The following is a 57,671-nucleotide window of genomic DNA, read 5'->3' on the forward strand; positions in this document are numbered from 1 at the left end:
CCCATTGACCAGCACATCAAGGGTTTTGTGGCCATGGGGGCCAACGTGGACGTCCGGGGCGGCTACATCCATGCCAAAACCGCCAAAGGCCGCATGACGGGTACCCAGATCTATCTGGATATCGTTTCCGTGGGCGCCACCATGAACATCATGCTGGCCGCCGCCCTGGCCGACGGCCTCACCATCATTGAAAACGCCGCCAAGGAACCCCACATCGTGGATCTGGCCAACTTCCTCAATTCCATGGGGGCCGAGATCATGGGCGCCGGTACCGATGTCATCAAGATCCGGGGTGTGGAGCGGCTCACCGGCGGCACCTACTCCATCATTCCCGACCAGATCGAGGCGGGCACCTATATGACCGCTGTGGCTGCCGCCGGCGGCGAGGTTCTCATCAAGAACGTGATCCCCAAGCATCTGGAGTGCATCACCGCCAAGCTGCTGGAGATGGGGGTGGACGTGGAGGAGCGGGACGACGCCGTGCTGGTGCGCCGCACCGGCAAGCTGACCCGCACCAACGTCAAGACCCTGCCCTATCCCGGCTTCCCCACCGATATGCAGCCTCAGATCGCCGCGGTCCTCTGTCTGGCGGAGGGTACCAGCGTCATTACCGAGGGCGTGTGGGACAACCGGTTCCGCTATGTGGACGAGTTCCGCCGCATGGGGGCTCAGATCCAGGTAGACGGCAAGATTGCCGTCATCGAGGGCGTGGAGAAGTTTACCGGCGCCCGCATCCAGGCCTGTGACCTGCGGGCAGGCGCGGCCATGGTCATCGCCGGGCTGGCCGCCCAGGGCACCACTGAGATCGGACACATCCACCACATCGAGCGTGGCTATGAGGACATCGTCCGTAAGCTGTCCGGCGTGGGGGCCGACATCCGTGTGGTGGTCACCCCCGACGAGGAGAAACAGGCCCAAGTGGGATAATTGCCATAACTGATCCACAGGCGGGGGAACTCCCCCGCCTGTTTTTTCTGGAAAGGAGCGATCTTGTGCTTCAACTGTGTACCCTGGCCAGCGGCTCCAGCGGCAACAGTCTGCTGGTCAGCGACGGGGCCACCCACATCCTGGTGGACGCCGGCATCTCCTGCCGCCGGATCACCACCGCTCTGCGGGAACTGGGGGTGGACCCTGCCGACCTGTCCGCCGTACTCATCACCCACGAGCATACCGACCATATCTCCGGCCTCACCACCCTGACCAAGCAGCGGAAGATACCGGTATATGCCAGCCGGGGCACCGGGCTGCAGCTGTGCTACCGCATCGCTTTTCTGGAGGAGCTGCTCCACCCCTTCACCCCCGGCGCGTCCTTCTCCATCGGCTCCATTGACGTGGAGAGCTTCCCCACCCCCCACGACGCCGCCGAGAGCGCCGGCTACGCCCTCTCCGCCGGTGGGCGGAAGGCGGCGGTGGTCACCGACCTGGGCCATGTAACGGCGGCGGTGGAGGCGGGCATCCGGGGTGCCAACCTGCTGGTGGCCGAGGCCAACCACGACGTGGAGTGGCTTTGCTCCGGCCCCTACCCCTACTTCCTCAAAGACCGCATCCTGGGCGACCGGGGCCACCTGTCCAACGAGGCGGGGGCGGCCCTGGCCTGTTCCGCCGTGGCGGCGGGGGCCTCCGCCGTAATTTTGGCCCACCTCTCCCATGAGAATAACACCCCGGAGCGGGCCCGACAGGTGGTGGGGGATTCCCTCAAGCGTATGGGGGCAATCCCCGGCCGGGACGTACTGCTGGATGTGGCTCCCCGCAGCCAGTTGGGACGGAGGTATACGGTATGAAGGGAATTTCCATCCACATCATCTGCGTGGGCAAGCTGAAGGAAAAGTTCTACATAGAGGGGGCGGCGGAGTACGTCAAGCGGCTGGGAGGCTACTGCAAGCTCCAGCTCACCGAGCTGCCCGAGGCGCGACTGCCTCAGAACCCCTCCCGGGCCCAGATTGACGCCGCCCTGGAGAAGGAGGCGGCGGCGGTGACCGCCAAGCTGCCCAAGGGCGGGGCGCTGGTGGCCCTGTGCGTGGAGGGCCAACCTCTCTCCAGCGAGAAACTAGCCGCCCGGCTGGAGGAGTGGGCAAATCAGGGCAAAACCACCCTCACCTTCCTCATCGGCTCCTCCTACGGCATGCACCCCTCCCTGAAGGAGATGGCAGACCTGCGGCTCTCCATGTCCCCCATGACCTTCCCCCACCACCTGGCCCGGGTCATGCTGCTGGAGCAGATCTATCGCTGCTTCAAGATCGTGGAGGGCTCCGGGTACCACAAGTAAAAGGGTAGGAAATTTTTGCACCTTACGGCGTAAATCCCCAAAAAACAGGGTAGATATACCGGTTAGTTTGTGCTATAATCACAAGCGCAGAGATATGCTTTGACTGAAATTGAAGTAATGGAGGTAATTCCCATGGCTTATCGTGACGTATATGAAAAGTGGCTCAACAGTCCCGCGCTCACCGCCGAGGAGAAGGCCGAATTGCAGTCCATCTCCGGCGACGAGAAGGAGATCGAAAGCCGCTTTTTTGCTCCCCTTGAGTTTGGTACCGCCGGCCTGCGGGGCACCATGTGCGTGGGCCTGCACCAGATGAATATCCACGTCATCCGCCACGCTACCCAGGCTTTTGCCGAGGTTATCAAGGCCGAGGGCCCCGAGGCGGTGGAGCGGGGGGTTGCCATCTGCTATGACTGCCGCAACCACTCTGACGAGTTTGCCCGTGAAACCGCCTGCGTCATGGCGGGCAACGGCATCAAGGTCCGTCTGTTTGACGCCATGCGTCCCACCCCCGAGGTGTCCTTCGCCGTGCGGGAGTACCACTGCATCGCCGGCGTCAACGTGACCGCCAGCCACAATCCCAAGGAGTACAACGGCTACAAGGTCTACTGGCAGGACGGCGCTCAGCTGCCCCCCCACCACGCCTCCGCCATCGCCGCCAAGATGGAGGAGTTGGATCTGTTCGACTCCATCCAGCGTATGGACTATGACGAGGCGGTGAAGGCCGGCCTCATCACCCTGATGGGGGCGGAGACCGACGAGAAATTCCTGGCCAACGTGATGGGTCAGGTCAACGACAAGGCCGCGGTGGAGAAGGTGGCCGACACCTTCAAGATGGTGTACACCCCCTTCCACGGCACCGGCTACAAGCTGATCCCCGAGGCGCTGCGCCGCCTGGGCATGAAGCATGTCATCTGCGTTCCCGAGCAAATGGTCATCGACGGCAACTTCCCCACCGTGGTCTCCCCCAACCCGGAGAATCCCGAGGGCTTCTACCTGGCGGTGGATCTGGCCAAGAAGGAAGGGGCCGACTTCATCCTGGGCTCCGACCCGGACGCCGACCGTGTGGGCATCATGGTGCGCAACGATCAGGGCGAGTACATCACCATCTCCGGCAACCAGACCGGCGTGCTGCTGCTGGATTACCTGATCGGCGCCAAGAAGCGCACCGGCAAGATGCCGGACAAGCCGGTGGCCCTCAAAACCATTGTCACCACCGAGATGGCCCGCAAGGTGGCCGAGACCAACGGTCTCCAGTGCTACGACACCTTCACCGGCTTCAAGTTCCTGGCCGAGAAGAAGGACAAGCTTGAGAACGCCGGCGAGGGCAAGGTGATCTTCGCCTACGAGGAGAGTTACGGCTATATGCTGGGCGACTACGTCCGGGACAAGGACGCCGTCACCGCCGCCCTCTCTCTCACCGAGATGGCCGCCTGGTACGCCGGCCAGGGCATGACCCTGTACGACGCCCTCCAGAAGTGCTATGAGAAGTACGGCTTCTACGGGGAAAAGACCCTGAATCTGGTGATGCCCGGTCTGGACGGGCTGAAGAAGATGGCCGACCTGATGGCCGGTCTGCGGGAACATCCCCCGGTGGAGATCGCCGGCGTGGCGGTGAAGCAGCAGAAGGACTACAAGGACGGCTCGGTAGTCAACGTCTCCGACGGCGTTAAGACCACCATGGAGCTTTCCGGCTCCAACGTGCTGCGCTACGAGATGGCCGACGGCACCAGCCTCATCGTCCGGCCCTCCGGCACCGAACCCAAGGTCAAGGTCTATATCCTGGCCCACGGCGCCACCAAGGCCGAGTCTGACGAGAAGGTAGCCAAATATGCCGTCTGGGCCGAGAGCCTGAAGGGCTGATTTCTGTATCAAAAAATCCGCCCCCGCTTGAAGCGGGGGCGGATTTTTTACTGTTACTGCACCACTACCATGCGAACCTTGCCGCCGTCCTCCGGCGCGCGGTCGTAGTAGAGGGTCATGTTGTCGGAGAAGGCCCGGGCCTGGTTCAGGTTGGTCATGGGGTCCTCATCGGTAAACCACTGTTTGGTGGTCTTGTTGTAGCACACCACATTGTCCGAAATGGGCAGCACCATGTCGGTGGTGGTCACCGTCTTGGCCTTCATGTCAAAGGCGCTGCGGCGGACGCCGTCCAGTTCCTTCAGGAACACATGGCCGGCAACCTTGTTCTTTCCTTCCAGTGTGTTTAGAGAGGCGACGATGCCGCCCACCGCATCGCGGGGCACATCCACCCCGCCCACCAATTCCAGTTTGGTTCCTTCACCTTCACCTGTGGTAGTCACGATCACAGTGGAATTGACAATGGGGCCCATGCTGGAGGAGGTCTCCATGCTGCCCTTGCTCATAAAGCCGTAGGTGTACAGATCGCCGGTTACATCGTCCAGCACCAGCACATTGTATCGGCCGGCATAGTCCTTGCCGGCGTACAGGATCTTGGAGGCAGGCACGCTGGTACAGGTAATCTGGCTGTACTTGATGGGCTGGAGCTTACTGGTGCCCACCTTCTCGTACACCGCCACGTTGTCGGCCAGGGCCGTACCCCCCAGGGTGCGCCCCACCACATCCAGCTTGCCGGTGACGGAGCCGGAGGAGCCGCCGGTGAGGCGGGTCAGGGTGATCTGGCCCAGTTTATAGGAGGAGACCGTGACCAGCTCGCCCATCATTTTGGTGGCGCTGTCTTTCCGGTAAGAAGTCTGCCCCTCCACTTTGCCCAGTACGCTGTTCAGCAGCTGTACGGTAGCCTTGCCCTCTTCATCAATGCTTTCTACATAGCCCACGGCGTTGCTCTTGGCGGCGGCGGTGGTGACCGCACCGGCCACCTTGCCGTCGCTGGTCAGCAGCACGGTCAGGGTATCCCCGATCTTGAAGTTCCGCAGATCCTCTGTGGCGCAGGGCAGCACCTGCAGTTTCACCCCCATGACCCAAATGGTGGCCGGGGTATCGGTGTTGGGATAGACATTTTCATACATACCGGTGAGCCGCAGGTCGGAGATATTCATCACCTTGGCTCCGCTGTCATAGGTGGCCACGTCATACTGGCGGATATCATTGACGGTGGCGGGCATGCCGTTCTTGTAGATCTGATAGTTGCTCTCCCCGCCGGCCAGAGCGGTGAAGGGATTGCCGGAGGGCTTGCTCCGGGCCACCATAGCGGTGTCGGAGGCGGAGGCGGAGCGGAGGAACACATAGTCCACCTTACCCTCCGCCGTATAATAGAAGGTGGCAGGGGTGCCCGGCTTCAGATCCTGCCAGAGCTGCTCGTAGGTCTTTTTCTCCCCGTCCTGATAGACGTCGCTCTGGGGATCCAGTTCCAGGGTCTCACCGCCGGTGAGCCGCACCTCGTTGTAAGCCCACTCAGCCACGTTGACCGCCCGGCTGGTAATATTCTCCTTGGGCTGGAAGGCCAGCAGCTTGTCGTTCTTGTCCAGCACCACGTCGCCCTGCATGCCCTCCATGCTCTCGTCCATACCCGTCCGGTCGGTCTTGTAGGTGCCGGTGCTGGTCTTGACCGCGCTGTTGGACCCGGCCAGAGAGGCGTTCACATCCAGCAGGATGCCGCCGTCCTCCACCCGGCAGCCCAGGCCGGTGAGGTAGAGACTGTCGCTGCCCTTGGTCTTGGCAAAGAGCAGATTGTAGAACAGGATGGCGGCCTGGCCCCGGGAGATGGTGGAAGCCCCGGTCAGGGTCAGCCCGTCCAGCAGCCCGGCGGAGTGGGCCAGCCCCATATAGCCGTCGTACCAGTTGAGGCCGCCGGCCACATCGCTGTCGCCGTAGGCCAGTACCCGCATGAGGATGGTGACCGCCTCGCCGCAGGTAATGACCCGGTCAGGTTGGAAGGAGCCGTCCCCCACGCCCATGATCAGACGGGTACCTGCCGCGGCGCCCTCTCCGCCGGAGCCGGAGGAGCCGCCCACGGTGATGGAGGCGGCCAGGTTGATGTAGCCTCTGGCCCAGTGGGTGGAACCCACATCGGTGAAGATGGTGCGGCTGCGCTGGGCGGGTTCCTCATCCCCCCGGCCCATGATCTCCACCGTCATCTTACAGAACTCGCCCCGGGTCAGGGTGCCCTGGGGCCGGAAGGCGCCGCCGCCGGTGCCGTTGACAACGCCCAAAAGCCGCAGCATCTCTGCGGCGTTGGCCTGGGCGGGATCGGTAATGTCGGTAAAGGCCGAATTGCCGGCCGCGGAGGCAGGGGGCAGAACCATCATGCCCACCAGCAGAGCCGCCGCCAACAGGGTGGAAAGCCATTTTCTCACTTTCATACGCTCACGCTCCTTTAATCTGCCCGCAGGGCATCCACCGGCTGGAGGCCGGAGGCCTTGATGGCAGGATAGAGGCCAAAGGCCACGCCCAGGGCAACGGAGATGAAGAAGGCGCCCACCGTTATCCCGGCGTTGGGTATCAATATGGTGTGGAAGGATATTTTCCCCACGATCAGCGTGCCGATATAGCCTGCGGCAATGCCGAAGATGCCGCCGATGCCGCAGATCATACAGGCCTCGATCAAAAACTGGGCAATGATGCTCTTGCGCTCGGCGCCGATGGCCTTGCGGATGCCGATCTCCCGGGTGCGCTCGGTGACGGTGACCAGCATGATGTTCATGATGCCGATACCGCCTACCGCCAGGGAGATGGCGGCGATACCGCCCAAAAATCGCTGCTGCATCTTATCCTGTTCCGCCCCCTGCTCCTGCATCTGGTTGGGGGTGGTAACGCTGTAATACCCGCTGTTGGGGTCGATCACACCCTGCAGAAATCCTTTCAGCAAGGTGATGGCCCGGGTGGTGGAATCAGCGTCCCTGGCCTTGGCCACAAATGTGTCCATGCTGGTTCGGCCATTCAGCACCCGGTTCATGGAGTAGGGCAGCACGATGTAGCGATCCATGCCGGTCATATTATTGGGGTCCTTCTCCTGATAGACCCCAATGACCTCAAAGGGGATGTTGTTGATGGTGATGGTCTGGCCCACCGGATTCATGTAGTTGAAGAGGGCGTCCGCCATCTTGGACCCCAGCACGCACACCTGGTTGTAGTTTTTCACATCCAGATAGGCGATGTCCCTGCCCTTGGCCAGCGTAAAATTGTTGCACAGGGAAAACTGCTGGTTGCCCATGACCACCTGGGGTGACTCCTCCCAGGGCGTCTCGTAATTGTCCAGGGTCTTTGCGCCGTACTTGATGACCGTCTGGTTGTACATCTGCACCACCGGGGTGACGCCCAGCACATACTCGTCCAGTTCCATGCAGTAGTCGTACAGCTGGTCGGACACCTTTTCGCTGTTCCAACTGCTGGCGTTGATGTTGATGATGTTGGTGCCCAGGCTCTCGTAGAAGGCACGCATCTGCTGGTTCTGACCCTGGGCATAGGACACCAGGATGATAACGGCGGCCAGGCCGATGATAACGCCCAGCATGGTGAGGGCAGAGCGGGCCTTCTTGGCCGCGATGGACTTGATGGCGATTTTGAACGCCTGGCTCAAATTCATGCGAAGGCCCCCTCTCTGTTTCCATCATAGATGATATGGCCGTCGGAAATGCGCACCACCCGCTGGGCGGTGGACGCGATGCCGTTGTCGTGGGTAATGAGAATAATGGTGGAGCCCTCGTCGTGGAGTCCGTGAAGGATCTCCAGCACATGCTTGCCGGTGCGGGAGTCCAGGGCGCCGGTGGGCTCGTCGGCCATGATGATAGGGGGCTGGGTGGCGATAGCCCGTGCGATGGCTACCCGCTGCTGCTGGCCGCCCGACATCTCGGTGGGCTTGTGTTCGGCCCGGTCGGCCAGCCCCACCCGCTCCAGGGCGGCCTCCACCCGATCCCACCGTTTGGAAGCCGGCACCCCCTGATAGATCAGGGGCAGTTCCACGTTCTCCCAGGCGTTGAGGGCGGGGATCAGGTTGAAGCCCTGGAAGATAAAGCCGATCTGCTTGTTGCGGATGTGGGCCAGCTGCTTATCGGTCAGCTCGGTCACGTCCACCCCGTCCAGGTGGTAGTCCCCGTAGGTGGGGATATCCAGGCAGCCCAGGATGTTCATCAGGGTGGACTTGCCGGAACCGGACTGGCCGATAATGGCCACAAACTCCCCCCGGTCGATGGAAAGGCTGACGCCGTCCAAAGCCCGGACCTCGCTCTCCTCCCCCTCATGGTAGATCTTGAAGAGGTTTTTCACATCAATGAGCATATCAGCCACCCCAACTGTCGGCGCTCTGGGTGGCGTAGCCGATGAATACCTCGTCGCCTTCGTTCAGGCCACGTTTGATCTCCACCCGGGTGGTGTCGGCCAGGCCGATCTCCACCGGCACAGCCCAGAAGCCCTCGGGGCATTCCCAGGCGGGATCGGGTTCCAGAATGGCGTTGGCGGGGGCTTCCTTGGACTTGACAAAGACGATGGTGCCGGTCTCTCCATCGGAAGAGCTGCCGCTCATACCGCCGCTCATGCCGCCGCCCACGGAACCGCCGGGGGCGGGCATGACCACTACGCCCAGCTTGCGAGCGGAGACTCCGCCGCCGGAATACCGCTGCGGGATTGCTACCGCGCCGCCGCTGATAGACATATCTCCGTCTATGATCATATCGCCGCCGTCATCGGGCAGGATCTCACCGTCAATCATGGCGCCATCATCGGGCAGGGTCTCACCGTCAATGGTGCCGTCCTCGCCGCCGGTCTCGGCAGGGGGCGCATCCATACTGTCGGGCAGCTTCACATTATTGAAGCTGACGTACTTGACGGCTGCCACCGGCACAGTGAGGCAGTTGTCCGACTGGCTGGCCACAAAGGAGTAGCTGACGTAAGTACCGGGGATCATGGAACCGTCAAAGTTGTCCACCTTGACCACAGCGGGGATGGAGGCCACGCCGTTTTCGCCGGAGGCGGTGAGGGAGACGCTCTGCACCACGCCCATATAGGGGGTGCCGTACTGGTCCAGATTCACCATCATGCCCACCTTGACATACTGGGCGTTACGCTCGTCCACGCTGATCTCCACCGTCATCTGGGAGGTATCGGCAATGCTGATGCCCTGGCCGCTCTCCACTCCCCCGCCTTCGGTGAGGCTGCAGGAGAGGACGGTACCCGCAATGGGAGAGACGCCGTTGTACTTGTTCAGTTCCTCATTGGCCTCTTTCAGCTTCTCCTGGGCGGCCTTCAGGGCCTCCTCCTTGGTGCTGATCTCCTGATCGGAGTCCTTGGCGCCCAGCTGAGCCAGCACCTGGCCGGCCTTCACGTCGCCGTAGTTGAGCAGGTTGAAGCTCTCCACCGGGCCGGAGGCCTTGGCCTTTACCACGGTAGTCTCATAGAACTCCAGTTTACCGTTCTGATAGGGGTAAATGGGGGTACCGTCGGCAGCGGTGAGGGAGGCAGAGGCCTCCATCCCCTCGGTGAGGGTGCCGGGATTATCCAGTACAAAGACCACCTCAAAGTGGGTAGCGCCCTCGGGGGAGACAAAGCGGACCTTGTTGATCTTTTCCACCGTACCGGTGCGGCTGTCCATGATGGAAGGGATGGAGATCTGGGCGGTCTGCCCCACCTTGATGCTGTTTTCATAGGCGTAGCTGTAATAGAGGGAGATGCGCAGCTTGGTATCGTTGACGATGGTGGCGATGGTATCGCCCTCATTCACCGTATCTCCCACCTTCAGATCAGCCACCTCACGCAGGTTGCCGGCGTGGGGTGCCTTGATGGTCAGTTCCCCGATTTTTTCATGGACCGCCTGGAGCTGTTTCTGGCAGTCGTCCACCGTCTCCTGGGCGGCCTTGACCGCCTCACGGGCGGCGGTGTCGTCCATGCGGTAGAGGGGCTGGCCCTCGGTGACCTGGTCCCCTTCCTTCACATAGAGTTCCAGGATGGTGCCGGTACCCGGAGTTACGGTGGCCGATTTATTGGCCTTGGCCATACCGCTGCCTTCCACCTTCACCTCAATGGAGCCTATCTGAACGGTATCGGTCATGGCATCGCCCAGTTCCGTCTTATCCTCCCGGAATACAAAATACCACAGGGCGAATGCGATCCCGGCGATCACCGCCGCGGTGATGACCAGGCCTACAATCATCTTGATCTTGTTCCTGCGTTTCTTTTTCCGAGGGCCTGAAGGCGCCGCCGGCGGCGGGGTCTGAACCTGAACGGGCCGTTCGAGTACAGGCGTCTGTTGATCCGTCATCTTGAACTCCTCCTTGAATGCGTCCTGATTCATTGTCATTCTAGCACACCGGATAAGGTAAGCAATGACAAAGCAATGACAAATTCTTAATAAATCCTTAAGTTTCCCTTCCGGCAGCATCAGTGTATGCCCTTCTTTGGAAGATTTGCGCCGAAAACCGCCGTCTGAAACAATCAGGCACGGGAGTATCCCTTTAATAGACGCTGCCGCCAACAAAAAGTTTCCGCAAAAAGAAAAAAAACGCCGGACCCATGCCTTGGCCAATGGGTCCGCGTTTTTCCCTGTTACAGCTCCACGATATATCGCTCATAGCCATTGATCACCCTGGTGCTGCCGTACATCTGCTCCCGCTGGATACTCCGGCCATAGTTCAGGTGAGTGTGGCCGTGGCAGTGGAGGGCGGGCTGATATTTGTCCAGCAGGCGGTTAAAGGTCTGAAACCCGGTATGGGCCAGGTCGGTACATGGCACCATGTCCTTCCCCGGCGCATGGGTCAGCAGAATATCGAATCCCTTTTTGAAAAACAGCTTGGGCGTCAGCTTTTTGGCCCGAAACCCCATTTGCAGGTCGGTATATTGATGGGGCCCGTTCTTGTAGCGCATGGAACCGCCCAGCCCCACGATCCGCAGTCCCTGATACTCATAGTACATCCCGTCGATGCACTGGCAGCCCAGGGGCGGGTCCTTTTCATAGTACCCGTCGTGATTGCCGTGGACATAGAGTACCGGGCAGTGTGCAAAGGTGGCCAGGAAGGACAAATAGTGGGATTTCAGATCCCCGCAGGACAGGATCAGGTCCACCCCCTCCAGCTTGTCCGGGGTATAGTAGTCCCACAGGTAGGGGGACTCGTAGTCGGAGACAACCAGGATCTTCACGTCAACCCAGCCTCCTCAAATCCCTGGATACGCATCCACTCCCTGGCCTGATCGGTGAGTTCCTCCGGCCTTGGGATAGACCCCTCCACATAGGTGGACAGCCAGTTCATGGACAAAATCTGCTCTGCCGGCAGGGGGGCGTCCTCTCCATAGACCACATGGCCCCGCTGATTCATCAGCACCCCGTAAAAGGGGTCCAGCCGCTCGGCGCGGATGGCGTCCCGCAGCACACCGGCCAGCCGCCGGGTGCCGGCGGGCAGTCGGCGGGAGCAGATCACATCCACCGTTTTCTGGTCGATCCCCCACCAGTAGCTGATGGCGCTGCTGCCCCGGCTCTCCCGCTTCCAGCTGCCGTCCAGCACGCGGCGCACCAGGCTCTGGTAGAACCGCCCCCAGTCGCAGTGGATGAGGGCCAGGTTGTGCAGTTCCCGGGACCGGGGCCCCGCGTTGGCAGCCAGCCGGTCCAGGTAGTCGATGTATACGATGCCTTTGGCCCGCAGGCTTTCCACACCGCCGCCCTCCTTCAGGCTGTCCCAGGACAGCAGCACCCTGGCGTTGGCGTTGACCAGCCGGGCGCCCTGGGCGAAGGCGTTGATGCTGGCGATGGTGCCGAAGGTAGGGTAGTCGGCCACATAGCCGATCCAACCGCTGCGGGACAGGGTGCCGGCAATGGCCCCCTTGATGAACTTGGCCTCATACATCCGGGGGTAATAGGTGCGTACCGAAGGATAGGAGTTGTTGAGGGAGCAGTTGAAGAACTTCACCTCCGGGTGGCGCACCGCCTGCTTCACACTGGGCAGCAGCAGGGACGGATCGGTGGTAAAGATCAGGTCGGCCCCCTTGTCCACCGCGTCGTTGATGGCCTCCTCCGCAGCCTCATCGGTCAATACGTTTTCGTAGGAGAGGGTATACACCTGATCGTGCATGGTGTCCTCCAGCAGGTAGCGCCCGCACTCATGCTCGTAGACCCATTTGGAGGTCTCGCTGCTGCCGGCGTGGATGAAGGCGGCGCACAGCCGCTCGGTCACCGGGAAGGTAAACAGCGGCTTTTTCACCGTATCCTCCAGCATCAGGGTCACCCCGGCGTTCTCCAGACGGTTTCGCACCTCCTGCCGGATCATGGGCAATTCTTTGGCGATCTGGGTGGACAGCTTGCTCCGGCTGGCCTGATAACCAAAGAGCTTCACATATACCAGAAAAGCCAGGGAGATATATTGCTGGTCGGCGTTCTCCCGCAGGCAGGCGTCCCGGAACATGTAATAGAAGGATCGGAAATTGTGGATCTCCTCGGCGCTCCAGGCCTCACGCCCGGGCCGCCCCATCGCCTCCAGCAGCTCCCGGTACTCGCCCGGCCGCCGGAACACCAGGAAATTCAGGCCGGTCATCTGATAGAAATTCAAAAACTCATAATAGGCCGTGATCTCCGGATCGTCGGAGGGCCGGGGCAGCAGTCGGGTGACGGTAGCAGGGATGGTAATGGCCCCGAAATACTTCAGCACGCTCACCCGTTTATGTCCCTCCACCACATAAAAGCGGTTGAGATACTCCACCGCCTTGATGGGGTCCCGGATGCCCTCGTTCAGATGGGCCTGGCAGAGAGAGACCCACTTGCCGGCAAATTCGCTGTCCGCCTCCAACACCGGATAGAAGCCCGGCGAAAAGCTGCTCTTGCGCAGGTCGTTGCAGGTACCCACGATCAGCTCGCTGGGCACCTCCACTACCCCCAGGCTCTCCCGGCGCATGGCCAGCTCCTCCGGGTCGCCGGGCAGCACCTGCAAACCGGTCTCCTCTCCCCGGGCGGCAGCCGCCTTGACCTCCTTCTGACCCAGGCGAAGGGCGTTGTGGTATTCCTCCAGCATCGGCATTCCCGCCGTCCCCCTTTCCCTCTGATAAACGTTCTTCTCATCAAACTACCACGTCGGGCATAAAAATACAATCCCTTTCTCCGCTCCGCCCCCGTTTTTTGGTGGTAATTACAGGGAAAAATAGGTCTGTCAGGTTGAAGATCAGAGGCGGGCGTGCTATAGTATTATCTGTTGGCCAGGCCCCGTCCGGCCTGCTGCCGCCGCATTCTTCCGGGTCCTCTTTGTAGGCCCGTATGATAAAGGAGATTCCATATGAACGATTACACTTATCATAAGGGTACCGTACCCTGTCATACCTGGCGCATGATCCGCGCTCTGGAGGAGGATCAGTACCGGAAACGCCCCGCCGTACCCGGCCGCCGTCCTCCCATTGTGATGCCTGAGTCCCTGTCCGCCCCCAAAGCCCCGGTGGAAGCCCCCGCTCCTGTGCCCCAGGCTGCCCCGTCCCCCGCTCCCAGCGCCTTTGATCTGCGTCTGGAGCAATACGGCGACGAACTGGCACGGCTGTACCGGGATCAGTTCCACGGCGATCTGGCTGCCTGGGACAAGCTGACCACCTTGCTGCGTCAGAGCTGGGAAGCGCGCAGCACTACCCTGCGCGCCCAGGACGAGGGCCGGACGGCCGACCCCGGCTGGTACTGCCGGCGCAACTTGCTGGCTATGTCGGCGGACGCCGCCGCCTTTGCCGGTACCCTCTCCGCTATGGCGGAGCGTCTGCCCTACCTGAAGGAGTGCGGCGTGAACTTCCTGCACCTCAACGGTAACGGCAGCCAGGAGGAGCTGTCTACTCTGGCCGACGCCTGCCGGAGTCAGGAGATTCTTCTAGCCCTGCCCCTGAGGGCCGACGTTCCCCAGGACGCCGCCGCCTTCCACATCTGGACGGAGGAGCTGCTGACCCTGGCAAGCCTGGGTGCCGACGCCATCCGTCTGGGCGATCTGTCCCGCCTGCCCCACGGCCTGCTGCGGATGGCCCGGCTGATCTGCCAGCTGGTCTGCCCCGGCGTGCTGCTGACAGGCAAGGCCCCCATCGGCGATGAGGCCGCCTACTTCGGCAGCCAGGACAAGCCGGAGTGCCACCTGCTCTGCCGGGACAACGGCGCTCTGCTCTTCCACACGCTGGCTACCGGCGACGTGTCCCTCCTCCGCCACGAGCTGGAGGGGGCCCTGCCTTCCGCCGGTCTCTTCCTCAACCGTCTCCACGGCGACAGCGGCCTGACCTGGGATCTGGACTACGGCTGGCTGAACCGGCACTGCGGCGCCGATGAAAACGCCCACCGCCAGTACCTCAACGACTGGGCCACCGGCAAGTTCCCCGGCAGCAACAGCCGGGGCGAGCTGCGGGGGGACGGCAAGGTGTGCGGCACCACCGCCTCCCTCTGTGGGGTGGAGGCCGCCGACTACGAGCAAAACCATATTAAGCTGGAGCGGGCCGTGGCCTGCGACTTGCTGCTTCACGCCTTCCTGCTCACCCAGAGCGGGCTGCCCATGCTGGCCAGCGGCGACGAGGTGGGCCAGCTCAACGACTACAGCTACCATGAGGACCCCGCCCGGGCCGGCGATTCCCGCAACCTCCAGCATGGCCCCTTCCAGTGGGATTTGGCGGCCATGCGTGGGGACTCTCAGACCCGCCAGGGCAAGCAGTTCCAGGGCCTGCGCCGTCTGGAGCAGCTGCGTGCGGAGGAGCCCGCCTTTGACGCCGGGGCCAATGTGTGGATCTTCGACACCGGCAACCCCCATGTGTTGGGCGTAGGCCGCTGGTACGAGGGCCGGAAGCTGATTGCGCTGTTCAATTTCAGCGGCGACTTCGTTACCGCCGGCGCCGACCAGGGCGGCGCCTTCCAGGAGCTGATCTACGGCGGACACTACGATGAGATTGGCCATGTGGAACTCTATCCCTACGGTTTTGTCTGGCTGCTGCAACACTAATCGCCTCATCCATGCAAGGACGCGCTGCCATCATTGGCAGCGCGTCCTTTTTATGCCCGCATCTGACGTCTGGGAGAAAAAATGAAAAAGTTGTTGACAACGGCGGCCGGACATGCTAAAATACAATTCGTTCGGTTGACCACAAGTAAATATGGGGGTATAGCTCAGCTGGGAGAGCGCTTGAATGGCATTCAAGAGGTCAGCGGTTCGATCCCGCTTATCTCCACCATCACCGGAGGGTGAAATAGAAAACTCGTTTCTGAAAAGAAACGGGTTTTTTATTTTCCTGACATCAAAGCGAAGTCCCGCAGAGGTTTGAACCTCTGCGGGACTTCGCTTTAGTGCTATCCGGGTTTCTGCTGACGAAACACGCTTATATGATGCTCGTTTCTCCTGCTGATTTTGAAAATCGCAAGATCGGTTTCATGCCAGCTCCCGATACAGGAAGGTCACGGCCTGGGCGCGGGTTACAACCACGTCGGGGCTGAACTTGTTGCCGCCGGTGCCGTTGGTGATCTCGTTGGCCACAGCCCAGGTCACAGCATCGGCATACCAGGCGTCGGCGGCCACGTCGTTAAAGCTGCTGCCGGACGCCGCGGAAGCGCCTGCCGCCCGCCACTGGAAGGTGACGGCCTGGGCCCGGGTCACATCCATATCGGGGCTGAAGGTGGTGGCGCTGGTGCCGTTGGTCACACCGTTGGCCACAGCCCACAGCACCGCGTCGTAATAGTAGTCGTCCACGCTCACATCGGTGAAGGGGTTGATGCCGTCAGCCTTGGGCGCGCCGTAGGCCCGCCACAGGAAGGTGACCATCTGAGCCCGGGAAACCGCCACGTCGGGGCTGAAGGTGGTACCGGCGGCATTGGTGCCGTTGGTGATGCCGTTTTCCACAGCCCATAGTACCGCGTCGTAGTAGTAGGCATCGGTGCTGACATCCACAAAGGGACCGGTCGGCGTCTCTGTACTCTTTTCAAAAGAGGCGGTGACCGTCACCTTGCTCCCGGGCATCTTGAAGGTGTAAACACCCTTGCCCAGGTCATGGAGCTGCAGGGCATTGCCATCTGTCCCGACAACAACAAGGCTGTTCAGTACATAGCCGTCGTCCGGTGTAACCGTCACGGTGACCGTAGTACCCTTAACTGCATTTCTGTGGCTGATGGTTACCGTTCCGTTTTCCGTTCCGGCGGCAGAAATAGAGTGTCGGGTAGAGCCGCTATAAATGCGATTCCACTTGGCATAAATCGTCGTTGTGAGGGGCATGGTTCCGCCGGTGAAAGGCGTGGTACACGCCTCGTCTGTGTACCAGCCGGCGAATTGATAGCCGCCACGAATGGGCGTAATATCGCTGAGGTTGATGCTGCTGGCATAATCCGCGGTAATGGTCATAAATTCGCTGCCATCGCTGAACTTGCCGCCGTTGGCATCAAGGGTCAGTACTTGCTCATCTACCATCCAGATGCCGGTGAGGGTGATATCGCCCAGAGTGCCCTGGGAGATCTCCGCCCCTGTGGCAGGCAGCAGATAGGACACGCCGTCCACCACCATAGTCCAGCCAGCGAAGGTGTAGCCCTCACGCATAGGTGCAGTCAGGGGGATGGCCTCATTGCCGGTATCATCAACCGTATAGCTGATGGGGTTGCCCTCGACCTGATCGTAGGAATTGGGATAGGTAATGGTGTAGGTGATCATCTCCCAATGGGCTGTGTACGCTCTAGCGCCGGTGCTGCCCTTGGACACGGTAACGACTGTCTGGGGTTCGGTCTGTCCGTCCCAGGTCCAGCCGGTAAACTCGTAACCGGGCTTGGTGGGAGCGATCAGGGTGAAGGTGGGCGTCTCCACATGGTAGCTGACAGGGTTGCCCGGGTCCTCAGCGCCTTCGCCAATGTTATAGGTGATGGTGTAGCTCTCCCGAACCCATTTGGCGTAGTAGGTGGCGTTTTCGCTGGGCATCGTGGCGGGGAAAGACTCCACCTTGGTACGCAGGGCTGCATCGGAATACCAGCCTTCAAAGGTGTAGCCGGTGCGGGTGGGATCGGCGGGTTTGGTAACAGATGCTTCTGCTGTCTCAATGATAGGCTCAATGGTCGTGCCGCCATTGGTTACAAAGGAGAGTACCTTCTTGCTGGAATCCTCTGCCGAAAGGATGGTGTAGTACCCCAGGGTCAGGGCCTCGTTGGCGTAGCCCTCCTTGGTGATCTCCACGGTGACCAGGTAGCTGCCCGCTGCGGTGGGAACATCGGTGCTTTCCCCATACTTCACCGTGTAGCCGTCCTCCAGAGAAGGCGCGGCGGCGGGCTGGTTCAGGGTGACGGGGGTGACGCCTTCCGTGCTGCCCTCATTCACCGGCTCGCTGAGGATAAACCAACTCTCATCGGCCTCCAGGGCGGTGATGGTAAAGTCAGCCTGGCTGTACACTGTTCCGCCCTCATAGGTCAGCTGCCAGTACACCGTGTAGTTGCCGGGATTCTTGCATGCGGGGCTTGTCTCCAGCCAGGTTTCCCCGTCCGTGCTGTATTTTACCGTTGCTCCTTCGGGTCCGATCACATTGATACCATGATCCGTGCCGTCATAGGAGACATCCTCCCCACCGGTGATGGTGATTTCAGTAACCCAGTTCATAGAAGTATTTGTGAACAGATTGCTGTTGGCAAAGTCGTATCCGTCAGGTACCGTCAGGCTGCGCAGAACCTGAGAGTCAAAAAATTTATGTACTCCGTTGTCGTAGCCGGTATCGGCCTGGTTCAGCATACCATGAACGGTCATTTCCTCTATGGGCGCCGCTGCCAGGAAATAAGTGTCCACGCTCTTCAGGGTGGAGGGCAGGGTGATGCTGGTCAACTTTTTGGTATTGTAGACAGCCATAGGCGACATGGCGGTCACGCCCTCGGGAATCACCAGCGCAGCCTCTCTGCCCATCGGGCACAGGATCAGGGTCTTACCGTCGGCAGTGTAGAGCGCCCCATCTACCGACTTGAAAGCTGTGCTGCCTGCTGCCACATGGATCTCCTGGAATGCCGCATCTTCAAAGGCGCGGCCACCGATCACCGCGAGGTTGGCGTTCAGGGTCAAACTGGACAGGCGGGAACTGGAAAACGCGGCGCTGGAGATGGTCTCGCAAGTGTCCAACAGGGTATGACTGCCGGTTTTCTTTGTGGGACATTGGAGCAGTGTCGTGCCATCGGAAGTGTAAAGCACCCCATCGTAGCTCAGAAAAGCGGTGTTGCCTTCTTCAACCTCGATCGTCTCCAAGTTAAACAGGTAATTGCCGGTGGTGAAAGCCGTTACCTGCTTCCCAAGCCAAAGACTCTTGATACGGGCGTTGTAGAGCCCGTCAACGGCGGTGGCATATTTGACCTCCAACCTTTCAATGCCCGAGAGCAGATAGATAACGCTTCCGGAAATCACAGTAATGTTCGGATCAAAGGCCACCTGAGTGACGGTGCTGCGGTATGTCAGCAAGGGCTCCTCGTTCCACGCTGACCGTACAGGCCCGCTGGCCGTACCCTTGCCGGCGTAGACCAATTTGGTGCCGTCGTCGTAGATGTAGCCGCGGGTATTATTATTTCCTTCGTTTCCGCTGAAAATATGCTGAGCCTGAGGAATGGTGATGCTGCCGCCGGAAGACAGCTGGGTCACATTGTCGTTCACATCCACAGTGACCGCATTGCTTGAGTTGTTTGTGATGGTGGATTCTTCGCTCAGGTTTGCACCATAGACCGCCAGGGTGCGGTTTCCCACGCCGGTAATGGTGTAGTTGCCCTGGGTAATGCTTCCGCTTTGAGTGACAGTAATACCTGCCTCGGTCTCAGGGTTCAGCTTAATCTTCTCACTGGTCAGGACTCCTCTGGCCGCATCCGGGGTACTGGAGCTGCCAAAGTTGACGGTACCATTGATCGTACGGATATTCAGAGTGGCTGCGTCCGTGGAGATGTTCCACTCGTCATTGGGGTCGTTCTGGTTGATGATGAGGGTGGGGCTGCCGCCCTCGACGGTGACGCTGCCGTTGGGGGCAAAGCCAGTGATCAGGAAGGTGCCGGAAGTCGTCAGTGTAGATTCGTTCCCGCCCTGAGCGTAGGAGTAGGTGTTGTCACTCTCGTGATAGGAAATCGTCGCATTTCCCAGCGAGAGGTTGATGGTGGAAATCTCAGCGTTGCCGCTGCCGGCGTCGCCCTTCTCTACCTCTATGCTGGCGGAAACAGTCTTGCCGTCAGCCGTTGCCGTCAGGGTTACGGTGTAGGGGGCGTTGCCCGGCAGAAGGGTCAGGTGGTAGTCGGAGAATTTTGCGTATTGATCCAGCACATCCTCTCCCACCGGGTTTCCATCTTTGACCGCGCTCAGATCATAGGTAATGACCGGCAGCTCGGGGTGGATAGGCATACCACAGGGGCTGTCGGTAACCAGCTGGGCAGCGGGCACGTCGTAGTTCATGCTTACCGGCTGATGGGTTTCATCCTCCAGATTGTGAAGGGTGATACTCTCCGGCAGGCCGGTCTCCCATGTGATGCCGCTAACGGCGCTGCAAGAACAGCTGCCGCCGATGAGGGCCAGGTGGCTTTCAGGAATGGTCACGGAAACATTGCTCTGGCTCTCATAGCTGACTGTAATGTTTTTCGTATCGCTGGCCAGATAGGTGGTGATGACGCCATTTTCATCGGTGAGGGCAGTCCATTCGTTTTCACCCTCTGCGACTGTGACCTCCATATTGGCCTTGGGTGTGCCGTCCTCCTCCACGAAATACAGCTTGGTCAGTTCACGGCCTGCAATAGTCCCCGAATAGTTGTCTCCAATGTTGCCGCCGGTGATAGACAGGGTAGTCGCTTCAAAGGCGGGTGTTTTGCTCGCCACAATCGTGCCGCCGGAAATCGTCACATTCTTTCCGCGCACACCGTTGGTATCGATATAACCGCCGGAAATGGTGATGGCGTTGGTTATATCTCCATGCCCCTCACCCAGAGAATGGTTATAATTCCCTCCCGTGTTTCCGGGAATATTGGTAATATGGCCGCCAGAAATATGGATCGCCTGCATGGTAACATTGTATCTGCCAGGCCCAATGCCGGAGGCATATGCACCACCCTTTGCAACAATGGTACCCGACTTGATATTGACCGTTCCGGCATGAACTGTTTTAGATCCGCCAATACCTGCGGATTCATTGCCGCCTGTGGCGTTCAGGGTACCATAGCTGTCAGGTTGGCCCTCCGGGACCTGGATGTTGACGGTACTGTTTTGCCCAATCTCAAGGGCGGCATAATTGGTATTTGCCGACTTGAGGGTATTATTGCCCTCCAGAACCACCGTGGCAACGGCATTACTGCTCACAGAGATGGGGCTTCCGGAAGCGTTCGTCAGGCTGACATTTTTCAGCCGGATCGTCGGGTTGCCGCTCTGCACTAGGATCTGGCTACTGGTACTGCTGCCGGTAATGGTCAGAGCGTGATCCCCAGCGCCCCACGAAACCTCAGGGCTGTTTCCCTGCTTATAACCACTGCTGGTAATGGTAATAGAACCCTCGGTGATGTCCAGCTCATTTTCACCGGCACCGGACACATGGGTGTTTACGGTGATGGCGATCTCAGAACTTTTCACCACATCATTGGGCCCGGACTTTGCCCGGACATAGACGGTATAGGACTCCTGGTTGGTTTCGCCGTAGACGGTGAGGGTATTGCCCTCGATCTTGGCATACTGGTTCTCCACCATGTACTGGCCATTCTTGACCACTTGGGTGATCTCATAGGAGATGTTCTCGTAGTCACCGTGGAAGCCGTCCGGCAGTACGCAGGTGCCCTTGGTGTAAGAGGCATCCAACCCCAGTGTGGCCGAGCCGTTGATGGCGGTCAGGGCCTGGGGTTTTGTGTTCATGGTCAGGGCACCGGGATTGGCTGCGCAGGTACACTCCGCGCCCACAACGCCCTGGCCGTTGGTGATAGCAACATTGTTATAGGTTGCTTCGCCTACTGTGGCGCTGATGGATGTTGTGCCGTTGGCCAGATAGGTGGTAATTATGCCATTGGCATCGGTCCGGGCGGACCAGGTATGTTCACCTTCCGTGACAGTGACTTCTGTATCCTTTTGAAATTCGCCAGCCTGATTGAAGAACACCAGCTCTGTCCGGGTGCGATCAGGAATCGAATAAGTCGCATTGTCACAAATATTGCCGCCGGTAATGGACAGACTTGTATACTCAAGGCCGGGATTCTTGCTCATGACGATGGTGCCGCCGGAAATCGCAACATTCGTTCCGCGCACACCGTTGGTGTCAAGGTAGCCGCCGGAAATGGTGATGGCGTTGGTTATTTTCCCATGTCCCTCACCAAGGGAGTGGTTATAATTCCCGCCCGTGTTTCCGGGGATGTTGGTGATATGGCCGCCAGAAATATGGATCGCTTGCATGGTAACATTATACCTGCCAGGCCCAATGCCGGAGGCATATGCACCACCCTTTGCAACAATGGTACCCGACTTGATATTGACCGTTCCGGCATGAACTGTTTTAGATCCGCCAATACCTGCGGATTCATTGCCGCCTGTGGCGTTCAGGGTACCATAGCTGTCAGGTTGGCCCTCCGGGACCTGGATGTTGACGGTACTGTTTTGCCCAATCTCAAGGGCGGCATAATTGGTATTTGTCGACTTGAGGGCGTTGTTGCCTTCAAGGATCAATGTGGCAATGGCGGTGCCGCTCACCCTGAAAGGGCTGTCGGAAGCGTTCGTCAGGCTGACATTTTTCAGCCGGATCGTCGGGTTGCCGCTCTGCACCAGGATCTGGTTACTGGTACTGCTGCCGGTAATGGTAACTTCTTCACCGGAAGCAGCCTCCTTTACCGTTTCTCCGTCCTGAGTATAGATGGTTCCGCCGTCTGAACCGGCGGTGACGGTGATAGTGCCCTTGTAGATGTCCAGTTCGCCTTCTTGTGCCTCCGACTGATAGACGGATACATTGATGTCAATCGGTTCGCTGGTTTTTTTGCTCCCCTCCGGGCCATATTCAGCCTGTACCTGAACAGTATAGTCCGTGACGCCCTCCACGCGGTTGACCGTAAGGGTATCGACAGAAATGGATGCATATGCGGAGAGTTCTCCCTCCACCGGCGTCTCGCCCACGGTCACGGAAACCACTTCATAGGAGATGTCCTCATAGTCCCCGTGGAAGCCTTCCGGCAGCACGCAGCCGCTCCTCTGGGCGGACAGCTTCAGCGTAGCTTCGTTTCGTATCACTTCAAGATCCTGGGACGGGGTAAGCATGGCAAGTGTTCCTGTTGTTCCACAAGTACACTCCGCGCCCACGATACCTTGACCGTTTGAAATAGAGATCTGCTTTTCGGCTTCATCATCACCCACCTTGACAGTAATAGATTCCGTCGTGTTAGCCAGATAGGTGGTAATCATACCGTTAGCATCGGTCAGGGCTGTCCAGGTATGCGCATTGTCCCCGCTGCCTTCCGTAACAGTGACCTGTGCATTCTTCAAAAAACCTCCATCTTTATCGAAAAACACCAGTTCTGTCTTGGCGCGGCTATCAATTGTATCAGCATTGTAATAGCCCCCAATGTTGCCGCCGGTCACAGAAACTACAAGTCCTGGATCCCCAAATATTGTTCCGCTCCCCAGAATAGTACCGCCTGACATATGAAAAGACGCTATCGCATTGATACCAGGATACGTTCCGGTTGTCTTATCCTGGATCAGTCCCCCTTCAATGGATACGTCATTCGCAGAAATACTGCTACCATTATTGGAACTACTGGTAATCACTGTGCCGCCTTTAATAGTCACGCTACCGAAATCTGCGCGATAACCCGTACCTATCGCAGAAACACGCTGATTCGTGCCCCTTCCGGTTCCTGTGGCATCCACCACACCACTTTCAATTACCAGATTGCCGCCGCCGGTATAATTATTATGCCGGCCTGTCGTTCCGTTTCCGTTAGTATACGCATAAGCGTAGGTAGCGTCAAACCCGCCGCCAATACCAGGTACAAATCCACCTCTGCCTGTAGCGGTAAGAGAACCACCTCCAGTGGAGCAATCCCGGATTGTCAACGTCGCATTCTGGTTAATCTGTATCGCGGCGCCCCGATATTCACCGCCAATAAGGGTATTGTTTCCTTCCAGAATAACGGTAGCCTTGGCTGCTTTTTCCGTACCTGTTCCCGTTCCACCATAGAGCAGGAGAGCGGGCTGGTAGGAAGCTGTCGCCGTGATACTCACATTGCCCAGCGTAATGGCAGGGTCGCCGCCCTTGATTACGATCATATTACCGTTGCTGCTGGTGCCGGTGATGGTGAGGGCGTGTTCTGCTCCCGGCCAGGTTGTTTCTTCTTTTGCAATTGTAGATTCTGCAGTTTCCTTAATAATCAGATCTGTTCCATCAACTGCCAACACACCCTGGCTATACCCATTCTCCGTAATGATGATGGAGCCCTGGCCGATATCCAATTCCACCGGCTCCGCTGCCAGCGCCATTGTGGGCAGCTGACCCACCAGCAGACACAGGCATAAGAAACTCGCCAATAGTCGTTTTCGCATTGTTTGGATCCTCCTTTTCCTTCTCCTTTACCTCTGCCATCTCTGCACGGTGCCGCGCCAGTCATTGCTTGCCGACTCGTCTCGCGCAGATGGGGCGGCTATTTCCGCCCGAAGCGCGGGATACAGCAGAGGCCTGTCATTCATGGCCTTTTTCGCACACCGCCAGTCGCGCCGAAGTGGCAACCATTTTCATGCGCTGGTATGAGACAATAGTGGAATAAGACCCGAAGCATCAGGAGATGGGGCGCTGCTGTTTGGCAGCGCCCCGTCTCCTTGAGGGCTATGTATATGCTCAACCAAGACAAGGTGTCCCATATGGGGACACCTTGTCTTAAAAACTCGCTTTTGCGTTCCATCCTGCTGCTTATATTGCGCCAAAGCGCATGAGCATGGTTGCGGCCTGCGCTCTGGTAGCGTTGCCGGTAGGATCGAGGACGTCCCCATAGCCTTCCACGATCCCCGCGCCGCAGGCCCACTGCATGGCGGGCACGGCGTATTCGGAAACTTCCGGCGCATCGCTGTAGGACAGGATATTCGTATCCTCCCCCACGCTCACATCATAGTTCTTATACTGAGCATAGCGGTACAAAATCGCCGCCAACTGCTCCCGGGTGATGTCATCCTCGGGGCCGTACTGTCCGTTTCCGAAGCCTTCCACAATCCCATTGGCCGCGGCCCAGTTGACCGCGTCGGCATACCAGGCGCTGTGGGCTACATCGGAAAACACACTTTCACCGGAAACCGCAGGACGGTTTTCCAGGTTATAGAGGATCTGCACCAGCATAGCGCGGGACAAGGTGTCGTTCGGCCCGAAAATGCCGTTGCCATAGCCCTGCATCAGGCCGTTTTCCACGCAGTAGTGGACGCCGTCATGGTACCAGGCGTTCCGATCCGCATCGGAGAACTTAGCCATGGGGCAACTCTCGTCCCGGGGGCAATCGGACAAGCCGGTATCCTTCCGGAAGGTGACAGTGATGGTCACGCTGCCGTTAGGTTGGGTGAAGGTGTAAGCCCCGTCGGTATTGGGGGTTACCGTCACGTCCTTGCCGGTTTTGTCAGTGACGGTGACGCTGTCCACCACATATCCCTCATCGGGCTTTGGGGTGATGGTCACGTTCTGCCCGTTGGAAGGGTTGCTGGGACTGACGGTGTAGCTTCCGTTCTCACTCTCATTTTTCACCGGCGGATAGGTGGGTGTGGAAGGGGCGTTGCGATAGCCCACGGCGTAGGTGGAAAAGTTCTTGACATGGAGGGTGAGAACGGTTTTGTCCTCGCTGACGGTGAAATACTCCCCGTCTTCGTTTTTGCTGCTCTCACCCTGGGGTACGATCTGGGCCTCGCCGCCGTGCATCCGGGAAATGGTGTAATTGTATTTACCCTGGAGTTCTGTGGGCAGGGGCAGCAGGATCTCCAACACCACGCTGGACTGGGTAAGCTCGCTTGTGGACGTGCCGGTTTCATCTGTGACAGTCTTGGTCAGGGTGCAGTCCAGGAACAGTGCGAGATTGCTGCCGCCGGCGCTCTGGAGGTCCTTTAAGACATCTTTTTCGATATCGTCCTCCTGCTGCTCGTCGGCTTTGAAGGTGATCTCCACCTTGCCGCCTGTCTCGGCCGTACTCAGATCATCCTCGGTAAAGCCGGTGTCCAGCTTGCCCACCACGATGTCCGGGCTGCCGGGTGTTACATCCACGACGGAGTTGGTCACGTACTGGGGCAGAATGGCGTTGCAAGTCCGATCGGTCGTGGTGAGATCCACCATGCTGGTGACGGTACGCTGATCCTTGCTCACCACCAGATTGTAGATGCCGGGGAGCAGGTCGTCAAAGCTGTAGGTGCCATCCGCTTCTGTGTGTGTCTCGGCGATCTTGTTGGCCCCCAGCCACAGGCTGACCACGGCATTTTCTGTGTCCTGCTCACCGCTGCCCGTTTCTTCCTTGATGGTGCCGCTCACTTCAAACACCGCCTGCCACTGGGCCGTGAAGGTCACGTCGCCATAGGGCGTAGTGAAGCTGTCGCCGGGTTTGTAGGTCTTGCCGCCATACAGCCAGCCGGTAAATTGGTATTTGGTCTTGGTGTAGCCGCAGTCGGGCAGAGTCTGGGTGCTGCCGCCGGTCAGTTCCAGGGCGGTCATGGTACCGCTGGTGTTTCCGTTCCCGTCAAAAGTCACGGTGTACAGGACGGGCCGCGTTTCGGTAATGGTAAAGCTGCCCACCTGCTTGTCGCTGCTGCCGTCGGGGTGACGGTAGTTGCTGTCCTCGGGGAATTCCACCCAGACTTCATAGGTGCCGGACTGGGTGGGGTTTTCCACCACGTTGCCGTCCTTGTCCTTGTAGGTGACAGTGTAGTCCTTGCCCTCCGTCAGTCCGGGGACGTTGATGGTGGGCTCGCCGCCGGGCGTAACGGCGTTGTCTGTTACAGTGACGACCACAGGCTTCTTCTGAATCACCAGAGTAGCGGTGTCGTTGGAAAGCTGATAGTTTGCGAGCGTTACGCAGAGCGGATAGCTGCCCGCGGCGGTTCCGCCGCCGGTGATGATCGCGTTTTCGGCGCTGTCGCCATCCGCAAGGCCGTCAATAAGTACCCTGACCTGCTGCCCATCGCCGTAGACCTGATTGAGGTTCTGCCAGGTAACGACAGCCTGTTTGGGGGCGATGGTCAGCTCGCCTACCTTGGCGGAAGCCGCGCCGCCCGCAAAGCAGAAGTTGGGATCGCTGATGGCGACGGTGATGTCGTAGGTACCCGCCTCGGTTTGGCTGTTCTCGCCGCCGTAGGTGACGGTATACTTGCCTGCGTCAATTTTTGTAGGCTCGCTCTCCGTCTGGGTCACCGAGGCAGTTTTGGCCGTGTTGTCGTAGGTATGGCTGTTGCCGGCGACGGTGAAGCTGATGACGGCCTTATTGATGGTCCAGTCGAGGCTCAGGTTTTTGCCGCCGGTGAGGGTGTAGTTGGGATTGCCCAGAGTGGCAACCTCCGCTTTGTAGCTGCCGGCGTCGGTCTTTTTGTTGTTCCGATACGTAAGCTCACACTCATCATCGGGTGCCAGATTGTCAATGGTGGCAGTGACGGTCTTTTCGCCCTTGTCATAGGTAAACGGCTCCGTGTAATCCCAGCTCAGCTCCACCGGGCGCGGGGCGATGGTGTAACTCTGTGTGGTGCCGCTGTCCGGCAGCTGGTAGTTGGGGTTGTCGAGGCCGGTGGCCTCGGCGGTGTAGCCGCCCGCGTTGGTCTTGCTGCCGTCCTTCACTATGACAGCGCATTGATCCCCTTCCACCAATTCGGTGGCCTTGGCGGCGACGTTCACGGGTTGGCCGTTGTAGACGAGATTCTCATAGCCGTCCCAGGTGAGGCCCACGGTCTTGGGCGTGATATCTGCCCTGGCAGTCAGCTCGTCGGTGGACAGTACATAATTGTCCCCCCACTCGCCATCAAGGGTGACGGCCACGTTGACGCTCTTGTTGTCTCCTGCGTTCTTGTCCTCGAAAGTGAATACGCCGCTGGCGGTGGGGGTCTCATCCAGCACCTCGCCGGAGAGGGTGATGGTGCCGGTGGTAGAAGCATTGCCGTCATAGATCTTGTCATCCACGGAGGCGACGGCGGGGGTAAGTTCCTTGCGGTTCACCGTAAGAGTGATTGTCGTCGTGGCATCAGTGTAGTTTGCCTTGTCATTGGGCGTAAATACTACGGTGTAATTGCCGCTTTGTGCCACGGTGGGGTTGGCGCCGGGTTTATCGTTCCCCCAGGCGAAGCTGCCGGAAACAGTCTCGCTGCCATTGCTGGCGGTTCCCTTGAGCAGGTTGTCTTTCAGCGTGTCGCCATAGGTGATGGCAACCCCATCCACGGACAGCACCGGCGTGGCCTTTCCGATGGCGACGGTGACAGTATCTTCGGCGGCCGCTGTCAGGCCGTCCTTGTCCTCAGCCGTAACCTTGACGGTGTAGCTGCCGCTCTCGTCCACATCAGTGAGGGTCAGGAAAGAGGTGGTATCGCTGATGCTGTTGAGCGGTTTACCGTCCTTGTACCACTGATAGGTGAAGTCGATGTTCTCACCGGCGGCATGGCTGGCCGTGGCGGTGAGCGTGATGCTCTCACCGTAGGTGACATTGTTCTTGCTGGCCGTCAGTTCCACCGCTGGGGCGTCCAACGTCCAGTTTGCGGTGAGGGCGAGGTTAGTAGTAACCTGACTGCCCAAATCCCAGTCCGTGCCGCCGCGCAGCCAGCAGTCAAAGGTGTAGCCGATTCTGGTGGGGTCTGCGGGCTGGGTGACCTTGCCGCCGGACACCACCAGCTGCCGGTCAACCGAGCTGCCGCCGTTGCTGTCAAAGGTGATGCTGTATACGGTTCTGATCTCGACCGTAGTCTGACCCGCGCCGGTGGCCGCTGTGAAGGTGTACTTGCCGGGTTTGGTGACGGTATAGCTGCCGTCCCCATTGGCCGTCAGCACATTGCCGCTGCTGTCTTTTGCCGTGACGGTAACCGGAGAGCCGCCGTTCTGCTTGGCTTCCGCTTTCAGCGTTAGGCTGGCGGCGCCCATGTCGCCGCCAGAGACGGTGAGGCCGGGTTCGGTCTTGTCAATGTTGGAAATGGTGATTGCCTGCGTCGTGGTGTTGCCCGCCTTGTCGGTGACGGTGACGGTGTAGGTGCCGTTGCTGTCAGCGGGGAAGGAGTAATCGCTGCCGCTGCCGGTGACCGTTTGTGCTGTGCCGCCGTCCTTGCTGACCGTAACGCTGTCGATGCCGGAGGTTGCGTCGGAAGCGGTAAAGCTGATGGTGACGTCGTCCGCCGTCCACTGGGTATGATCTGCTGTGAGACCACTTACCTGGGGCGCGGTTTTGTCCAGCTTGTAAGTGATTTCCGTTTCGTAGATGTTGCCGCTGCTGTCCTTTACATAGACGGTTTCAGTGTGTTCGCCGTCCTGCTCATCATCAAAGGTGACGCTTTCCTTGTAATCCCCGTCCGGCGAGGTGCTGACCGTCCAACCGTCTTGGGGCGTAAAAGTCACGCCGTCCTCGGAATTGCTCCAGTTGCTGCTGGTGTCGGTATAATCCTCAAATACGGTGTCGTTTGTGGTGCCGCCGGGGAAAGGGGCATAGACAATGTCAAAGTAGACTGTGGCCTCACCGGAGTAGTTGCCCTTGAACTTGACGGTCACGCTGCCGGTATCGGTGCCGGCGGCGGTGTTTGTGCCATATTCAAGGTCATAGTCCGTGCCCTTCGCCAGCGTCGTGCCGCCGAACTTGACGGTCACGTCCGGCCTGATCTGGCTGCCGGTGTAGGTCTGGTCGCCGATGGGGTCAATGGTGATGCCGCTGCTCTCGCCGTACGGCTTGGCGGTGATGGCAAAGGTCACCTGGGCAGTTTTGCCGCCCTTTGTGATGGACGCCGTGGCGGTACCGACATCGGTATTGTCTGTGTAATCAACGCTCAGATTGCCGCCCAGCCAGCCGGTGCTGTAATCCACCTCGGCGGGGGTGATGGCATTGCAGGTGTAGGTCAGGTCGGCGTCAGCGGGAATATAAATCTTCGCCGTGGCCCTGTGGCCGCAGGTGCAGCTCTCGGTGATGGTGTCGCCGTCGGCGGTATATGTATAGCTGTGCTGGTGCAGCATGGCCTCGCCATCGCTGTTGCGCGCCACCAGATAGGCGCTGTCCTCGGAGGTGAAGTAGTCCGCCGGGGCGGTATCGCCCATTTTGCTGCCCCAGCCGCTGGTGAACACGCCGGGCAAGTACATACTCACGCCGTAGGGCGTTGTATTGGTTAGAGTATCGAAGAGGGTAATTGTGTTGTCATTCAGATAGATATTGGAGGCCGCGTCGCCCGCGGTGTTGCTGCTGATAGCCGACGCGCCGGAGAGATGAAAGGTGGTACCCGGCAGCACATAGATACCGCCGCCGATCTCTGTCACGGTGTTGCCGGTGATGCTGCCGCCGGACAGGGCGAAGCTGCTTTCTCCTTCAGTACCTTTGAAAACGGTCACGCCGCCGCCATTTATGGCGCTGTTATCTGAGATAGTGCCGTTCGTCATGGTAAAGGTGCCGCCGTTGATATGCACGCCGCCGCCAACACTGTTAGCATGCCCAGTCACGTCATTGCCTGTGATGCTGCCGCCGGTCATTTCAAACGTGCCGGAGTTAAGCAGCACACCACCGCCGCCGTCGTTTTTCTTTGTGACACTCGCGGTATTATTTTCGATAGCGCCGCCGGTCATGGTGAAGCTGCCGCCGTTGACGCAGACCGCGCCGCCGCCTGCACGATTGCTGCCGCCGGAGCCATCCCCACCCCCGCTGGCCGTGTTGCCGGCAATGGCGCCGGAGTGGAGGGTGAGACTGCCGCCGCCGTTGACCAAAACAGCGCCACCCTGCTCTGCCTGTCCGCCGGTGATCTGGCCGCCGCCCATACAGTCGCAGATAGTGAGGCTGCCGCCACTATTTATGATGAAGTGGTGCCCGTCCAGATCAATCGTTTTGCCGTTGAGGCACAGGTTGACCGCGCCGCTGATGGTGATATCATCGGTAGCGGTGACGCTGCGGGTGAGGTGATAGCTGCCTGCACCCAGCGAACCGCCGAAGTCGCTTTTGGGGGTATATGTAGCCTCCGCGTGGGAATCAGCGCAGATGGCATCGCCGCAGACATAGTGCCTATGAGGGTTGTCAGCCACCGTGCCAAGCGCCAGCTCGCCGCCAGACGGCACCACGACATACGCGTCGTTATCGGAGAAGAAGTGCTGCCGATAGCTTGCGCCGCCGCCCGTGGTGAACACGTCGGGCGTATCCCTGGTCACGCCGATCTCGCCGCCGGTCAGCCCGCCGCTGCCGATGTTGATTTTCTGACTGTTATACAGCCAGACATTTTTGGCGCTTCCGTTAAACGTATTGCCCGCTATGGTCACATCGCCGGAGACGGTGAAGGTGCCGGTTCCCATGAAAGCACTGCCAACACATACGCCGCCGGCAATGCCCGAGGTTGGGAGAAAGCCTTCAACTGTACAATGATTGTTGGTTATCTCGCCGCCGGTCATGGTGAAACTGCCACCATTACACACGAGTACGCCGCCGCTGACGGAAAGTCCACCCTCGACCTCCACGGTGTTGCCGGTGATGGAGCCGTCGGTCATGATAAAACTGCCGCTGTTCACAAGCACGCCGCCGCAAGGGGCATAGTTAGCGTCTTTAGTAACATTAAGGTGATTGTCGGTGATGGAGCCGCCGTTCATGATGAAGCTGGCGCCACTATTCACTTGCACAGCGCCGCCGCCAATCCCGGCAATGGATCCGCCGTTCATGGTGAAGCTGCCGCCTTCCATATAAACACCAGCTACAACCGTAGATTGGCTGTTGGTAATCTTGCCGCGGCCCGTGCAATCGCAGAGGGTGAGGCTGCCGTTTTCATATATCCGGAAGGAATTGCTGCCGTTTAAATTCAGCGTATAACCATTGAGGCAGAGGGTGACAGCGCTTTTGATCTCAATGTTGCCGCTGCTGGTGCCCGTGACGATGACATCGTCGGTCAGAACACAGTTGCCGGACAGGGATTTCAACTCCTTATTTCCACTCAGTTCCGTCCAGCCGCTGTGGTCACCGGTGCAGTCCTCCCCCGCCGCCGCGGCGGGAACGCTCATGGCCGGCAGCATGGCCAGCACCATGCACAGTGTCAGTAGCAGACTAAGCCATTTTCGTCCTCTTGCTTTCATCGTGATTCCCCCAATCTCTTCACTGTGTCCGCGTCCGTGCAGCAGAGCGCCGCTCCCAGGCGGCGGGACTGTTGTTTCAATGACCGATACACATACGCGCACCGGAAAATCCGGCGGCGGCAATCCCTTGACGGCGGGTGCGCCAAATGGTATTTTAGTTTTAATTATTGTATCAATCTTTGGGAAAGAGTGGAGCTCCTGCGCAAAATTTGCTTGTTCCTGCGTCAATTTTGCGACGTGCCGGGAAAGGGGGGGTGATCCATGCTGCGGATCGCCATATGTGACGATGAAGAAAATCAGCTGCGCAAGACGGCGGCGCTGCTGGAAGACTATCTGCGCATCCGCCCGGAATGCTCCGGTCAGGTAGAAACGTTCCTCGCCGGCGAAACGCTGCTGAAGCGGGCGGAAGCAGCGGGCGGATTTGATCTGTACATTCTCGATATTCTCATGCCGGATCTCAGCGGTATCGACGTTGGCCGGAAATTGCGGCAACTGGAAAACGGCGGAGAGATCATTTACCTCACCACATCCAATGACTTTGCTGCCGACAGCTATGAAGTCCAGGCGTTTTTTTACCTGCTCAAGCCGGTGGAGACGGGCAAGTTTTTCCATGTGCTGGACGGCGCTGTGGAAAGGCTGGATCGCCGTCGGAGCGAGGGCGTCGTGGTGTCCACGGCGGCAGGACCGCGGCGGCTCCTGCTGGAGCGCATCCGCTATGCCGAGCGGGTGGGGCATTTTGTCCGTTATTACTGCACCGACGGCACGGTGGACTCCCAAAGCATCCGCGCCCCCTTCAAGGAAGCGGTGGCCCTCCTGCTGGCTGACCGGCGCTTCTATCTGTGCGGGGCCAGCTTTGTGCTGAATTTCCAGCATGTGACCGGCGTGCAGGGCCAGATGGCCCTGCTGGACGACGGCCAGGCCGTGGCGCTGCCCCGCTCCGCGGCGGCTGAGTTTAAAAAAGCATGGGGAAATTACTGGCTGGGAAAGGAACATCTGCCATGACAAACACGATATTTCTCCTTTTCCGTGCTGTTTTTATCACGATGATGACCGTGGGAATGATGGCGAGCATGACCGAGTTCCGCTTCCGGCGCGGAAAGCTGCTGTTGTTGTTCATCATGATGGTTTACGGCCTCTGGGTGACTGGTTCCAGCCTGGTCCTGCTGCAACTGGGCGGAGAGCTGCTGCTGCTCCGCCTGTTCTATCTCACCATCTCGGTCCCGGCCATATTGCTTACCTATTGGGCGGCCAATGACACCCCTGCCCAGGCGGTATTCAATTACTCGACACAGATCATGGTATCCGCGCTGTCGGCCTCCATGATCCGCTGGTTCACCGATTCTTTCGGTCTTTCTCCGTTGGTCAATATCCTGCTGACGGCCGCATTCTATGCAGCGGCGATCTATCTGCAATGGCGCTTCCTGCGGAGGCCCTTCCGCAGGCTAATTCAGGTGTTTCCCGCCCGCTGGGGTGTGTTGACCACGATCCCCTGCGTATTCTGCGGCTATCTCATTCTTCTTTCCGCCTGGCCAGGCAGTTACCTGGACAATGAGGCGCAGCGTATCTATGTCTACGCCGCCATCATCCCGCTGGTCTTTGTTTATATTGCGGTATTCAAAAGCCTGATAGCGCAGTACCGCATTCAGACGGAACGGCAGAACGCCGCTCTGCTGACAGTGCAGATCTCGGCGCTGAAAGAAAAGGTGCAGCGGGTGCAGGACGTGGAGGAAGCCGTCCGGATTCAGCGCCACGATCTGCGCCATCAGCTCCAGGCCGTCACGGAACTGGTGGCCCGGGGAGATCGGGAGGCGGCTCTGGAATTTCTGGACAACGCCCAAAGGCGACTGGATGAACAAAAGAAGATCCGCTGGTGCAGTCCGCCGGTGCTGGACGCCATGTTTTCCTCCTATTTCGACCAGGCCCGGCGGGAAGGTATTCCGGTGGAGGCAAAGATCACTCTGCCGGACAAACTGCCGGTAGACGAGGGCGAGTTGGCGGTGGTGCTGGCCAACGCGCTGGAAAACGCCATCCACGCCAATCTGTGCCTGCCGCCGGAGCAGCGGCAGATCCGCTGCAAAATGGTGGGTATCCCCAGCGTGATGCTGGAGATTGCCAATCCCTGCTCCGGCGACGTCGCTTTCGACAGCGACGGCCTGCCCATCGCCCGGAGCGAGGGGCACGGCCTGGGTGTACAGTCCATCTCCGTATTCTGCAAGAAACACGGCGCCGTGTGCCAGTTTGATCTGGATGACGGTATCTTCCGCCTGCGGCTTATACTGTAGATACACTGTGCCTTTTGCGAAAAGGTGGAGAGCGCCTGAATGGGGCATTCAAGAGGTCAAGGGTTCGCTTTGCATACTCTGCTGCACAGAGCGGGGATGTTAGGTTTGCAGCGCCTCCAATTTTTTGGGGTTCAGAATGGTCCCATGCCCCGGGACAGCTTCACCATGCCCGCGTCCTGGAAATCACGCAGCGTGCGGGAAATCACCTCCCGGTGGGAACCCAGATGGTTGGCAATGGCCTCGTGGGTGATTTTCAGCTTGTGGGTCCCCTCAATGGAAACTTCCTGGAGCAGAAAGGCGGCCACCCGCCTATCCATGCGCTTCCACATAAACTGCTCCATCCTGCTCATGACCTCAGAAAACCGGCGGGCCATCAGATCGTTGGTGTAATTTGCCACCGCGGTGGACTGAGTCATCAGCTCCTGGTAAACTTCGGACGGTATGCTCCAAAACTCTGTATCCTTTTCTGCCTGGATAGTCACCTCAAACTGGATGGAGCGGATGACACAGGGGGCACAGAACAGGCATATATCGCCGTCAAACAGGCGATAGATGGTAATTTCCCGCCCATCTTCTGAATATACAAGGGCCCACCGCTTATCCTGAGTGCCGCCTGGTGGTTACCAAGGAAACCCTGACAGCGGTATTACGCTGAACGAAACGGGCGTCTGCCCCAAGTGCGGCTACAAGAAGGGCTGATCTCCGCACCCTGCGGATCGTCCGAAAACTGAACAATCCCCTGTCATGCAAGACGCCGGATCCGGGAAAATCCCGGATCCGGCGTCTTTTTGTGTTCGGCAGGTCTGTGACTAAGTGCCCAGATAGGCCTTTTTCACGGCCTCGTTGGTCAACAGATCACGTCCGGAGCCGGTGAGGCTGATCCGGCCGGTCTCCAGCACATAGCCGATGTCGGCAATTTTCAGGGCCATGTTTGCGTTCTGCTCGATGAGCAACACGGTGACTCCCTGCTTGTTGATTTCCTTAATGATGTCGAAGATCCCCTTGACCACGATGGGAGCCAGGCCCAGGGAGGGCTCATCCATCATGATGATCTTGGGGCGGGACATGAGGGCCCGGCCCACGGCCAGCATCTGCTGCTCGCCGCCGGACAGGGTGCCCGCCGCCTGCCAGGACCGCTCCTTCAGCCGGGGGAACAGCTCATACACCCAGTTCAGGTCGTCCTCCAGGCTGTCTTTGCGCAGGTAGGCGCCGATTTTCAGGTTCTCCAACACGGTCAGGTCGGGGAACACGTGCCGCCCCTCGGGCACCAGGGTGATGCCCTTGGACACGATGCGGTCGGGGGACAGGGCGGTGATGTCCTCCCCCTGGAGGTGGATGCGCCCGTGGGCGGGCTTCACCAGACCGGCGATGGAGCGCAGGGTGGTGGATTTGCCCGCCCCGTTGGCCCCGATGAGGGTGACGATCTTCCCGTCGGGCACCTCGAAGGTGATGCCCTTCACGGCCTCGATGCCGCCGTAGCTCACCTTCAGTTCGTCAATCTTCAGCATCGTCTGCCACCCCCAAATACGCCTCGATGACCCGAGGATTGTTCTGTACCTCCGACGGCGTGCCCTGGGCAATCAGCTTGCCGAAGTCCAGGACGTAGATGCGGTCGGAGATGCGCATGACCAGGTCCATGTGGTGCTCGATCATGAGGATGGACAGGTCGTACTCGTCGCGGATTTTGTGGATAAAGTCGGTGAGCTCCTGGGTCTCCTGGGGGTTCATGCCGGCGGCCGGCTCGTCCAGGAGGAGGAGCTTGGGCTGGGTGGCCAGGGCCCGGGCGATCTCCAGCCGGCGCTGGAGGCCGTAGGGCAGGGAGCCGGCCACCTCGTCCTTCAGATGGGCCAGCCCCTGCTCCTCCAGCAGGGACATGGCCTCCTCCCGCATGCGCCGCTCCTCCGCCCGGTTGAAGCGGAAGGTGGCGGAGAACACGTTCTGCTTGGCCCGCATGTGCTTGGCGATGAGCACGTTGTCGAACACCGTCAGGGCGGAGAACAGGCGGATGTTCTGGAAGGTGCGGGCGATGCCCAGCTGGGTGATCTTGTCCGGGGTGGGGGAGAGGACCTTGTCGGTGAAGGCCAGGGGGTCCCGCTCCAGCTCCTTGGATTTCCGCTCCTCCAGGGCCTTGTCATAGTCGGCCTGCATCTGGGCCTTGACGGCCGGGTCCTGCTGGGCCTCCACGGCGGCCTTGGCCTCCGGGTCCTCCACGGAGAAGCGGGCGGTATACAGGTCGCCGTGCTCCCCCAGATAGCCCCGGGCCATCTTCCCCTGGGGGTGGTTGCGGACCATGGGCTCCCCGCAGAAGGAGACCAGGCCGTTGGTGGGCTCATACACCCCGGTGATACAGTTGAAGGCGGTGGTCTTGCCGGCGCCGTTGGGACCGATGAGCGCCACGATCTGGCCCTTGTTCACGTCCACGGACAGGTCGTTCACCGCCACCACGCCGCCAAACTGCATGGTGACGTGGTCCAGGTGGAGAATGTTTTCCGTGCTCATTTCGTGGCCTCCTTTCCGGCGTTCCGGCGGCGGGCAAAGAGGATGTCGCTGAACTCCTTATCCCCCAGCATGCCCTGCCGGAAGAAGAGCACCACCACCATGATGATGATGGAGAAGGCCACCATCCGGAAGCCGGTGCGCAACAGCGGGAGCGTCAGCTCGCCGGTGGCGGCGAACCAGGCCAGCCAACCCAGCAACAGGATGGCCACAAGGCCCACCAGGGTCTGCTTCCAGACCTGGTTGCTCCCCCGGCGCTCCCGGTGGATCAGCAGGGCACTCCCGCCAATGACCACCACGGCGAAGATCACCATGAAGGCGATCCGGTTGGGGGCGGTGGGGGAGGCGAAGGTGGTGGCGCTGTCCAGGAAACGGAGCCACCACTCGGCGCAGGCCACGTACAGGAAGGTGGCCAGGCAGGAGCCGGAGATGGAGCCGATGCCGCCGATGACCACGATGAGCAGGATCTCATAGGTCATGGTGGAGGTGTACACCTTGGCCTGGGCGTTGTTCACGAACATGGCGAACAGGGCGCCCCCCACCCCGGCAAAGAAGGAGGAGATGCAGAAGGAGAGCATCTTGTGCTTGGCCAGGTTGATGCCCATGGCCTCGGCGGCGATCTCGTCCTCCCGGATGGCCTTGAAGGCCCGGCCGTAGGAGGAGTTGATGAGCATGACGATGACCGCGATGCACAAAATGGCAATGAGGAAGGGGAAGAAGGTGGACAGGCGCAGGATCACCGCCCCGTTGGCGTCGGTGATGTTGAAGTTGTTGAAGGTGGGGATCTGGGTGATCATGTTGGCGCCGTTGGTGACCGGGCCCAGGGCCTGCCACTGGAAGACGGCCCGGATGATCTCCGCAAAGCCCAGGGTGGCGATGGCCAGGTAATCGCTTTTCAGCCGCAGCACCGGCAGACCGATGAGCCAGGCAAAGAGCGCGGCCACGCAGCCGGCCAGCAGAATGGCCAGGATCACGCCCAGGATCAGGCCCGTAGGGGTATTCAACCCGCCGAACAGGTCGGGCAGGGAGAACTTCACCGCCGAGCCGCCGAAGAGGTAATAGACCTGGTCCTTGGCGGCCACAGGCACAGTGAGGATGGCGTAGGTATAGGCGCCCAGGAGCATGAAGCCTGCCTGCCCCAGGGAGAACAGGCCGGTAAAGCCGTTGAGCAGGTTCATGGACACGGCCACCAGGGAGTAGACCGCGCCTTTCTTCAGCACCACAAACAGCTGACTGGTGGGCGAGAGGGTGTTTTCCAACACCACCACCAGAATGAGCAGCGCCGCAGCGGCGGCCAGACCGATCAGAGCGCCCGTTTTATCTTTTTTCTGCAATGTCATCGGGGCACCTCCTTAAACCTTATCCGTGGCCTTTTCCCCGAACAATCCCGTGGGCTTGAAGACCAGGATGATAATGAGCAGGGCAAAGGTAAATGCGTCCACAAAGGTAGTGGCCCCCTCGAAGGGCAGGATCTTCACGAAGTTTTCACAGATGCCGATGAGGAAGGCGCCGATCACCGCGCCGGGGATGGAACCGATGCCCCCGAACACCGCCGCCACAAAGGCCTTCAGGCCGGGCATGGAGCCCACCGTGGGCACCACGGAGGAGTAAGTGGTGAAGTAGAGCATGGAACCTACCGCGGCCAGGGCGGAACCGATGACGAAGGTGGTGGAAATGACGGAGTTGATCTTGATGCCCATGAGCTGGCTGGTCTCAAAGTCCTTGGCCACGGCGCGCATGGCCATGCCGATCTTGGTGTTGTTGATCAGCTGTGTGAGCAGAAGCACCAGGGCCACCACCAGGAAGGGGGTGAGGATGACCACCCACTTGATGGAGGTGCCGGCCACCGTAATGGTGTCGGACAGGAACGGGATGGCGGGGTAGATCATAGGCTGTCCGCCGGTGATATAAGTAGCGGTATTCTGCAACAGGTAGCTCACGCCGATGGCGGAGATCATGACCGACATACGGGGGGCGGTACGCAGGGGCTTGTAGGCCACCCGCTCGATGCAGAAGCCCAGAGCGACGGTGAGGATCAGCACCAGCAGGAGCATGACGGGGATGACCAGAGCAGGGGGAAGATAGGCGGCCAGGAAGGTGTTCAGGTAGATACCCAGCAGGCCGGCCACCATGAACACGTCGCCGTGGGCAAAGTTAATCAGGCGCAGAATACCGTACACCATCGTGTACCCAATGGCGATGAGGGCGTATTGTCCGCCCACGGAGATGCCGAACAACAGAGTGGAGATAAAAAATTCCATAGAATTTCCTCCCGATTTTTTCTGTGTGGTTGGGACGCTGGGCTGTCTCAAAAAGAGGAGAAGCCCGCCTCCTTTTGAGGCGGCCCAGCCGGGGGCGCGGGGTAGAATCTGGCGGGGACCCCGGAGGGCCCCCGCCAAAAAACCGGTCCGTTGTGTGCGGGGGAGGCTTACTCAGCCACTGTCTGCTGGGTTTCCAGCTCCCAGGCACCGTCGTTGGTGGAGTGCTTGATGTAGGCGGTATCGCGCACCGCGTCGCCGTTGGTGTCGTCAAAGGCGATGTGGCCGGACACGCCGTCATACTCCACATCCCACAGCGCGGCCTTGATGGCGGCGGGATCCACGGAGTCGGCGGCCTTGATGGCCTCCAGAGCCACATAATAGGCGTCATAGCCCATAGCGGTGACGGCAGCCACGGTGTCGTTGCCGCCGTTGGCCTCCAGAGCGCCGGAGGCGGTATTGATGTAGTTCTTCACGCCTTCGTCAAAGGTGGGATTGCCGCCCTCCTGATAGAAGGTGGAGACGTACAGCTGGATGTCGGTGCCCTTGGCGGCCTCCAGAACCATGTTGTCGTCCAGCGTGTCAGAGCCCACGAAGGGAATGTCCAGACCCAGAGAGGCGGCCTGGGTGATGATCTGGGTGGCATAGGCGATGGACACGGGGGTGAAGATAACGTCGGCGCCGCTGGCCTTGGCCTTGTTCAGGTAGGAGTTGAAGTCGGAGTTGTTGGTGGGGAAGGAGTCGGTGATCACGGTGCCGCCGGCGGCCTCGAAGGCGGTCTTAAAGAAGGCGATCAGGCCCTGGTCGTACTCGTTGCCCGCCTCGCCCAGGCAGTAAGCGGTCTGAGCCTGGAACTTATCCATAGAGAAGTTGGCCAGAACAGTGCCCTGGAAGGGATCCAGGAAGCAGATGCGGAAATAGTAGTCGTTGCCGGCGGTGACGTTGGGGTTGGTGCAGGTCACGCCGATGGCGGGGATGCCGGCATTGCCGAAGGTGGGGCCGGCGGCAATGGACACGCCGGAGCCGTAGGAACCCAGCACCAGAGCCACGCCCTCGCTGACCAGCTGAGAGGCGGCGGTGGGAGCCTTATCCGTGGAGGAGCCGTTGTCGGCGTATACCAGCTGAACCTGATACTCTTCGCCGCCCACGGTGACGGTGGGGGTCTCAGAGTTTGCAAACTGCATGCCCAGCATCTCCTTCTTGCCGCCGGAAGCGGAGTCGCCGGTGGCGGGTTCAAAGACGCCGATCTTGATTACCTTGTCACCGGCGGGAGCGGAGCCGTCGGGAGTGGAGGCATCGCCGGAAGGGGAAGTTCCGCCGCCGCAGCTGGCCAGCAGGCCCAGCAGCATGGCGGAGGAGAGAACGCTTGCAAGAAACTTTTTCATCATTCTGACTCCTTTCACAAGTAGGCTGTTCGCGCGGATTTGCCGCGGAATGTCTCTGCAACAAATACATTTGTACACGAACACGATCACATTATACGCTGTTATTCGAGAAAATGCAATCCGAATTTGCAAAGTATTTTCCGAAATATTGCAAAAAGACTGTGCCAGGCGGCTTGACGGACAGAAGTGAGGCCTGGAAGAGCTGGGAAAACAAGGGGGGTACGGGTGCGGACAGCAGGCCGTCAGGCAGAATTGCAGAGAAAAAGAGAACTCCTGCGGCGGTGTCAGCCTATGCAGGAGTTCTCTTTGCTGCTACCTGATCTTCTGTATCAGGATACGCTCATATTCATCTGATGCCCTGACGTTCTGCCATAGGATTTCTATAGCGGAGCTGGTTTATGCCTGCTCCCGATACAGGAAGGTAACGGCCTGGGCGCGGGAAACCACGGCGTCGGGGCTGAAATGGTTGCCGCCGGTACCGTTGGTGATTTCCTCGGACACAGCCCAGGTTACGGCGTCGGTGTACCAGGCGTCTCCCGCCACATCGTCAAAGCCGCTGCCGGAGGCTGCGGGAGACCCGGCGGCCCGCCACTGGAAGGTGACGGCCTGAGCGCGGCTTACAGGCGCATGCGGGGCGAAGGTATCCTCGCCGGTGCCGGTGGTGACGCCGTTCTCCACCGCCCACAGTACCGCGTCATAGTAGTAGTCGTCAGCAGAAACATCCGTAAACGGATTGCTGCCGGTGGCCTTGGGCGCGCCGTGGGCCCGCCACAGGAAGGTGATCATCTGGGCCCGGGAGACCGTCACATCGGGACTGAAGGTGTCCGCGCCGGTACCGTTGGTGACGCCGTTCTCCACCGCCCACAGTACCGCGTCATAGTAGTAGTCCTCTTCCCGGATGTCGGTAAAGGGCGGGGTGACCTCATCAACGATCTCCCGGAAGGCGGCCTGGATGCTTACGCTGGAGGCGGGCATGGTGAAGGTGTACGTCCCATCTCCCTTGTCGGTCAGGTCCAGGGCCTTGCCCTGGCGGTCCTCCACGGTCAGACTGCTCAGCTCATAGCCCTGGTCGGGGGTCACCGTGATGGTGACGGTGGAACCCTTGGAGGCGCGGCTGGGGCTGACCTGGACGGTGCCGTTGGCCACGGCGGAGGGTGGGGTAATGGAATAGTTGGTGGGGCCGGAGCCGCCGGAGCTGCCGCTGTCCACCTTGCGGAAGGTGGCCGAAACGGTCACGTCAGCGGCGGGCATGGTAAAGGTGTTGTTAGTCACCGTGATTGGTGTGCCGTCCGCCGTGGTGACGTTCAGGTCGGCCGGCTCATAGCCGCTGTCCGCCGTGATGGTGAGGGTGACAGTCTCCCCCTCTTTGGCGGTGGCGGAGGACGCGGTAACGGAGCCGTTGGTGGGCTGGGCAACCGTCACCTTATGGGGCTGCCGCTGCTCCATCAGGGCATCGGAGGAGGCGGGATCGCAGGTTTCACCGCTTTCGGCGGGATAGAGGGTGGCTCCGTTTACAAACCGAACCTTGCCCAGTCCGCTGTTCTGCAGGGTGCCGCCCATCTCGTAGATGTGGTATTTGCCCTGGCCGTCAATGGTCAGGGTGGTTCCCTCGGGAACAGCCAGATCCAGCTCGCCGGTGAGCCGCCAGTCCTCCCGGAGGGTGAGGGTCTTTGCCTCATTGGCAGCAGGGGCGGGGGCAGCAAACAGGGCAAAGGTCCGGACAGGGCTGTCGGTTTTGGCATAGTCCACGCTGTCCCTGTAGTCCTTCATCTTGGTGTAGTCCAGGCCGATGAGGGTGCGGTAGAGCAGCACGCCCGTCTGGGCGCGGGAAACGGGATCATTGGGGGACAGGGTGTTTTCGCTGGTGCCGCTGAGCAGGCCCATGCTGACGGCAAAGGCCAGGTAGGGCTTGGAATCGGGGTCGTCAATATCGCCCACATCCGTAAAGCGATCCAGAATGGCCAGGTTGCCGCTGGTGGTGGTGATGTTCTGTGTTTGTCTGATCATCTCGAGGATGCCAACAACGGCCTCCTCCCGGGTGGTGGTCTGGCTCCAGTAGAAGTCGGTAAAAGGATTCTCATCATTTGCCGATTCCGGTATGTCCAGATAACCGGCCTTTCTTACATGGTCGATTGCAGTGGATATGCGGGCTGGGTTGGTATCGGTGCTGGAAACAGTTCCGTCCATAACAGACAGCAGCACGGCAAACTGGAAACGGGGCGTAATATCATCAGGGCCAAACTGGCCGTCGCCGTAGCCGATGACAATATTCTGGTTGGCAAGATACATAATGCCGTCGTAGAACCAGTTATCCGGGGCCACATCATGGAAAATGATGTCCTTTTCTTCGCCTTTCTGCGCCATGAACTGCCCAACCATTTTGGTGGCTGCCGCCACGAGCGTATCATCCTCATCATAACCGGTAGCAGAGAAATCCTTTATGCCGCCGATATTCGTATCCCCAAGCGCGGCTTCCCAGGCATCCCAAATCTCTTTGCCGCTTTTTGGCGCGGTGGATACATCGTAGATGTCAGCGTAACCAGGCTTAAGGGCTGAGCTTACATAAGTTTCAATGCCCGTTGCTGTTCCAATCGTCTGATTGATATCGATGGGGGTTTTGTCTTCCCCCACCACAAAGGGTACGCACTTGCGCACGGCCAGATACATCCAGGCCATGTATCCCGGCGTGCCGGGTTTCAGGCCTGCTACACCAGTGCCCTTTCCGCCGCCCACAAAGTTGAGTACCCGGTAGGTCAGCACGGCAAACTCCGCAAAGCTGACGGGGTCGGCCGCACCCAGGTTGTCCTCCGACTTGCCGTTGACGATGTTCTGCTCATACAGATATGTAATGGCAGCCTCCTCGCCCACCGGCAGAGTAAACACATCTGCCAGTACCTCACAGGCTGCTGCGCGGTTAAAAGGACTGGGCGCAGTGAGATCAGAGCGCCCCATGTTGTTCAAAACCGTCTGGGCGGCGCCGGTATCCATCGCTTCGTCACTGGTGCTGAAGATATCGCTGCCATAGAGTTCGTTCAGCACCGTTACCGCAGAGTCAGCCCAGTGGGGCGTGTCCTCCGCCAGGGCCGCCGTGGGCAGCAGGCCAAGCAGAAGAACCAGACACAGGGCGCCGCTCAGCCATTTTTTGATCAGCCGCATAATCGTTCCTCCTCTTTTTGTGTGTTCCCCTTAATTCAATATGTTGTATTTAGAAATTATAGTGCAATATATTGTTTTCGTCAAGCAACGCATTGGTTAAACTAATGACGGGAGGTGATCAAGCAGCTCATGCGCCAAAAGAAAGCCATCAATGTGGAAGTGGGCCGCCGGATACGGGAGGCCCGGGAGGCTGCCGGCCTGACCCAGGAGCGGTTTGCCGAGCTGATCGGCATCTCGCCCCAGAACATCTCCTGTGTGGAGCGGGGCCTGGCCGGCGTATCGCTGACGGTACTGCGGAGGATGTGCGAGATCCTCCATGTGTCCAGCGACTCCCTTCTGATGGGCGGATGTGGGGCCAATCATGCAGAAGCCATTGCCCACCGCCTGGAAAAACTCCCCCCGGAGCAATTCCGGGTGGTACAGGAGGTCATCAACGGTGTGTTGGAATTGACCGCCCTGCCCGACCAAAGTAAAGGACCGGAATCGTGATGATGGTATCACGGTTCCGGTCCTTTTTGGAATGCAGATCTGCACAATCTGCCGGAATCAGTAGGTCCGCAGCTGGAAGGTATGGCCGGGACAGGACGCCTCCACCAGCGCCGCCTGTCCCTGGGGCACCACCACCACCCAAAGGGCGGGCAGCTGATTCAGGGGCGAGAAATCGGTGACCGCCAGATCCTCCAGCTGTACATAGTTCAGCTGAGGCAGTCCCGCCAGCGGGGACAGATCGGTAACAGCATTGAATCCAATGGACAGGGTGTACAGGCGGGTGAGGGATTCCACCCCCTCCAGACTTTCCAGGCTGCCCTTGTGGATGCCCAGCACTTCCAGCCCGCTCATGCCGGCCAGGGCTGTGAGATCCGGGGCGTAGTAATCTCCGATGCCCAGCGATTTCAGATCGGTAAGGGTACTGGCCGCCGCCACGGCGTCCTCATTGGGGTCCCAAAGCTGCAATTCCTCCAGCGCGATCTGTCGGGTGAGGGGCTCCCAGCTGCCGTCCTTTGGTATGGTCAGCCTCAGGCTCAGCTTGCGCAGGGTAAGTCCATCCAGAAAGGACAGGCTGTCCACCGCCCCGATGCCCGTGCTGCTGCCCCCCTCCACAGCCAGGGTTTCCAGCCGATTCAGTCCGGACAGGGCGCTGTAATCGGTGCCGGGATTGCCCCCCAGATACAGGGTCTCCAGCTCCGTCAGGGTGCCCAGAGGGGAAAAGTCCACAATCTGATCCTCGCACAGGGCCAGCGTGGTCAGCGGTAAGCCCTCCAAAACAGAAATGTCCCTGATTTCCTGACGGCAAAGATACAGTTCCTGGAGGTTTGGCATATAGCCCAGAAGCTCCAGGTCGCTGTCGGTGATGTCCCCCAAAGGCTGATCCCCCTGGTACTCATTGCCGATAAAACAGCCGATCCGGTAGTCAAAGCTCTGCTCCTGGTCAAAGGTACGCTCCCCCACAGCCGCCAGACGGCGGATCTGAGACAGCTGGTCGTAAGTGATCTCTCCCTCCGCCTGTCCCAGGGCCTGCCGTACAGCGGCCTCCATCGTGCGGGAGGTAAATGTAACCGCCTGCACCTCGGGGGAAGGTGCCGGGCTTTCCACGCCCGCCGGATGGAGCGGAGGCGCTCCGAACCGAGATACCCCCATTCCCACAGCCGCCGCCAGGGCCACTGCCAGCACCGCAGCCCCGATGATCCGCCTGCGCTGCCGCCGGGGCATTTGTCCCGCCAGCGCCGCGGAAAAGGAAGCGGAATCCTGAAACCGATCTTCCGGTGAAAACGCCACCGCTTTCTCCAGCACATGGCGCAGATGGGGAGAGACTTCTTTGGACTCGGCCAGACTGTCCCTGTCGTATTGCCCGGTCAGAAGCCAGATCAGAGTCATACCAAGGGCATAGAGGTCGGTACGCTGGTCGGTCTGAGCGTAACCGTACTGCTCCGGGGCGGCGGTGACCCGGGTACCCATGTGGCGGGTATCCGTGTCCTTACCGCCTTTGAATTGCCGGGCGGTACCGAAGTCCAGCAGTCCTACGCCGCCGTCGGGCAGGAGCATGATGTTCTCCGGCTTGATATCCCGGTGGATCACCGGCGGCTGCTGGTCGTGCAGGGTCCCCAACAGGGCGCACAGCTTCTGCCCCAGTGAGACGCACAGCGATTCCGGGCAGTGTTCTTTCCCCTCCCGCCACTGGGTCAGGGTCTCGCCGGAGAGATAGGTACGAAGGAGATATCCTGTTCCGCCTTCTTCAAAGCAGTCCACAGGCTCCGGCACCATCCCCGGCAGGAGAGGGGCCAGCTTTTCCAGAATGCGGTATTCTTCCGCCAGGTCTTCCTTGTGGGCCGCGGTCATTTTCAGCACAAAAAACCTGTTGTCGGCCTTGCCGCGCAGCCGCAGAACCAGGCGTCCATCCTCCTTGCAGGCCAGACAGGACTCCGCCTCATATGCCGCAAGGATACGGTCGGGCAGCGTTATATGCTCGGGAAGAGGGGTAAATTCAGCTAAAAAATGATCGTGAGCATTCACTCCAGCCCCTCCTCCCCCAATCCGGCCAAAAGCTCCTGGGTTTCGTCCGCGGTCAGGTTGTGGGTCAGGCCATACAGCACCGCCGCGTCCCTTCGGTTGCGGGCATACAGCGGCTGACGCTCCGCGATTTTCAGCAGCCGCTGGGTTCCGGCTTCCCCCAGTTTCAGCAGCAGGGCCAGCCTGAGCAGGAAATTCCGGGTTGGTTTTCGGGTGCCGTTGAACAGCTGGTATCCATAGCTGCGGTCAAGCCCGCACGCTACCACCACATCCTGCACCGAGCGGTTGTGGCGGCGCAGAAGTTCCCGCAGGTATTCCGCCAGGGTGGGGGCGGTGAAGGTATCTTCCATCAACAGGGAAGGCGTCTGGCTCTGCTGAATTTGATGCTCCAGTTCCTGCGTGGATTTCATGGGTTACCGCCTCCTGTCACAAATTATGATTCATTATGGCAAATACCCTTTTGAAAGTCAATAGCAGGAAGGCATTGCATATTTTTACTCCTATCCTCATGCCGGTCAATCAAAAAATTTGAAGTATACCATCGAAAAGGGTCGTTTTACATGGGGCGTGAGCCTTTTTATAATAACATCAGGATCACTCGTACGGGTTTTACAAACCATGCTGCCGCAGCAGATGGAGAGATATTCACATTCTGCACGACAAATTGGGAGGGGGGAACGCCATCGTCAAAATCCAGACCAGGCTGTCGCGAAATTCCCAGAGATAAACCAGAAAACTATCAGGGAGGAAGGGAAATGAAATACTTACTTTTTATTCTGGCATATCTATTGGTCGTTGTTCTGTATGGACTGTACATCTCCAAGAAAAAGGTTAAAAAAAGTAAGGACTTTGCAACAGGCGGCCAGAGTCTTCCCCTTATCATTGTTCTAGGAACGCTGATCGCCACCTGGTTTGGCGGCGGCAGTATCACAGGTTGTTCCAACATCGTGTATACCCGCGGCATCATTCCGGGACTGGTCTACCAGTATGCAACACCCATTGGCCTGATTTTGGTGTTCCTGCTGGCCGGACGGATCAGAGCGACGGAGGAGACGTCCATTGCCGGCTTGTTTACCCGGCGATACAACAAAGTTGCCGGTATTCTGGCCACCATTTTTATTGTGCTTTCCTACATCGGTACGGCGTCCTATCAGTTCAGCGGCGCCGGTTATATTCTGAACATCACCACTGGTATCCCGGCGGAGATCGGTACCATCATTGCCGCAGTGATCATCGTACTGCTCTGCGTTTCCGGCGGCCTGATGTCGGTGGCGTATACCGACGCCATCAGCGCGTGTTTCGTGTTCATTTGCTTTATCATTGCGATTCCCTGCCTGCTGATGCAGAGCGGCGGCTTTGGGGGCCTGGTCTCTCAGATCCCCGACAGCTACTTTACCTGGAGCGGCGGAACCGGCAATGCCTCCACCACGTGGGGTGTTCTGATTGCAACCAGCGTGCTGGCAATGGGCGACCAGAACCTGTTTATCCGCTTCGCAGCTTCCAAGGATCGGAAAACGGCGAAAAAGTCCGCGGGCCTTATGATCGGCGGCTGCCTTGTTCTGGGTACGATGGTGGTTCTGCTCGAGTCTTTTGCCATTCCTTATCTGAAGGACATCGCCCCCGACACCGCTCTGATGATGGTGGCCATGAAGCTGCTGCCCTTTGGTATCGGCGCAATGGTGCTGGCCGCCTGCGTGGCCTTCCTGGTTACCACCGGCGACTCCTACCTGTTGTCCTCCGCCATGACTTTGGATCAGGATCTGATCGTTCCCTATATCCTGAAGGACCGTGAGCGCAGCGATAGGCAGAACATGATCCGCCTGCGTCTGCTGGTGGTGGGCGTCGGCGTGTGCGCCTATCTGCTGATCTCCCAGTTTACGGATATCCTGGGGATCATCATGTACGCCTATACCGTTTATGCGGCTGCCATTACGCCCTCCCTTGTCGCGGCCCTGCTCTGGAAGCGGGCCACTTCCGCCGGCGCCGTGGCCTCCATCTGTATCGGCGGCGTCACCGCGTTGGCTTGGGAGCTGTTCCTGAAAAACACCGTGGGCAACGGCCTGGACGCATCTTTGATCGCAGTTCCTGCCTCTGTCGCAGCCCTCATTATCGTCAGCCTGCTGACCAAGGCTCAGCCTGAAAAGGTGCTGAAGCTGGAGGAGTCGGAAGGGTAACCACCTGTGTAAAACGAAAAGGAGGATATGAGCATGCCTAGTGTCCAAATCATGACAAACGTTTCCTATTCCAAGGAGACAAAAGACGCCGTGCTGCGCAAGTTCAACCGGGTCATGGTCGAGGTCGCCCATAAGAACGAGGAAGCCGTGATGGTTACCCTCCAGACTGTGGACGGCACGATGGGCAACACGGAAGAGCCGTTTGCCTTTATCGACGTGCGCAGTATGAATGGGATCGAACACAAGATGAACAACGACGTATGCGTGGAAATGACCAAGATCATGGAGGAAGCCTTTGGCATCAATCCTCTGCGCCTGTATATCACCTTTACCCGGGTCCCTGAGACCTGCTGGGGGTTGATGGGAGGTATCGCGATCTGGGATGCCAAGACGCGGGTTTGGGTCGTCAACGGCGAACCCTGCAAGTGACCGCAACGGCTTCGTTTTTCCCTGAACAAGAATCGGAGGTTTTATTATGAAGAAGAACATCGGCGCCCATGCTGTTATGGCTCCCATTCCCGCTTTCATTGCCACCTGCGCGGATAAGCAGGGCAATTCCAACCTCATTACCATCTCCTACGGCGGCATTATCAACGCCAATCCTGTTATGGTATACATGTCGGTCCGCGACACCCGGGCATCCTATCCCATGCTGAAGGAGACGGGCGAATTTGTCATCAACATCCCGGGAGAAAACCTGACCAAGGAGACTGATATCTGCGGCATCCGCTCCGCGCGCAACTTTGACAAGTGGGAGCTGACCGGGTTTACGAAGGTGGACGCGTCCATCGTCAACGTGCCGATGATCAAGGAATGCCCCGTCAATATGGAGTGCGTCACCCGGCACATTATCAAGCTGGGTTCTCACGACATTTTCCTGGCCGAGGTGGTTGCCACCCATGTGGATGAGGAATTCCTGGACGAGAAGGATAAGGTAATCATCGAAAAGATGCGCCCCTTCGGTTTCTGCTACAATTCCCAGGACTATTGGACGCTGGGTGAAAAGATCGGCCACTACGGCTGGGCCAATAAGGCTGACTAATACACAAAACGAGCCCCATCCGGGCAGGCGACAATATGGTCTGCCTGCCCGGATGGCCAACAAATCAACAGATTTCTGCCACGCCTGCAAGCTGCCGGGTGTTGGAACTGTGTTGATTTGCTTTTGTGGTTTTGAGAAGGAGGGGAACTGCCGTGGCGGAAACGTATACTTCGGATCTTTTTCAAGACGCAGCGGACAACCTGGAGCGATATCTGGAGGAGCTATGTGAGTTTTTGCGGATCCCCGGCATCAGCGCCTGCCCGGACAGCGGCCAGGCGATGGCAGAGTCCTGCCGGTGGTTTCTGGAGAAGCTGGAGCGCATGGGGTTTTCCGGTCAACTGTGCCAGACGGAGGGCTGGCCGGTGGTACTTGCGCGATACGAGTATGGCCCGTCAGCCCCCACGCTTGTCATCTACGGGCACTATGACGTGCAGTCTCCGGAGCCGCTGGAGAAGTGGATCACCCCGCCCTTTGAACCCACCGTAAGAGACGGGGCCCTCTATGCCAGAGGGGTGAATGACGATAAGGGGCAGGTCTACACCTACCTTGCGGCGCTGGAGAGCTACCGGAGGTGCCGGGGAGATATCCCCCTCAACATCACCTTTGTGGTGGAAGGGGAAGAGGAGGTCGGCAGCAAGGGGCTGCTGAAGCTGCTCCGGGAAAGGCCGGAATGGTTCCGGGGCGATATGTTCCTGGTCTCAGACAGTTCCATGTTTTCCAAGGAGCTGCCTGCCGTAACGTGCGGGTTCCGCGGGATCATGGCGATGCAGATCCAGTTGCAGACCATGAAGCAGGATCTCCATTCAGGGCTGTTTGGCGGCATCGTACGCAATGCGCCGGAGGTGCTGGTGCAACTGCTGGCCAAGTGTAAGGATGAGGAAGGGCGCGTTCTGATCCCGGGCTTTTACGACCAGGTACGGCCTCTCTCCCAGCGGGAACGGGATACATTGGCCCGGCTGCCCCAGGATGAGGAAAAACTGGCTGAGCGCATAGGGGCACCCCGGCTGTACGGAGAGACGGGCTATACGGCGGCGGAGCGGAAATGCGCCCGCCCAACCCTGGATATCAATGGGATCTGGGGCGGCTATCTTGGCGAAGGGTCCAAGACGGTGATCCCGTGCGTGGCCTCTGCCAAACTCAGCGCCCGCCTGGTACCCGATCAACGCCCTGAGGAGATCTACGCCAAATTTGAAGCATTTATCCGAAGCCAGCTGCCCCCTGATGTCCAGGTGACGATGGAATATCAATTTGGTGCGATGCCTGTTTTGATCGATGATTCCGACCCCAACGTCCAGCTGGCTGCCCACGCCATCGAGATGGGATTTGGAAGGGAGCCTGTACTGATCCGCTCCGGCGGGACCGTTCACATCATCAGTGAGATCAAGGAGCGGCTGGGCATCCCATCCATCCTGATCCTGGGATGGGGACGGCCGGAAAATGGGTCCCACGCGCCCAATGAACATTTCTATGTGGAGGATTTTGAGAAAGCGGTTAAGAGCCTCTGCGCGCTGTTTGCACAGCTGGCGGAGCCGAGACCCAATGAGGAAGGGAGCGCCCTATGAGCCGAGAGCAAAACACCTGCGTTGAGGATGTCCGTATCATGGCGGAACGTCTGGCGTTTCTCCATTATGCGTATGCAAAGACCATAACGGAGCATCTGCCCCAGCCGCTGGCAGACCAGCTGATTGAGGCGGCGATTGACGCCTATGGCAAGCTGGCGGCAGATTCTGTGATGAAGACGCTCCATGCCCAGGGGCTGGAACCGGTGGTGATGAACTATAAATACGGCAAAGACCTGCCCTCCGTGGGCTGGGATTATGAGCCGGCCGTCATGCCGGAAGACAAGCCCTACGGGAAGGTGAGCAAGATCACCCGCTGCCCCCTGGCGGAGACCTGGAAGGAGCTTGGGGAGGAAGGCAAACGGCTGGGACGCCGCTATTGCCATGTGGATCAGGCAAAATACAAAGCCTATGGAAAAGGTTACCGCTGCGTCCACGACAAAAACACGTTGGATGGGGACGACTGCTGTATCATCCGCGTGGAACTGGACGGCCCGGACGACCGATAAACAAATCTAGGACTGGAGGAAGCGGTAGAACTATGGAGATATCAGACGCGCTCTACCAGACGTATGGACAGATCCTGCGTGAAGAACTGATTGAGGCAATGGGTTGTACCGAACCTGTCTCACTGGCCTATGCCGGGGCCACCGCCAGGGCGATCCTGGGCGGCCTGCCCGAGCGGGTCGTACTGGGAGTCAGCGGCAATATCGTAAAGAATGTAAAGAGTGTAAACGTACCCAATCTGGGGGGACTGAAGGGCCTCCAGGCGGCCGTTTCCGGCGGGATCGTGGCGGGCGATGAAACGGGCGTTTTGCAGGTGCTGGCCCACATCACCGCCGAGCAGCGGACACAGATAGCGGACTTTTTAGAAAAATGCCCCATTGAGGTACATGTACTGGAGACGGGTTCTGCGTTTGAAATTGATTTGACCCTCTTCCGGGCGGAAGAAAGCGCCCGGATCCACATGAAGGACTATCACACCAATATTGTGGCCTTAGAAAAAAACGGCGTATCGATTTCCGATACGCCGAAGGCGGAATCCACTCCACAGGCAGCCCGGTCAAATCGCGACGGGCTGACGGTACGGGGAATCCTCGAGTATGCTTCCATGGTAAACATTTCGGAGATCCAGGATCTGCTGGATCTGCAGATTGCAGACAATATGGCCATCTCCTCAGAGGGACTGTCCCACAAGTGGGGGGCCTGCATTGGGAGCGTCTTGTCGGAAAGCAGAAGCCCCGACTTGCGCCTGCGTTGCAGCGCCGCCGCTGCCGCCGGCTCGGACGCAAGAATGAGCGGTTGCGAGCTGCCGGTGGTCATATGCTCCGGAAGCGGGAACCAGGGGATCACCACGTCGGTTCCGGTGATCGTATACGCCCGGCAGACGGGCTGTTCTCAGGAGCGGCTTTACCGGGCCCTGGTGGTCAGCAACCTGCTGACCATCCATCAGAAACAATACATTGGCGCGCTGTCCGCATTCTGCGGCGCGGTAAGCGCAGGGGCCAGCGCCGGCGCGGCCATCGCCTGGATGGATACAGGCAGTTATGAAGCTGTGTGCCACACGCTGACAAACGCGCTGGGCATCGCCTCCGGCATGATCTGCGACGGGGCCAAACCATCCTGCGCGGCAAAAATCGCCACAGCGGTTCAGGCGGGCCTTCTGGGCTACGACATGTACCGCAACGCCAGCGCATTTCACGGCGGAGAAGGCATCCTGGCCGATGAGATCGAAACCACCATTCAAAATGTGGGAAAAGTGGGCCGGGAAGGTATGCGGGAGACGGATCGGGAGATTCTGCGCCTGATGACCTGCTGAGATCTGCGGCCGTTAGATATCGTCGGGACCGCCGGAGCCCAGGACATCGTTCTCCTCCCATTGCCATTTTACGAGGTCCAGCAGCCCCTGCATCTGCGGGGTGATCCACTTGTTTTTGTGGTAAAAGACGTTGGTGAAAAACGGGAGGGAATATCCCACCACCGGCAAAATTCTGACAGTGCCCTTTAGTACGGTCCGCCGCACCATATAGAGCGGCAGGAAAGAAATCCCCAAATTCTGACGGATCAGATCGATGATCAGGCGGGAACTTTCGGTCTGGATGGGGTAATCCGGGTGTATTCCGTATTGAAGCGCCAGTTCGTTGAGCTTTTGCTGCAAAAAGGAATTTTCGCCGGTGACAATGATCGGATACTCTAAAATTTCTTCCACGGGAATGGAACTGCGCTTACTGAGGGGATGATGAGGCGCGGCGATAAAGACGGCCTCCTCCGGATGGCTGTATACACGGACGCAGTCCAACGTGTCCAGCTGGCTGCCAATGGTAAAAATAACATCCACGGAGTTATGCCTGAGCATATCAAACAGCGGTTCCGTGATCGCCAGACGGATTTTCACATCCACCTTGGGATACCGCATGCGATACCTTTGGATCACATCCAGCAGCAGGGAACTCATGATCGATTCCACGCTGCCGATCCGAATGGTTCCCTGGATATCAGAAGGGTCATGCTGCTTGATGCTTAAAATGTTTTCCTCCAGCTGCATGGCCTGGTTGGCGTAGGTCAGCAGTTGCTGTCCATAGGGTGTCAGTATGTTTTTCCGCCCAATCCGCTCAAACAGAGGAACGCCGATCTCGGCCTCCAGCTGTTGAATGTGGGTGGTAATTGCGGACTGGACATAACCCAGCTCCTGGGCGGCCTGCGTAAAATTCCCCAGCTCTGCGGCCCGCAAAAAGCTGAGTAGATTGCGAAACTCCATATCAATCCCTTCATTTCAAACAAACGGCACACCTGAATAGACATATGTAACTAATAATATATGAAAAACGTCAAGTGATGTCAAGAGCGCAGAAAAAGGGAATTTTTTCTATAAATTTGCTATACCGAGGTCATAGACTGTGGCAACCACAGGAAGGTGATAGTTTGAAAAGAGGAAAAGTAGTAACTGCCGAGGAAGCGATCCGCACCTACCTGCACGCAGGAGATTGCCTCGCTCTGGGGGGGTTCTCCACCAACCGACGGGCTTATGCTCTGGTGCGGGAAATCATCCGTCAAGGCGTGAGGGATCTGACCGTTGAAAGCGGCGCGGCGGGCGGCGACGTGGACATGCTTGTGGGCGCGGGCTGTGTTAAGGCGATCAATATCAGTTACATAGCCAACTCCGGCTTTACAATGGTCTGCCGTCGATTTCGGGAGGCGGTGGAGCAGGGGAAGCTGCCGGCGGAGGACTATTCCCTTGATGTACAGACCATTGCCTATCATGGGGCGGCACTGGGCCTGAGCTATGTCCCGGTCAGGAATATGGTGGGGTCGGATCTGGAACACAAGTGGGGGATCTCTGACGAGCAGCGAAAGGACTTCCCCAAGCTGCCCGCCAAAAAGTTCATCCTTCAGGAGGACCCGTTTCATCCCGGCACTCAGCTGTGCCTGATCCCCACACCCAGGATTGATGTGGCGTGTATCCATGTGCAGAAGGCCAGCCCCGAGGGCATTTGCCGCATCGAGGGGGCGGAATTTCAGGACGTGGATATCGCGCTGGCGGCAGCCCACACCATCGTATCCTGTGAGGAACTGGTCAGTGACGAAGAGATGCGCCGGGAGCCGGACAGAAACACCATTCCGGGGACGTGTGTGGACGCGGTTGTTCCCATCCCATACGGGGCCCACCCTTCCCAGTGCTGCGGGTACTATGACTACGATCCGCAGGCCCTTCAGGAATACGACCGGGTCAGCCGGACACAGGAAGCGTTTGACCGGTATCTGGAAGAGCAGGTGCTGATCAGCCATGAGGCATATTTGAGCCATATCGGGGACGAGCAGCTGCGCTCCCTTCGGACGGACCGGTTATATGGATATGCCGTCGGGCTGCGCCGGAGTTAGGGGGAAAGGCAATGGACTACACACGCAAGCAGATGATGGCGGTCGCGCTCTCCCGGGAGATCGAGGACGATAAGCTATACATCATTGGCACAGGCTTACCCCTGATCGGAGCGGCTCTGGCAAAGCGTACCCACGCGCCTAAGGCGCGGCTGCTGTTTGAAACCGGCATCCTGGACGGAGATCCACAGGAGGTCCCTACCAGCGTTTCGGATCTGCGTCTGAATTACCAGGCGGCGATTCTCTGGCCCCAGTACCGTTATTTCGGCTTTGAGATCCTGGCGGCTGAACGGGGACAGATTGAGGCCGGCTTTTTGGGCGGGGCGCAGATCGATCCCTACGGCAACTTGAATTCCACATGTATCGGTGATTATGCAGCGCCTGTGACCCGGTTTTCCGGCTCCGGCGGCGCCAACGGGATCGCCACATTCTGCGATACGGTTATCGTGATGAAACATGAAAAGCGCCGTTTTGTCCAGCGGGTAGACTATTGCACCAGCCCCGGCTGGATCAACGGGCCGGACGGACGGCGCAGCATGGGCCTTCCGGAGGACAGGGGGCCGCGGGCGGTTATCACAGAGCTGGGGGTTTTCCGCTTCGGAGCGGACAAACGCATGTACCTGGCCGAGCTGTTTCCCGGCGTTACCCCGGAGCAGGTGGTGGAGAATACGGGCTTTCCCATCGACGTCACCAGGGCGGTACCGGCCGCGCCCCCAAGTGAAGCGGTTCTGAAAACGCTGGTGGAAGAGGTGGATCCGCATCATCTGATGACCTGAGTGTTCCTGAGGCGTATCCCTCCGGTATCCGGGCTTTAGAAAGGAAAGAGATGGAGAATGGTATGAAACAAATTACGATCCATAGAGATTGGTGCAAGCAGTGCGGGATCTGTGCTTCGTTTTGCCCCAAGAAGGTACTTGAACTGGTCAAGGGCTATCCGGAGGCGGTGCGCCCGGAAGACTGTATTGGGTGCATGCTGTGCGAAATGCGTTGCCCTGACTTTGCCATCAGCGTCAAAACGGAGGATTGAGTCATGGGAAAGATTCGGTTTATGCAGGGAAATGAGGCAATGACGGAGGGCGCAATTGCCGCCGGCGCCCGCTTTTATGCAGGCTATCCCATCACGCCCTCTACCGAGGTGGCGGAAACCTCCGCCATACGCCTGCCGCAGGTGGGCGGCGTGTACATCCAGATGGAGGATGAGATCGGGAGTATTGCGGCCCTGATCGGCGCCGCCTGCGCGGGGAAAAAGGCCTATACGGCCACAAGCGGTCCCGGTTTATCCCTGATGGCGGAAAACCTGGGGGTGGCGGTCCTGGGCGAGGTGCCGTGCGTCATTATTGACGTACAGCGTTCCGGGCCAAGCACCGGTATGGCTACCAGGCCTGCCCAGGGCGACGTGATGCAGGCCCGCTGGGGCACCCACGGAGATCATGCCATGATCGCGCTGGCCCCCTCCTCCGTGCAGGACTGCTATGATCTGATGAGAACGGCCTTTGCCTATGCGCAGCGGTATCGGACGCCGGTTATTTTCCTGGCTGACGAGATCATCGGTCACTTGCGGGAGCGGTGCGTGATCCCGGATCCTGAAGAGATTCCCCCTGCGGAGCAGCCTGATGCCATCGGGAACTTGCAGGAGTACCGCCCTTATGATCATACCAACGGGTTGGCACCCCTGGCCGCTTACGGAAGCAAACATATCTTTAAGATAAACGGAAGCATGCATGACCAGATGGGCCGCCCCTGTGCAGATCCCCAGAACGCCGATCAGGTCATCCGCCATCTCAGCGAAAAGATCGAAGGGGCGAAAGACGAAATCACTTTGACCCGCGCATACCGTATGGAAGATGCATCGTATGTCCTCATTGCCTACGGCGGGACGGCCCGCTCTGCGCTTTCGGCAATGGAACTGGCGCGGGCGGAAGGCATTCCGGTTGGCGTCCTCCAGCTGGTTACCGTATGGCCGGTGGCTGAAAAAGAGATTGACGCCGCACTGGCCCAGGTGAAAGCCGTTGTGGTTCCGGAGCTGAATCTGGGCCAGTTCATCGGGGAGGTGCGCGTACGCAACCGGAGGAATATCCCGGTGGTGGGGGTCAACCGCGTGGATGGGAAACCCATCGAACCGGCAGAAATTCTGGAGAAACTCCGAGAGGTGATGGCGTAATGCTGCAAGATTATTTGCTGGAAGAGAATCTGCCCCATTTTTGGTGCGCCGGCTGCGGAAGCGGCATTGTGCTGCAGTCCCTGCTGCGGAACATTGATAAGCAGGGCTGGAAGCGGGAGGACACGGTGGTTGTGACCGGCATCGGATGCTGGGGCAAAGCGGACGACTATATCAAAACCAATACGTTTCATGGTACCCACGGCCGTGCGCTGGCCTTTTCCACCGGGATCAAGCTGGCGAATCCCGACCTGCATGTGTTCACCCTCATGGGTGACGGCGACGGGATTACCATTGGCGGCAACCACCTGATCCATGCGGCCCGGCGGAATATCGACCTGGTGGCGATCATGGTAAACAACCTGAACTACGGCATGACGGGCGGCCAGTATTCCGGGACCACCCCCAGAGACGCCATCACCAAGACCTCTCCCTACGGCCATATAGAAACCGGCTTCGATGTCTGCCGCGTGGTGCAGGCGGCGGGCGGGAGTTTTGTGGCCCGCGGGACTGTATACGACGTGGTGCAGCTCAACAAGCTGATAGAGCAGGCAATCGCGCACAAAGGATTTTCCTTTGTGGAGGTCATATCGCCCTGTCCGACGCATTTCGGCCGCTCCAACCACATGGCGGCAGCCGTTGAAATGATGCGCTGGATCAAGGAACAGACGGTGCCGCTGGCCCGGGCGGCGTCCATGTCCCCGCAGGAACTGGAGGGGAAATTTGTCACAGGCGTTTTTGAAAACAGCCAGCGTGAGGATTACTCCACCGCCTATCAGCGGGTTGTTGACCGGTTGAAAGGGGAGGCGGGATAAGCGTGAAAAAGGAAATCATTATCAGCGGCGTGGGCGGCCAGGGGCTGATCTTATGCGGAACCTTGTTGGGGGAAGCGGCTGTGATCCACGACAAGAAGTACGCCACCCTCTCTTCGGAGTACGGCGTGGAGACCCGCGGAACCTTTGCCAAGTCGGACGTTATCATCAGCGACCGTGAAATTTACTTCCCGGACGCCACCCAACCCAACCTGGTCGTCTGTTTGGCACAGGCGGCTTATGCCCGCTATTCCGGAGCCGTTCCAAAGGGGACGCTCCTCCTGTATAACGCGGATGAAATAACCGGAGATCCGGCCCGGGCGGGATGTGAGTGGGGGCTCAGCCTGACCAGTATGGCCCGGGCGCAGGGAGCTGCGGCCACCATCAATATCATCACATTGGGGATCATTGCGGGGATGACGGATACGGTCACCCTTGCAGGCGCCAAAGATGCGGTGGAAGAATTCTTCTCTCCCAAAGGCCAAAAGATCGTACAGATGAATCTCGGGGCCCTTGAGCTGGGATATCAGACGGGTATGCAGCTGCGGCGTGCCGCATCTGCGTGAGAGAAGGCGGCAACAGGGGGAGAGGAACGATCAATCATGGCGTATACAGTTTTAGGTATGCTCATTGTGTTGGCCGTC

Annotated in this window: 39 protein-coding genes and 1 tRNA gene (1 of these 40 running past the window's edge); 22 read left to right on the top strand and 18 right to left on the bottom strand. The window is 59.1% G+C overall.

The annotated features are described in order from the left end of the window. From Q0K43_RS10960 to Q0K43_RS10975, 4 genes are all read left to right on the top strand, one after another. A partial coding sequence (locus Q0K43_RS10960) for a UDP-N-acetylglucosamine 1-carboxyvinyltransferase (RefSeq protein ID WP_297290562.1) occupies positions 1-927 on the top strand: 927 nt, incomplete at its 5' end. Positions 928-992: 65 nt separating this feature from the next. After that, complete coding sequence (locus Q0K43_RS10965) at positions 993-1,781, top strand: MBL fold metallo-hydrolase (RefSeq protein ID WP_297290563.1); 789 nt, start codon at positions 993-995, stop codon at positions 1,779-1,781. Continuing rightward, positions 1,778-2,266: a 23S rRNA (pseudouridine(1915)-N(3))-methyltransferase RlmH gene (rlmH, locus tag Q0K43_RS10970; protein ID WP_297290564.1), complete on the top strand. Its 489-nt coding sequence runs from the start codon at positions 1,778-1,780 to the stop codon at positions 2,264-2,266. The genes Q0K43_RS10965 and rlmH overlap by 4 nt, the downstream gene beginning before the upstream one ends. Before the next feature lie 132 nt (positions 2,267-2,398). Continuing rightward, the gene (locus Q0K43_RS10975) at positions 2,399-4,126 is read left to right on the top strand and encodes a phospho-sugar mutase (protein WP_297290565.1); all 1,728 of its coding nucleotides are present in this window, start codon (positions 2,399-2,401) and stop codon (positions 4,124-4,126) included. A gap of 53 nt (positions 4,127-4,179) precedes the next feature. Here the strand turns inward: Q0K43_RS10975 and Q0K43_RS10980 are convergent, their stop codons facing one another. From Q0K43_RS10980 to Q0K43_RS11005, 6 genes are all read right to left on the bottom strand, one after another. Further along, a complete protein-coding gene (locus tag Q0K43_RS10980; protein WP_297290566.1) occupies positions 4,180-6,546 on the bottom strand; it encodes an S-layer homology domain-containing protein in 2,367 nt (788 codons plus the stop codon). Positions 6,547-6,560: 14 nt separating this feature from the next. Next, positions 6,561-7,769 carry an ABC transporter permease gene (locus Q0K43_RS10985; protein ID WP_297290567.1) on the bottom strand — a complete coding sequence of 403 codons (1,209 nt, stop codon included), beginning with the start codon at positions 7,767-7,769 and terminating at the stop codon, positions 6,561-6,563. Then, positions 7,766-8,461 (bottom strand): ABC transporter ATP-binding protein, encoded by a 696-nt coding sequence (locus Q0K43_RS10990; RefSeq protein WP_297290568.1) that lies wholly within the window; start codon positions 8,459-8,461, stop codon positions 7,766-7,768. Before Q0K43_RS10990 ends, Q0K43_RS10985 begins: the two co-directional genes overlap by 4 nt. A 1-nt stretch (position 8,462) precedes the next feature. Next, positions 8,463-10,436 carry an efflux RND transporter periplasmic adaptor subunit gene (locus Q0K43_RS10995; RefSeq protein ID WP_297290569.1) on the bottom strand — a complete coding sequence of 658 codons (1,974 nt, stop codon included), beginning with the start codon at positions 10,434-10,436 and terminating at the stop codon, positions 8,463-8,465. Between the two features lie 284 nt (positions 10,437-10,720). Next, on the bottom strand, positions 10,721-11,311 hold the full coding sequence (locus tag Q0K43_RS11000) for a metallophosphoesterase family protein (RefSeq protein ID WP_297290570.1): 591 nt from the start codon (positions 11,309-11,311) through the stop codon (positions 10,721-10,723). Continuing rightward, the gene (locus tag Q0K43_RS11005) at positions 11,308-13,176 is read right to left on the bottom strand and encodes a BMP family ABC transporter substrate-binding protein (protein WP_297290571.1); all 1,869 of its coding nucleotides are present in this window, start codon (positions 13,174-13,176) and stop codon (positions 11,308-11,310) included. Before Q0K43_RS11005 ends, Q0K43_RS11000 begins: the two co-directional genes overlap by 4 nt. A gap of 252 nt (positions 13,177-13,428) precedes the next feature. Between Q0K43_RS11005 and Q0K43_RS11010 the strand changes: the two genes are divergently transcribed. Both Q0K43_RS11010 and Q0K43_RS11015 read left to right on the top strand, forming a co-directional pair. Next, a complete protein-coding gene (locus Q0K43_RS11010) occupies positions 13,429-15,102 on the top strand; it encodes a hypothetical protein (RefSeq protein ID WP_297290572.1) in 1,674 nt (557 codons plus the stop codon). Positions 15,103-15,255: 153 nt separating this feature from the next. Further along, positions 15,256-15,331, top strand: a tRNA-Ala gene (locus Q0K43_RS11015). 194 nt (positions 15,332-15,525) lie between these two features. Here the strand turns inward: Q0K43_RS11015 and Q0K43_RS11020 are convergent. Both Q0K43_RS11020 and Q0K43_RS11025 read right to left on the bottom strand, forming a co-directional pair. Then, positions 15,526-22,575, bottom strand: a complete 7,050-nt coding sequence (locus Q0K43_RS11020; RefSeq protein WP_297290573.1) for an InlB B-repeat-containing protein — start codon at positions 22,573-22,575, stop codon at positions 15,526-15,528. 1,423 nt (positions 22,576-23,998) lie between these two features. Then, positions 23,999-31,321, bottom strand: coding sequence for an S-layer homology domain-containing protein (locus Q0K43_RS11025; RefSeq protein WP_297290574.1), 7,323 nt, complete (start codon positions 31,319-31,321; stop codon positions 23,999-24,001). Positions 31,322-31,582: 261 nt separating this feature from the next. On the opposite strand from Q0K43_RS11025, the gene Q0K43_RS11030 reads away from it, so the two are divergent. Then, entirely contained in the window at positions 31,583-32,323 is a 741-nt protein-coding gene (locus Q0K43_RS11030) for a LytR/AlgR family response regulator transcription factor (protein ID WP_297290575.1), read from the top strand. A 56-nt stretch (positions 32,324-32,379) separates the two neighbouring features. Next, positions 32,380-33,603, top strand: a complete 1,224-nt coding sequence (locus Q0K43_RS11035) for a sensor histidine kinase (protein WP_297290576.1) — start codon at positions 32,380-32,382, stop codon at positions 33,601-33,603. Positions 33,604-33,734: 131 nt separating this feature from the next. On the opposite strand, the gene Q0K43_RS11755 is transcribed toward Q0K43_RS11035, so the two are convergent. The 7 genes from Q0K43_RS11755 to Q0K43_RS11070 form a co-directional block, all read right to left on the bottom strand. Then, complete coding sequence (locus Q0K43_RS11755) at positions 33,735-34,019, bottom strand: Crp/Fnr family transcriptional regulator (protein ID WP_366086368.1); 285 nt, start codon at positions 34,017-34,019, stop codon at positions 33,735-33,737. 393 nt (positions 34,020-34,412) lie between these two features. Next, positions 34,413-35,111 carry an ABC transporter ATP-binding protein gene (locus Q0K43_RS11045; RefSeq protein WP_297290577.1) on the bottom strand — a complete coding sequence of 233 codons (699 nt, stop codon included), beginning with the start codon at positions 35,109-35,111 and terminating at the stop codon, positions 34,413-34,415. Further along, positions 35,098-36,102, bottom strand: a complete 1,005-nt coding sequence (locus Q0K43_RS11050) for an ABC transporter ATP-binding protein (RefSeq protein ID WP_297290578.1) — start codon at positions 36,100-36,102, stop codon at positions 35,098-35,100. The genes Q0K43_RS11045 and Q0K43_RS11050 overlap by 14 nt, the downstream gene beginning before the upstream one ends. Beyond that, positions 36,099-37,439, bottom strand: coding sequence for a branched-chain amino acid ABC transporter permease (locus Q0K43_RS11055; RefSeq protein ID WP_297290579.1), 1,341 nt, complete (start codon positions 37,437-37,439; stop codon positions 36,099-36,101). The genes Q0K43_RS11050 and Q0K43_RS11055 overlap by 4 nt, the downstream gene beginning before the upstream one ends. A 12-nt stretch (positions 37,440-37,451) precedes the next feature. Next, a complete protein-coding gene (locus Q0K43_RS11060; protein ID WP_297290580.1) occupies positions 37,452-38,360 on the bottom strand; it encodes a branched-chain amino acid ABC transporter permease in 909 nt (302 codons plus the stop codon). Between the two features lie 167 nt (positions 38,361-38,527). After that, positions 38,528-39,742, bottom strand: a complete 1,215-nt coding sequence (locus tag Q0K43_RS11065; protein ID WP_297290581.1) for an ABC transporter substrate-binding protein — start codon at positions 39,740-39,742, stop codon at positions 38,528-38,530. 396 nt (positions 39,743-40,138) lie between these two features. Further along, positions 40,139-42,898: an S-layer homology domain-containing protein gene (locus tag Q0K43_RS11070; RefSeq protein ID WP_297290582.1), complete on the bottom strand. Its 2,760-nt coding sequence runs from the start codon at positions 42,896-42,898 to the stop codon at positions 40,139-40,141. A gap of 129 nt (positions 42,899-43,027) precedes the next feature. Here Q0K43_RS11070 and Q0K43_RS11075 point away from each other — a divergent pair, with 129 nt between their 5' ends. Further along, the gene (locus Q0K43_RS11075; protein ID WP_297290583.1) at positions 43,028-43,387 is read left to right on the top strand and encodes a helix-turn-helix domain-containing protein; all 360 of its coding nucleotides are present in this window, start codon (positions 43,028-43,030) and stop codon (positions 43,385-43,387) included. A 57-nt stretch (positions 43,388-43,444) separates the two neighbouring features. Here the strand turns inward: Q0K43_RS11075 and Q0K43_RS11080 are convergent, their stop codons facing one another. Together Q0K43_RS11080 and Q0K43_RS11085 are read right to left on the bottom strand one after the other, a co-directional pair. Continuing rightward, positions 43,445-45,409, bottom strand: coding sequence for a protein kinase domain-containing protein (locus tag Q0K43_RS11080; protein ID WP_297290584.1), 1,965 nt, complete (start codon positions 45,407-45,409; stop codon positions 43,445-43,447). Then, positions 45,406-45,816: a helix-turn-helix domain-containing protein gene (locus Q0K43_RS11085; protein ID WP_297290585.1), complete on the bottom strand. Its 411-nt coding sequence runs from the start codon at positions 45,814-45,816 to the stop codon at positions 45,406-45,408. Before Q0K43_RS11085 ends, Q0K43_RS11080 begins: the two co-directional genes overlap by 4 nt. Before the next feature lie 345 nt (positions 45,817-46,161). Here Q0K43_RS11085 and Q0K43_RS11090 point away from each other — a divergent pair, with 345 nt between their 5' ends. The 6 genes from Q0K43_RS11090 (at position 46,162) to Q0K43_RS11115 (ending at position 52,000) form a co-directional block, all read left to right on the top strand. Then, a complete protein-coding gene (locus Q0K43_RS11090; protein WP_297290586.1) occupies positions 46,162-47,580 on the top strand; it encodes a sodium:solute symporter family protein in 1,419 nt (472 codons plus the stop codon). A 33-nt stretch (positions 47,581-47,613) separates the two neighbouring features. Continuing rightward, a complete protein-coding gene (locus Q0K43_RS11095) occupies positions 47,614-48,009 on the top strand; it encodes a phenylpyruvate tautomerase MIF-related protein (RefSeq protein WP_297290587.1) in 396 nt (131 codons plus the stop codon). A gap of 46 nt (positions 48,010-48,055) precedes the next feature. Then, positions 48,056-48,622, top strand: coding sequence for a flavin reductase family protein (locus Q0K43_RS11100; RefSeq protein WP_297290588.1), 567 nt, complete (start codon positions 48,056-48,058; stop codon positions 48,620-48,622). A 152-nt stretch (positions 48,623-48,774) separates the two neighbouring features. Further along, complete coding sequence (locus Q0K43_RS11105; protein ID WP_297290589.1) at positions 48,775-50,184, top strand: dipeptidase; 1,410 nt, start codon at positions 48,775-48,777, stop codon at positions 50,182-50,184. Beyond that, positions 50,181-50,690 carry an L-2-amino-thiazoline-4-carboxylic acid hydrolase gene (locus Q0K43_RS11110; RefSeq protein ID WP_297290590.1) on the top strand — a complete coding sequence of 170 codons (510 nt, stop codon included), beginning with the start codon at positions 50,181-50,183 and terminating at the stop codon, positions 50,688-50,690. Before Q0K43_RS11105 ends, Q0K43_RS11110 begins: the two co-directional genes overlap by 4 nt. Before the next feature lie 32 nt (positions 50,691-50,722). After that, on the top strand, positions 50,723-52,000 hold the full coding sequence (locus tag Q0K43_RS11115) for a serine dehydratase subunit alpha family protein (RefSeq protein WP_297290591.1): 1,278 nt from the start codon (positions 50,723-50,725) through the stop codon (positions 51,998-52,000). A gap of 12 nt (positions 52,001-52,012) precedes the next feature. Here the strand turns inward: Q0K43_RS11115 and Q0K43_RS11120 are convergent, their stop codons facing one another. Next, positions 52,013-52,939: a LysR family transcriptional regulator gene (locus Q0K43_RS11120; RefSeq protein ID WP_297290592.1), complete on the bottom strand. Its 927-nt coding sequence runs from the start codon at positions 52,937-52,939 to the stop codon at positions 52,013-52,015. Positions 52,940-53,103: 164 nt separating this feature from the next. On the opposite strand from Q0K43_RS11120, the gene Q0K43_RS11125 reads away from it, so the two are divergent. The 7 genes from Q0K43_RS11125 to Q0K43_RS11155 form a co-directional block, all read left to right on the top strand. Next, on the top strand, positions 53,104-54,060 hold the full coding sequence (locus Q0K43_RS11125; RefSeq protein ID WP_297290593.1) for a CoA transferase subunit A: 957 nt from the start codon (positions 53,104-53,106) through the stop codon (positions 54,058-54,060). An 11-nt stretch (positions 54,061-54,071) separates the two neighbouring features. After that, complete coding sequence (locus Q0K43_RS11130; RefSeq protein ID WP_297290594.1) at positions 54,072-54,833, top strand: CoA-transferase subunit beta; 762 nt, start codon at positions 54,072-54,074, stop codon at positions 54,831-54,833. A gap of 62 nt (positions 54,834-54,895) precedes the next feature. Then, entirely contained in the window at positions 54,896-55,084 is a 189-nt protein-coding gene (locus Q0K43_RS11135) for a 4Fe-4S dicluster domain-containing protein (RefSeq protein ID WP_297290595.1), read from the top strand. A gap of 3 nt (positions 55,085-55,087) precedes the next feature. After that, a complete protein-coding gene (locus Q0K43_RS11140; RefSeq protein ID WP_297290596.1) occupies positions 55,088-56,218 on the top strand; it encodes a 2-oxoacid:acceptor oxidoreductase subunit alpha in 1,131 nt (376 codons plus the stop codon). Then, entirely contained in the window at positions 56,218-57,030 is an 813-nt protein-coding gene (locus tag Q0K43_RS11145) for a thiamine pyrophosphate-dependent enzyme (protein ID WP_297290597.1), read from the top strand. Before Q0K43_RS11140 ends, Q0K43_RS11145 begins: the two co-directional genes overlap by 1 nt. 2 nt (positions 57,031-57,032) lie before the next feature. Then, positions 57,033-57,593, top strand: coding sequence for a 2-oxoacid:acceptor oxidoreductase family protein (locus Q0K43_RS11150; RefSeq protein WP_297290598.1), 561 nt, complete (start codon positions 57,033-57,035; stop codon positions 57,591-57,593). A gap of 36 nt (positions 57,594-57,629) precedes the next feature. Next, positions 57,630-57,671: the start of a sodium:solute symporter family protein gene (locus Q0K43_RS11155; RefSeq protein ID WP_297290599.1), read on the top strand. Its footprint extends 1,488 nt past the window's final position; only the first 42 of its 1,530 coding nucleotides appear in the window; its start codon is at positions 57,630-57,632; its stop codon lies beyond the right edge, outside the window.

This window comes from uncultured Flavonifractor sp. (genome assembly GCF_944383115.1).
Classification (GTDB): domain Bacteria; phylum Bacillota; class Clostridia; order Oscillospirales; family Oscillospiraceae; genus Flavonifractor.

Coding starts and splice junctions, on each gene's coding strand:
- rlmH (WP_297290564.1), top strand. CDS start 1,778: ATGAAGGGAATTTCCATCCACATCATCTGCGTGGGCAAGCTGAAGGAA.
- Q0K43_RS11070 (WP_297290582.1), bottom strand. CDS start 42,898: ATGCGGCTGATCAAAAAATGGCTGAGCGGCGCCCTGTGTCTGGTTCTT.
- Q0K43_RS11065 (WP_297290581.1), bottom strand. CDS start 39,742: ATGAAAAAGTTTCTTGCAAGCGTTCTCTCCTCCGCCATGCTGCTGGGC.
- Q0K43_RS11085 (WP_297290585.1), bottom strand. CDS start 45,816: ATGAAATCCACGCAGGAACTGGAGCATCAAATTCAGCAGAGCCAGACG.
- Q0K43_RS11755 (WP_366086368.1), bottom strand. CDS start 34,019: ATGACTCAGTCCACCGCGGTGGCAAATTACACCAACGATCTGATGGCC.
- Q0K43_RS10975 (WP_297290565.1), top strand. CDS start 2,399: ATGGCTTATCGTGACGTATATGAAAAGTGGCTCAACAGTCCCGCGCTC.
- Q0K43_RS11100 (WP_297290588.1), top strand. CDS start 48,056: ATGAAGAAGAACATCGGCGCCCATGCTGTTATGGCTCCCATTCCCGCT.
- Q0K43_RS11045 (WP_297290577.1), bottom strand. CDS start 35,111: ATGCTGAAGATTGACGAACTGAAGGTGAGCTACGGCGGCATCGAGGCC.
- Q0K43_RS10990 (WP_297290568.1), bottom strand. CDS start 8,461: ATGCTCATTGATGTGAAAAACCTCTTCAAGATCTACCATGAGGGGGAG.
- Q0K43_RS11115 (WP_297290591.1), top strand. CDS start 50,723: ATGGAGATATCAGACGCGCTCTACCAGACGTATGGACAGATCCTGCGT.
- Q0K43_RS11095 (WP_297290587.1), top strand. CDS start 47,614: ATGCCTAGTGTCCAAATCATGACAAACGTTTCCTATTCCAAGGAGACA.
- Q0K43_RS11025 (WP_297290574.1), bottom strand. CDS start 31,321: ATGAAAGCAAGAGGACGAAAATGGCTTAGTCTGCTACTGACACTGTGC.
- Q0K43_RS11145 (WP_297290597.1), top strand. CDS start 56,218: ATGCTGCAAGATTATTTGCTGGAAGAGAATCTGCCCCATTTTTGGTGC.
- Q0K43_RS11005 (WP_297290571.1), bottom strand. CDS start 13,176: ATGCCGATGCTGGAGGAATACCACAACGCCCTTCGCCTGGGTCAGAAG.
- Q0K43_RS11050 (WP_297290578.1), bottom strand. CDS start 36,102: ATGAGCACGGAAAACATTCTCCACCTGGACCACGTCACCATGCAGTTT.
- Q0K43_RS11140 (WP_297290596.1), top strand. CDS start 55,088: ATGGGAAAGATTCGGTTTATGCAGGGAAATGAGGCAATGACGGAGGGC.
- Q0K43_RS11030 (WP_297290575.1), top strand. CDS start 31,583: ATGCTGCGGATCGCCATATGTGACGATGAAGAAAATCAGCTGCGCAAG.
- Q0K43_RS10980 (WP_297290566.1), bottom strand. CDS start 6,546: ATGAAAGTGAGAAAATGGCTTTCCACCCTGTTGGCGGCGGCTCTGCTG.
- Q0K43_RS11010 (WP_297290572.1), top strand. CDS start 13,429: ATGAACGATTACACTTATCATAAGGGTACCGTACCCTGTCATACCTGG.
- Q0K43_RS11135 (WP_297290595.1), top strand. CDS start 54,896: ATGAAACAAATTACGATCCATAGAGATTGGTGCAAGCAGTGCGGGATC.
- Q0K43_RS11055 (WP_297290579.1), bottom strand. CDS start 37,439: ATGACATTGCAGAAAAAAGATAAAACGGGCGCTCTGATCGGTCTGGCC.
- Q0K43_RS10985 (WP_297290567.1), bottom strand. CDS start 7,769: ATGAATTTGAGCCAGGCGTTCAAAATCGCCATCAAGTCCATCGCGGCC.
- Q0K43_RS11035 (WP_297290576.1), top strand. CDS start 32,380: ATGATGGCGAGCATGACCGAGTTCCGCTTCCGGCGCGGAAAGCTGCTG.
- Q0K43_RS11110 (WP_297290590.1), top strand. CDS start 50,181: ATGAGCCGAGAGCAAAACACCTGCGTTGAGGATGTCCGTATCATGGCG.
- Q0K43_RS11090 (WP_297290586.1), top strand. CDS start 46,162: ATGAAATACTTACTTTTTATTCTGGCATATCTATTGGTCGTTGTTCTG.
- Q0K43_RS11060 (WP_297290580.1), bottom strand. CDS start 38,360: ATGGAATTTTTTATCTCCACTCTGTTGTTCGGCATCTCCGTGGGCGGA.
- Q0K43_RS11120 (WP_297290592.1), bottom strand. CDS start 52,939: ATGGAGTTTCGCAATCTACTCAGCTTTTTGCGGGCCGCAGAGCTGGGG.
- Q0K43_RS10995 (WP_297290569.1), bottom strand. CDS start 10,436: ATGACGGATCAACAGACGCCTGTACTCGAACGGCCCGTTCAGGTTCAG.
- Q0K43_RS11075 (WP_297290583.1), top strand. CDS start 43,028: ATGCGCCAAAAGAAAGCCATCAATGTGGAAGTGGGCCGCCGGATACGG.
- Q0K43_RS11130 (WP_297290594.1), top strand. CDS start 54,072: ATGGACTACACACGCAAGCAGATGATGGCGGTCGCGCTCTCCCGGGAG.